Raw genomic sequence first — 57,671 nt, forward strand, 5'->3', positions numbered from 1 at the left:
GCGCTGCTGGTCGGCTGCATGGCGCTGAGCGCCAACCTGTGGGCCGACGCGCAGCCGGTGCCGGCGACGTTGGCGGGGCATGCGCTGCTGCCGGTGAAATCCGCCGTTTCCACACCGAAGGACGCGCCGAGCGATCTGCAGCAGAGCGGCAAATACACCAGCGGGAAACGCGTCACCGAGTTGGGCAGCGTGGCGGGTAAATCCGCCGATCGCCTGACCGGCATCGGCCTGCCGATCAACGGTCAGCCGCTGCAGGGCCACTCCGGCATCAAACACATGCCCGACGGCACCTACTGGGTGCTGACCGACAATGGTTTCGGCAGCAAGGCCAACTCCCCGGACGCCATGCTGTACCTCAACCACTACAAGATCGATTTCAAAGACGGCACGGTCGCGCCGCTGAAGACGGTGTTCCTGCACGATCCGGATAAAAAGGTGCCGTTCCACATCATCAACGAGAGCACCGAGCAGCGCTATCTGACCGGCAGCGATTTCGATCCGGAAAGCTTCCAGTTTGCCGACGATGCCTTATGGATCGGTGAAGAGTTCGGGCCTTACCTGATCAAGGCCGACCTGAACGGCAAGGTGCTGGCGGTGTTCGACACCAAAGTGGACGGCAAGGTGGTGAAATCGCCGGACAACCCGACGCTAACCCTGCCGGGCGCGCCGGACGGCAAACAGAACTTTCAGGTGGCGCGTTCCAAAGGCTTTGAAGGCATGGCCGCCTCGCCGGACGGCAGCAAGCTGTACCCGCTGCTGGAAGGGGCGCTGTGGGATGGCGAACAGTTCGAGAACGTCGGCGGCAAACGCTACCTGCGGGTGCTGGAGTTCGACGTCAAACAGCAGGCCTGGACCGGCCGCAGCTGGCAGTACGTACTGGAAGACAACCAGAATGCCATCGGCGACTTCAACATGATCGACGCCACCCACGGGCTGGTGATCGAGCGCGACAACGGCGAAGGCACGCCGGATAAAGCCTGCGCCGCCGGCGCGCCAACCGACAACTGCTTCAGCCAGGTGGCCAAGTTCAAGCGAGTGTATAAAATCGCTTTCTCGGACGCCAACGTCGGTAAACCGGTCGAAAAACTGGGCTATATCGACCTAATGAACATTCAGGATCCGAACAAGCTGGCGCGCAAGCCGCTGAACGACGGCGTGCTGACCTTCCCGTTCTTCACCATCGAAAACGTGGACGTGGTGGACGCCAACCACATCATCGTCGGCAACGACAACAACTTCCCGTTCTCCTCCAGCCGCCAGCCCAATATGGCGGATGACAACGAGTTCATCCTGTTGGACGTGAAGGATTTCCTGAAGTAGCGCTCCCCGGCCGCCGAATCGCCGGCGGCCGCCATTTCCCGCTTAGCGCAGCGAACAAACTGCGCTATAATCAGCGCCTTGCTTCTTCTCTTCTCCAAGGAAGATCCTCGTCCCCGGTGGGGCGGCCGGACTTCAAATCCGGTTGGGGCCGCCAGCGGTCCTGGGCAGGTTCGACTCCTGTGATCTTCCGCCAAAGCTTGTCCGGGTAGTTCCTGCAAAGTCCATTAAAATGCATAAAATCAATTTATTATGTGGTTTTATTGTCCGCTGGTGTCCGTGAGTTACCGTCTGAATCCGAGAAAAATGTGTATAATGGTGCGTATAATGTTTTTATGCACAGAATCGACTTATACACATGCTCCTAACTGACATACAAATTCGACGTTCCAAGCCGCAGGAAAAGCCCTACACCCTCAACGATGGCCAAGGCCTGTCTCTCCTTATCAACACTGACGGGAGTAAAGGTTGGCGTTTTCGCTATCGCTATGCAGGAAAAGCCAAGCTAATGTCCTTTGGTACCTACCCTTTGGTAACGCTGGCCGACGCGCGAGAAAAGCGCGGAGAGGCCCGTAAGCAAGTTGCGAATGGCATTGATCCAGTAGCCGAGAAAAAGGCGCAAAAGCTCGCTCAGAAGCTTTCTGTTGAGAATTCCTTTGAAGCTATTAGCCGCGAGTGGCACACGAACAAGGCTGACCGATGGACTCTGGCGTACAGAGAAGAAATCATGCGCACCTTTGTGCAGGATGTGTTTCCGTATATTGGTCAACGCCCCATTGCCGAAATTAAGCCGTTAGAGCTGCTGGAAGTGCTGCGACGCATTGAGAAGCGTGGGGCATTGGAAAAGACCCGTAAGGTACGCCAGCGCTGCGGAGAGGTATTCCGCTACGCAATTATTACCGGTAGGGCGGAATATAACCCAGCCCCAGATCTCGCCAGCGCGCTAGCCGTTCCCAAACAAAAGCACCATCCGTTCCTTTCGGCCGAGGAACTACCTTACTTTGTTAAGGATTTGGAAGGATATACCGGTAGCATCATTACTAAGAATGCAGCGAAGATCGTTATGCTGACCGGCGTCCGCACGCAAGAAATGCGTTTTGCCACGTGGGAAGAGATCGATTTTGAGCGTGCCATTTGGGAGATCCCCGCAGAACGCATGAAGATGCGCCGCCCGCACATTGTGCCGCTTTCTACCCAGACGGTTGAATTACTTAAACAGTTACACCCGATAACCGGTCATTACCCTTACATCTTCATTGGACGAAACAATCGCAGGAAACCCATAAGTAAAGAAAGCGTGAATCAGGTAATAGAGCTGCTGGGGTATAAGGGGCGAGCCACCGGTCACGGTTTCAGGCATACGATGTCTACTATTTTGCATGAGCAAGGGTTTGACTCTGCCTGGATTGAGATGCAGCTTGCCCACGTGGACAAGAACGGCATTCGTGGCACTTACAACCATGCCCAGTACCTTGAGAAGCGTCGTGACATGTTGCAGTGGTACGCCGATTTTATCGCGGGCCTTGCTCGCCAGTCTCACCGCCAATAAATCGTTAAACCCCCTGGCGCGCAATGCTACCCCCGCCTCGCCTGCCCGCTTTATGTGTCACTTTTCATGCAGGTGCATGAGAAAGCGCAGACCGCGCCGCTGCTGGCGCGGTAGGGAGTTAAAGCTGCATTTTCTTGTATGCAAAATCATGCACTCTATGCATGCACGTGTTCTTTGACACCCGCTAGCCAGGAAAAAGGCTGTTTTCGGGGGAAGGATAGGGAGTGATAGCGTGATGGCAGTGGACCTGATTATCCCATCACGGCGAGTTCCGAGATGGCTTCTTGTACCGTCAGTGTGAGCATGCTGTATTTTCCCGTCTGCGTTTTCGTTGTGCAGCCGCCTCATATACTGATTTCAAAATCACCTTTGCGGTTTTAGTTCTTCTTTAAACTCTTCACTACTGTTCACCAGGATAAAAAAGGCAGTAAAATCAATTAATAAATCTGTGAAGAGTAATTATCTAACTCATCATCCTGTGTTCACTACTGTTCACCCGGCTAAAAAGGGCCTTTTCCCTGGCTAGCCTGGGATAGCACCAGTACGCCTGTTTATGCCTATTAATAAACTGCTATTCATGGCTCGTTCATTTCTTTGGGTTTGCCAATAAAGGTCAATATTAACCTATATACCCATTTGGTTGAAAAATAGGCATAAAAGCTGTCCCACCACACAACAACACCTTGTTGCCACCCCGATAAATATTCACATAATAGGGCGCTACCGAAGTTCACACAGTCCCGGTCAGCGTTGACCGGACACAAAGAGGTAGCGTTTTATGTTGACCGTTTCCACCCCCGCCCCATCCACTCTGTCGCCGGTACTTCCTGGAGGTTACACCCCGCGCGAGCGCTTTATCCGCCTGCCGGAAGTGCTCTATACCACCGGCCTGTCCCGCTCCACCGTGTACGAGATGATGAGTCGCCGGCAGTTTCCGGCTCAGGTCTCCCTCGGTGGTAAAAACGTCGCCTGGCTGGCCTCCGAGGTTGAGCTGTGGATGGACGAGCGTATCGCCAATCGTCACCAGGGGGACGCCGTATGATGCGATTAACCTTTGGTCGCCAGAACTTTACCCTGAGCGACAACGACGCACTGTTTATCGCGGAAGCCATCCTGTTACAACGCAAAGAGCCTGGCGTCGTCTTGCCGGATCACCGCAGCGAAAAACACGGCATTATTCGTCTGGCGAGTAGCCAGGCTGAGCCGCACCTGTTCCGTGCCGGGCCGATGCCGCTGACCTGTGCGGTGGCCGATACCCGCAACGACCCGCTTACCGACTGTTGATCACTATGCGATCGATTGAACGTCCGGGGGCGTCTTACGGCTTGCCACCACGTCCGGCCCTGCGCTATAGTCCCCCGGCTGTCGCACAATCGGCAGCCGGGCGTAGGAACCCGTGTTACTTCAAGGCGACACAACACGCGCCAGGCGTGTTTTTTTATGTCGTAGCCTTTGTGCGCTCATTTTTTGCGCGGTGGATGTTATGCTATCGCAGCAGTCAATCAATGGTGGCTCAGGCGGGGCAGCCTATGGGCTGGCCGGTTCCCTTGAAGGCCGGTATTCCTACCCCCGTCTGGGCTACCACCCATAAGTGTAGGAACTTCGGTGGTAGCAATAACCTTTACTTCAAGGAGGCTGCCACCATGGCTACGACCCTCACCCCGACTCACCTGACATTCTGCTTTCTGTTCGCGGCCGTGCGCCGGTCTGCGCTGACGGCTTCACCGCGTATCGTGCGCACCGTGGCGGATAGCGAACGCAATGCCCGCCGCGTGCTGGCCCGTGATTACGTGTTGTCCTTTGCCGGTCGTCTGCCGGTTAAGGCGGCAGCATGAACACCCTGGCCGACCGTTACTACCGTGACACCCATTACCCTATTCCGCACGCCGATTTTCTGCGTCTCCAGCATGCGCACGCCACCGGCGTGCTGTTCCTTGACCTGCTGGACACCCTCGACCTCAGCGGGCAGCGCCCCGATGCCGTGCAACAGGCATCGTTTGCCTCGGTCATTGCCTTGCTGACCGACCAGCTAGGCCACGTCGTCAACACCTGTGAAACCCAAATCCTTGCCCGCATGGAGGCCACCGCCGCATGAACACTGTATCCTGTTTACCGATTGAAGTCCGTACCGCCGTTTTCCGCCGCGCCGTGGCGCAGGCCTATCTGGACACCTGCGCCTTTTACCGGGTGAGCCTCGGGTACACGCTGGACGAGCTGCAGATGACGATTGCCCTGCGCCTGGAAGGGCACTTTGTGCGTCAGTACGGCGCAGAGGACGGCATGGATATGGCGTGCACCATGCTGAGTGACATGGTGCAGCCGGACGTTCTGGTGGCCGCACCGCGCTTGACCACGCAGGGGCAAAAGATGATGGACGAGCTGTGCTGTGAGCGCCTGTCGGCGGCACAGAACGCCACCGTACACTGAGGAGAAGAGCATGAGCGCCCAGTTCGTTTCCCAGACCGTACGCACCGCCACCGGCCAGTGGCCGGTGATACTCCCAGCCCTCGGCATCGCCTTGCAGCCGAACGGCAAGCCGCAGCCGTGCCCGACCTGCGGCGGCAAAGACCGCTTTCGCTTCGACAACCAGGATGGACGCGGCACCTGGTTCTGCAATCAGTGCGGGGCCGGTGACGGCCTCAACCTGGTGGAAAAAGCCCTGTCGCTGTCAGCAAAGGCCGCCGCCGAACAGGTGGCTGCCGTGATGGGAGGAAACGCCAACGCTTTGCCAACGGCCGCTGAGATCGGCCATGCCTCACAGAAGACCGGCGGGCAAGACAAGGCCGAGGCTCAGCGCAAAGCCGCGCGACAGGCACAAGCTCTGGTGGCTGCCGCTCAGTGCCAAACCGGCAACGCCTATCTGAGCGCCAAAGGCTGGCCGGAGGCAGAAACCCTGACCTTGCAGGGTCAGCCGCTGCGCGTCGGCGGTATTACCTTCCAGCCCGGCGACCTGTTGCTGCCGCTGTACAATGCCGGGGGTGAGGTGGTTAACGTGCAGCTGATTAACGCCAGCGGGGACAAGCGCATGCTGGCAGGCGGGCAGGTGAAAGCCGCCTGCCACACCTTGAGTGGACCGGACAACGCGGTTATCTGGCTCACCGAAGGCTACGCCACCGGCCTTACCGTGCATCGCCTGACCGGCGAGACGGTGTGCGTGGCGCTCAGCGCTAACAACCTGGCCGCCGTGGCAGAGCAGCTGCGCAGCCACTACCCGGACGCACGGCTGCTGCTGGCGGCCGATAATGACCGAAACGGCACCGGGCAGACCCGCGCTGCCGAGGCGGCACAATTGACCGGCGGTGTCCCGGCATTGCCGCCCACGGAGGGCGACTGGAACGACGTCTATTGTAATCAGGGGATTGAGGCCACGCGCGCGCAGCTCCAGGTGTTTAGTCAGCCACCGCAGCCCAGCCCGTTCGACACGCTGAGCGATGCCGATTTAAAAGCCATGAGCGCCAGCGAGAAAGCCGAACTGCTGGCGGAGCACTACGGCAATACCCTGGCGGTGCCGCCGGTGGGGGAGGAGCTGTGCCGCTATACGCGCGGCGCCTGGCAGGTGCTGCCGCACCGGCAGCTGAGCCGGGAGATTGCCGCGCTGTTCCAGAAGGTACGCGCGCCGTTCTCCGCCGCCGGTATCAACAGCATCCTGGACACCCTCAAGCTGATGGTGCCGCAGATGGGCGACCCGGCTCGCCGGTTGATAGGCTTTCGTAACGGGGTATTCGATACCGTCAACGGCCAGTTCAGCGCACATAGGCAAGAACACTGGCTGCGCACCGTCAACAGCGTGGACTACACGCCACCGCGTGCCGGGGAGAACCTGGCCGACCATGCGCCGCATTTCTGGCAGTGGCTGACGCGGGCCGCCGGAGGCAATCATGACAAGCAGGAGCGCATTCTCGCCGCGCTCTTTATGGTGCTGGCCAACCGCTACGACTGGCAGCTGTTCCTCGAAGTGACCGGCCCGGGCGGCAGCGGCAAGAGCGTGATGGCGGCCATCGCCCGGCTGCTGGCTGGAGCCGACAACACCACCTCGGCCACCATCGACAACCTGGAGTCGGCGCGCGAACGGGCGTCGGTGGTCGGCTACTCGCTGATTATCCTGCCTGACCAGGAGAAGTGGAGCGGCGACGGAGCAGGCATCAAGGCCATCACCGGCGGCGATGCGGTCGCCATCGACCCCAAATACCGCGACGCCTACGCCGCCTACATCCCGGCGGTGATACTGGCGGTCAACAACAACCCGATGCAGTTCAGCGACCGCAGCGGCGGTGTCTCCCGTCGGCGGGTGATTATCACCTTCCCGGACGCGATACCGCTGACCGAGCGCGACCCGCAGTTGCTGGACAAAATCACCCAGGAGCTGGCCGTCATTGTGCGCCACCTGATGCAGCGTTTCGCCAACCCGAATGACGCCCGCACACTGCTCCAGGCGCAGCAGAGCTCGGACGAAGCGCTGACCATCAAGCGCCAGGCCGACCCGCTGGTTGATTTTTGTGGCTACCTGACGGTATTGGGTGCGCCGGAAGGCATGATGATCGGCAATGCCAACATCACTCCGGCCAATCCGCGCCGCTACCTGTATCACGCCTACCTGTCGTTTATGGCGGCACGCGGCTATCAGCATGTCATGAACCTGACGGCCTTCGGCCTGGCGGTGCCGCAAACGCTGAAAGAGTACGAGCATACGTTGCTCAAACGCCGTACCAAACTGGGTATCCAGACCAATCTGCGGCTGAGTGACGATTGTGACATGGACTGGTTACCGAAGTGCGAGGCGTAGCCGTGCGCTGATGACGATCGGCTATGCCGATCAATACAGGGTTATCGATCTACCAAACCCATTGGACGGTCAGTTGCTCTGCGGCCTATAGTGACGATGAATATAATACGCAACAACACCAGGGTATTATCATTCTGTTATCCAAAACGTCTACACCATAACAACCATGTTTTCCAAACCGGCTCCGGCCGGTTTTTCCATCCCAATTCATGCCCGCAGAAAACAACTCAGCCGCCTGTTCAGGGCAATGGATGCCGTTAACAATACAGTGCAATAGGTTTATCGCTAATGGAATGACGTTTTTATCGTACAATCGGAAAGATAAAGGCTCGAAAAGGGGTGTGACATCCGTTGTCAAATTTGGCTGTAAGTTGACATCGATGAGTCGTAGAGATAGTCGGGATAAAAATAAAGATGCAGAGCTGTATGTCAGCCCTGCATTGATTAAACAGACGACAAACGATTAAGGATTTATCTGCACGTCTGGTGAAACATCACGCATGGGTTAAATACGACGGCAATCAAAGACAACCACAGTATCCCCCGGGTTCTGCGACTGAATTTTCCGTTTGGCCTGGGCTGCGGCTTCCTGAGCGCTGCTGGCCGTGAAAACGCCATCCCAGTAACCCGAGTCGGCATCACTTGCACTGCCAGCACTGCGGGTATTACCAGAGCAAAGGTATTGGGACGTGGCGGCATGTGATGGCAGGGAGAATAAGGTGACCAGTATTCCGGCGGCTACTATCATGCCTTTTTTGTAAATCATTTCTTTCTCCTGTGTTTATTGATTGTCCATAAAAACGTTTGCTAGCACCGTCGACAATAACAAGAAAACATCAATGGATATGAAACGTACAGCATGATAATGCCATGGTTAATGTGGGGTGTGAGTTGAGTCACGAAAAAATTAAGGTTTCATTGAATGATATTCATGATGTGTATTTATTGTTGGTGGTGTTCTTTGAATTAATAGGATTAATCGCGACTTTTTTTTCTATTATCTGTGTGGGCCAAAAGGTGAAAAAGCTATTGCCGATTTTTGTGTCAGGCCGCTGTTTCCCTGAGGGCAGTTTTATATAAAACTGCCTCCGTATAAGACTGACCGAAGCCAAGGTGGGGGAATGCGATTAAAATCAGGTTTACGGTTATCCCTTGGCTTTCGAATTGTTTCGCCAGCGGTGAAAGGCACGCTGATACCAGGGAGCAGGCAGTGAGTCAACAACGCTTCGCAGTGCGCGGGCATAATCCATGACCAGGCCGGGTGTCCAGGCCATTGACAGGGCGCGTTTACGGACCTGCGCGGCTATCCACAGCTCAGGCATGACCAGCGTGCGTAATGTTGTCAGCCAGCTTTTGCTCCGCGCTGAAAGAACACCATCCAGTGAGGCTTCCAGGGCATAGGCCACACTGCTGGAGCAGTTGCGATAGGTCAGGTTATAAGTGGTGGTAAGCCGATAGGTCTGCCAATAGCGCCATACAGCCTTGCCGTTGTACTGATGAAAACGTATTTTTCGGTCCGACTCACACCAGTTGGCCGCTTCAGTGGCATAGTCAGGCTGGAACATCCCCGGCACATCATTATCCTGGGTTGCCTTGAGAACATTGAGAAACTCGGACGGTGAGCGATCGATATCTGCCGCGGGGTAAAGGCTGATATATATGCTGGGCGGTATTTCCAGCGCGGCATGGCCGGTAGAGATAACCCCCTTTGTGTCTACTGCCGCAATATAACGGTTGATGACGGGGCGAGGGACCGGTGCGGTATTGACCGTGGCCTCCGGTGTCCAGACGTGAACCGTCAGCGGCTCGACGAAGCTGACTGGCGCGATGATGTCGTCATCTTGCGGTTGCTGACGATGATGTGCCTTCAGGCCGTGGCGTCTCTCGGACGGCGCCAGCAGTGTAAAAATCGCGCCCCCTTCATGCACGTTACCCATTCTGCGGGCCAGGCGTACCGTATTGATACCGCTTAATACCATCAGGGTACCAAGAAATACCGATACTGTGGCCTGGTAATGCGTCGGATAAGGGCTGAACATGAATACGGCAAACAGGAGCTGGGCCATGCCCGCCACGAGCGCATTTTTCCAACGCGGGAATCTGACTATCCAGGCCGACGCTATCACAAACAGGCCGAGGACAAAGTAGGCAAAGCCGAAAATGAGAGCGAGAAGCAGGTTGCTGTAGGGTTTATTGGCAAGGATGAGCAGGGCAACAAAGCAGAACAAGCCGCCTTTAAAATAGAGGACGGCCTTTTGTGCCCCAACGCCGCTGGAGGCGATGCTCAACGTCACCAGGCTTTCCAGCAGCAACAGGAAACCAAAAAAACGCACTGGGAAGTAAGTCACTCCATCCAGACCATCAACAAAAATGGCTGCGCCGAGCATGAACCAGAAAATACCGGTCAGCATCAGGTATTTGGCCTTGCTGCGAACAAAATCGGCGCCAAACAATAACAGGATAATCTGGATCACAGCCAAAAGCCTCCTACATTAGCGACAGCATTTTCATTCAGAGCGCCAGATGATAATGGCTTGCCTGCCAGTTACCCACGATCGCGTCTTCTTCGTTTTGTGTGATATGGATACCCCCGCTATCGACCAGGGTCACCCATTCCCCCTCGGGCACCTGAATGCGAAAAAGCAGCGGCACGCGTTTGGCTCGAGGCGATGCAAACCAGTGGGCGTACAGCGGGTCCCTGTCCTGGGGATGAACGCGCTGCAGCACCTGTTCTGCGCGCTTCCATAGTTCTGGTTCGACGGGGCCGAGCAATGTCGAAAGCTCGCCTTCCCAATGCAGCGCACCCGACGTCGGATCGAGACGATAGAAAACTCCCTGACCGGCGAGCCGGCCGGTATCCGGATCAAAGCTGCTGGTCGAGCGCCTAATGACCCGAATAAACACCACCAACAGCGCGGTGGCAGACAGATAGCTGAGAGCAAGCAACAAGGACTCGGCGGATCCAAACGCGTGAATAAAGAATGGCCCCTGATGCCGGTCAGTATGATAAATCACGATGCCGCCCAGCGTCAGTAAGGCAACTGAGCCGCCACGGTTGCCCCAGAGCATGGCGAGTATCATCACAAGAGCGACGGGCAGGCAGGCCAGGCCGAAATAGAGCGCGGCGGTGTCTGCCGTTAACCCTGATGGGGGCAGGCCAAAGATAAATGCGGTTATCGCACAGAGCACTAGCCAGAGCGCCAGACCCGATATTCGCGCCATGTGGTGCGTTGCGAGGCGGGGGCCGCGTTTGTTGATAAATCCCATGACAATGGTGGTCGCAAAGACGATGCCGGTCACATCAGCAATAAACCCGTGCCAGAGGGTGCTCAGAAGAGGCTGGCCGTGCAGCAGTGCATACCCTCCGCCCACCACCAATGCATCCAGGGCGCTGATAATCAGCGTGGCCACTATCCAGAGCAGGATAACGTGCAGGTCATCATTCAGGCGCGCAAAGCGGCGCACAATCCAGGCGATAATGACGCTGGCCGGCATGGACAAGAACGCGTAGCCCACGGACAGCGCAAGGCCTTCGGGGGAATGCCATTGCGCATCCAGCAAGACGGTAGTCAGCGTAAATAGGACGAACAGGGCGGGATAATCACGCCAGCGTGCACTCAGGAAGGCGGCTACGGCAACGCCGGCGGGGAACCACATGAGGGCAATTGATGAATCCGGAGCGTCAAATTTCAGGGAGGCCAGTCCTGCAAGATAGAACGTCAGTCCCCACAACAGCAGGGTCGTCACTTTTTGAAGCCATGGAGGGAGTGTATTTGTTATCAAGCCGTCTCTCTCGGAACTGAAGGGGGCGTGATGTTGCATGTTGAATGCGATATCCGCAGGCACTGGGGAAGGATTAAGCCTGCCTGATGGCTAAGAAAAGGGGGCTGAAATCCAACACGGTGATAATAGCGCTCACCGTCAGCGTCTGCAAATCACTGCGCCGTGTTCAGCGCGGACAGTTGCCGAACACGGCTGTGAAACAGCCTGAGTGATGAGTCTGAAAGGCGGTCTGTAAGGGGGTATTGCGGATTTACTTGCAGTCGTCAGAGATTTTCACCAGGGCAGCCTGATAGACGGCATCAGTTTCAGAAGCAAACACGGCAATGCCTTTAACGGGCTTGCCTGCTTTCAATACGCCTCTGCTTAATTTCTCATCGACCGTATCCAGCTTGAAGACTTTATTGTCCGGGGAATAGGCTTTCAGGCAAAACTTCGATAAATCAACCGTGTCACCAGGTAATTTGGCGACGGAGACATCGAAGGTTTTTGTGTAAACATCCTTGCCGCCTACGGACACGGAACCTTGTGATTTGGCGGTCGCATACACGGCAATATCATCAGAGGAAGCTGCGTTGGCAGCGGTGCACATAACAGTGAGCGCGAGGGCGCCAGCAATAGTTGAGAATTTCATATTAAGTCCTTTTGTCAATTAAACAATCTGGATACGTGTTGGAACTATTTAAATAATAGCCTCGCTAGGCTAAACAAAGATTAAAGGGATATATTATGGAACCAAGCAAGTTTCCGAGTACACCGAGCATGCACGTCTAAGGGGGCACCTGCCCAATTGTTATCGTCTAATGCTGTCAGATTTCATATCCCTAAAACATGGCGGAAACTGCACGGTTACCACGAGACCCATACCGGCAGACGCAATCGATTGATGGGCGCAGGCATTTGGGTAGAGTCCGTCATTGTTTGCGTCACGGGGACCATGACCCTATCACCATTCAGGGGGCCAGCACGGCTATCCGATGATCCAGGCGCTGATGCACGTATCATCCTCTCGCCCGGGCCCGAGCACGTCGCACACCCGTTGCGCACCAGTGTAGGCCCGGGGCGAAAGACGCCGCTCATGATACAGTCGCGATGACATCGATCCGTACGGTATATACGCATGGGGATCGCCCAGTGATTTCGACACGAAACGGCTTAGTCCGTTCGACAGTGCCAACCGAGACCCCTACGCATGCAGGGTTTCTCACCTCGGTAGAGTAACTAACGCGGCTCGTCATGCCCTCAGATAACAATGGCACTGTGATGTCTCGAACGCCACCTACTGGCAACGGTGGTGTGACCAGGGATGGGGCCCAAAGGGACAGGCTAGGGTCAGTCATGTAGACGCTGCCGTACAGGCCGATGTCAGTGCGACCACGATTAGCGTCCATGGGCATAATCCATTGATATGCTCGACCGTTAGGTACGACGACCGTATCCTTTTCCCACTTGCCGTTATCGCAATATCCGGGAAGTTCGTGGAGCAGAGGGCCACCGGGTGAAGTGGCGGGTGGAGAACCGGCAGTGTATAATCCTAGGCGGAGCGGACCCTGCACGGAGCATGACCCGCGCGAGTACACGAGATCACCATGGCTCGGGAAGTAGACTCTTGCATAAGATGTCGATGCCACCAAACAGCAAAGAAGTAAGAGTTTTTTCATAGACTTTTACCGATTAAGTCATCATCCGGGAAGCCACTTGTAACAGCCGGTTTCCCCATGTCATCCATCGAGATACGTAAGCCTGCACACGAGCATCAGTCTCTTCCGGAGAAGCACCTCTGCTGCGCATCTGCTCATAAAGCCGCAGGCGCCGTTCACGATGGTTTTTTATTGCCCGTGGCGACAGGGAGGGGCCCTCGGGGCCGAACCATATCCCCAGCCAGTCAAAGCCCTTCTCCACTCTTCCGGTCTGTGTTTTCTCCGGATGACGTGCGAACCCGCCGGTGTCAAAATCTGCGGACAAAGTTGCAATCCCTCTGCGCAACTGCCAACGGGTGCGTGTAAGTAATAAAAAATCATCCATGTATCTGACATAACAGTAATTCTCTCCAGGCAGGGCAGGCCAGTGGCTGTCAATGTGGCGCAACAGGCTGCCACCGATAAGCGGACTCAGCGAACATCCACGGGGAATGCCGTTCTGCGGCGTATGGATTTCACCTCCCCGCTCCACGCTGTAATACACATATTGTTCCATCAGTCCCTGCAGCACCGGGTCTGTTACCCATTGCCTCACCTGTGCCATAACCTGTGGCTTGCGGATATGGGCGTAATAGCCCCGGATATCCGTGCGGTGAACAAACCGGTATTCCCCGCAGGCTAGTGCGTCTGCCACCTTGCCGACGCTTTTCATTACACCGCCACCGGTAAGGTGCATGCAGGCCGGATGCTGCGGGAGGATGTCCTGCACGCGCAGTGCCACCCATTTCAATACCAGTGCGTCAGAGGCTGACCATATCGCGCGGGCATCTTGTCCTCTCCCGGTAATCAGCATCGGGGAGAGCCGGTAACGGCCATCCATCACCCGCTGATAGAGCGACTTTTCCTCTGTGGGCCAGTGCCACCGCAGATGCCAGATGTCAGCATTCGCCGGGTGCCTTCGTCGGCTGTGGCACAGCCACTGGCAGGCCTGCTGCCACAGTAACCATAATGCCGGGTTTTCCTCTGCCGGTTCCGCATCAGTGATATCGACAGGAGTCACTTCATTGCGGTTCGACGGTCACCGTCACGCTCGCGCTGTGCTCGCCGGCGACGGCGGCTTTGCTGCCCCTCGCCGGCATCACGGTCAGTGTTTCTTCTGCCTGCCGGGTAGTGCCGATAATGCTCCCGCCGTCGGCACCGTTGAGAGTCATCTGCTCACCGTCGTGGTAGAGACAAAATGCCATCGCGCCGGAGTCTGCTTCCGCACAGCCACTGCTTGTTACCCTGTCCGACTTCACGTTCAATCGATACTTGTCTGTCCCTGCCACACAGGTGGTCGTCACCGTGAATGCAGTGGCATACAGCCGCACACCACGGTCGCTGCCTTGCACGATGTCCCTCCGGTTCATCGGACCCAGGTTAACGATGGGAGGGACCTTGACCGTACAGCTTGCAATGATGCGACCCTTGATTTCAGTCTGTGCGGTTGAGGCGGCATCCACATACGGCGTTATGATGATTAACGCCAGGATTAACGGTAGAGACGTCCGGGCGACTATCCTCTTTCGTCTGGCCATTTCATTGTTCCTCTTGTCTGTCACGTCATCCCCCGAATGGCTCAGAGCGGCTCTATCTTGACCGACAGCACGGCCGAGTAGGACTCGGCTTTCGGTTTGCTGCCAAACGCCGGCGTAATGGAGAGCTTCAGTTCACCGCTGCTGAGCCCCGTAATGACCGGCTGTTTGCCGCCGGAGAAGTCCAGCTTCTGGCTGCCGGCAGAGAGACACAGCTGCACAATCCCCTTGGGGGAGGGGGCGATGCAGCTGCCCTCGTAATCAGAGGCGGAGAAGACATATCTGAACTTTGCGTCTCCCGGGCACTTGCCCGTTATGGGAATATTCGCTCCACTGACTCCGGGAATGACATTTCCGACATTGTTTCCGTCGTTCATGGCCGGCACGTAAGTGATGTCCGGCATCGTGATGGTGGCCGGCATACTCACGTCGCATACCTCCACGACGGTACCCTTAATCGTGACCGTCCCGGCATCAATGGCCGCAGAGGGGAGTGCGACGGGCAGCAGGCTTAGTGCGGCTATCCGGATAACGTCTCTGAGGCTTGCCTCATGGTCATTCTTCATTCTCAGTCCGCTTAATCTCTTCATTTACAGTTCTCCGTCACCTGTATCAGTGCGCCACTTTTGTCCTGTTCCGGGAGTTGGTAGTGCGCCGTGCACTGTTCGTCACGGCCCTGTCCCCACTGCGCCTTTATCGTGCCCTTTGGCGACAAGCCGGAGAGGAACACCTGGCCTTCATCACCGACTATACTGCCGTTGTCACCCGAGGAGACGGAGGTGCCAAAGGGCAGCGGTTTTCCCTGGTGCATCAGCGTTATTAGTGCCCGCAAGCCGTTGCGGGCCTTGAATTCGGCCCTGACGATGGCGCCACGGGTCGGCACTACCCTGCTGACGGGGTTGTCGATTTCCGTACGGTCATCAAGCTTGGTCGTATCCAGCGCAATGCGGTTTTCCCGATACACTGCGGCATACGGCATCACCGTGTATCCGCGCCAGTCTGTTTTCACCCCTCCGCCACTGCCTACCGGGACGTTTGCCGCGCCGGGGGCAGCCACCAGGACGCTGGTATCACCCAGGGGCTGGCTTAGCGTCAGTCCATTGCGATGCAGCACCATCCCGCCTGAGACGCCATAACTGGTCTGGCTGTAGCTGTCGCTGTGGCTGTAACCGAGGTTGGCATTGCCGTATCCACCGAGATAATAAAGACTGGCGCTGCTGCTGTTGCCGCCGTCACGGGAGTGGCCCTGGCTGACGTTCCAGCTCAGGTTGTTCTGCTCCAGCGCCGAGCCGCTCAGACCCAGCTGCTGAGTGGTGTTGCCGCGCCCGTCACGTCCGCCGCTCAGCGTCGCGTAGACCGGTGGGCTGCCTGACGGCAGCCAGCGCTCCAGCGGCACCGAAAGCGACAGATAGAGTGCCCGGTCTGTTTGGCCCAACCCGGCATTACGGGTCTGGTTGTAAGAGATACTGTAATTGGTCGTGCCCAGCATGCCGCTGAAGCCTGCCTGCAGAGACTCGCTGGCCCCTTGCCGGTTCCAGTAGGTCTGCCGACTGCCGGTCAGGTAGAGGGAGCCGATGTCGCCCAGCCGCTGGGAGATATTGGCCTGTATCCGCTGGCGCTTGCTGTCATAAAGGTTGTAATAGTCGGTGACCGGCCGGCGTACCGCACGGCCGTCCGCGTCCACTTCTTTTGGGTCATACAGCCAGCCCGACATGCCCTTTAGCGCTGTTTCGTCCAGGGTGTGGAAGCCCTGAGTCGAATAGCGATAGCCGGTCAGTTGGAAAGTGGTTCCCAGTTCATTGAGCGAACGAGCGTACAAGAAGCGCAGGGACTGGCCTTCATGATGACTGCCGTCGGCCAACTGGCTGTTGGCATGGGTGACGTCAGCTGAAATAGCCCCCCACAGACCCATGTTGAAGCCCGCCCCCAGCGTGCCGGCGCGATAGTGGTCGGCAACCTGCAAGCCGCCGTAAGCGGTGAGATTGTGCGGCAGGCCCCATGCCAGCGTGGACTGCATGAACGTCGGCTTTTCATATCGGTCACTGTTGCTGCGCAGCTGTCCCGCCGTGACCGCATAGGTCACGCGGCCCTGGCGGAGCATCAGCGGAACCGAGGAATAGGGTACGGTAAAGACTCGTCGGGTACCGTCGGCCTCGACGACCGTCACTTCCAGGTCACCGCTGGCGTACATGGGATAAAGGTCGTCAATCACAAACGGTCCCGGCGCCACGTTCATTCGGTACATCTCGTACCCGTTTTGCCGTACCGTCACCCGGGCATTGCCGACAGCGGTACCGCGGATTATCGGGGCATAGCCTCGCTGGCTGTCCGGGAACATGCTGTCATCGGTCATCAGACGCGCGCCGCGAAATCCCACGGAATCAAAGATGTCACCGTCGGTGGTGACATCACCGACGGTAAGCCGGCTGCGCAGGGGGATGATGTCACGTTCGACATAGGCACTTCCGTGTTGCCAGGTGTTGTCGCTGTAGTGGTCGCTGTGATATCCGTTCCAGGTCATGTCATCCCGCAGGCGCCAGGCACCAAGGTTGACGCCGCCACTGAGGCGCAGATAGTGACTGCGACTATTGCCGTACCGTCCGCGGTTGTCGCTGCCGCTGGCATTGTAATTGAGCAGTATCGCGGGTATGCCCTCATCCCACTGCTCGGGCGGTATCCAGCCATGGGGTCTTTTTAGCAGGGAGGCCTGTGGAATGCTCAGCGCTAAACGCATGCGCTGAAAGTCAAAGTAAGTGGTTGCCTCCGGCACCAGCGTGGCCACATTCAGGCACGCGCTGTCCGAGTCCGGCGTAGCCGGATCGGCATGCTGTTTGTCCAGGCGCGTCAGTATTTCCGGACGCAGGCTTAGCAACCTGACATCAGCCTCACTGAGGCAGGCCATCAATCCGGTCTTGTCGGTAATGCCGGGCTGTTGGCCGGCGTGTGAAAGCGTGATAAAGGACAGCGTGCGGTTGGCAACGGTGTTCTCATTGACCACAATGTCCACCTGGTAGCGGCCGGGCATCTGCCCCCCCTGCTGAAATTGCGACAGGTCCGCCACCGATTGCACATCGCCAAGTAACGACGGTGGAAACCAAAGCTCTTCTGCGACGGCAATACCCGGCACATGAAGAAGCATCACTGACAGGGCGAGCGGTGACAGGATAAAACAGCGACGCCACCGCTGTAGGGCCTTACAGGGGGAGTGGCAACCGCCTATTTTGCAAATTCTTTTCTTATTCATCGTGCAATATCCCTTTCTAATCGCTCTTTCCTTAACCCTTGTCGTCAGGCCATTAGTGCATCACGCCTTTTTGTGCCGGTGTAATACCGCCATAGTCGTTGATGGTGCTGAAGGTAATGTCGCCGCCTGCGCCGCCCGGCAAGGCAACGGAAGAATGACTTTTGGGCGCCACCATGACGTCCGACAGGGCAGTGGTACCTGATTTGAGATTGGTAATTGTGAGGTAATACGGCGTCGGGTTGCTGATGCTGAGGCTTTTGCCCTCGACCCGAAAACGCAGCGCCGCCGGTGCGGCATCGGGTTGAATTTTGAGCCCGTCGGGGCGTACGAACAGCTTGATGCGGGTGACGGTCGCCAGCATCAGGGCGTTTTTGCCTTCAAGGGCTTTCTTGTCTATTGAGGGAATAGCCTTGGCATTAAAGAAATAGAGGCTTTCCCGGTCGCGGGGCAGTTCTCCGCCGGTATAGACCAGGCGCAGCATGTTTTCGTTATTGGGCCCGGAGGCAAACAGAGGCGGTGTGACGACAAAGTCCTTGCTTTTGCGACCGTCACTGTCTTCAGCCCAGGATTGCACCAGGAAAGTCATTTTTTTGTCTGTATTGTGCACGGACACCGACTGCTGACGGCTGTCCTGAGGATAAATGATGCGGGTTCCACCCAGCACAATGCCGCCGGCGTGTGTGCACAGCGGTAACATGCCGAAAAAAGAGAGCAGCAGTACGCCCGCTTTTTGCTGAAAAAAGCGTGTGAAGTTCATGTTTTTATTCCTGATAAAGCCAGCCCCCCCTGCTGGCGGGGCTGGAAAGCATTAAATGAATTACAGGTAGGTCAGGTAGAAGTCCACGCTGCCGTTGGCGGCACCTGGCTTCACGTCTTTACTCAGAGAGATGAACTGAGCCTGGAAGGCCAGATTGTTTTCGCCCTTTTCAAGCGCAATGCTTGCGGTCTTGCCCGAGCCATCCACGACGACCGGCTCGCCGTTTCTCAGGATTTGGATCCCCACGTTTTGAGCCGCGTTTGAACCCCCGACCAGAGCCAGGGTGGTGTTAGAGCCTTTGGCGGGACTGCCACTGAATTTCACCTGGACATTTTTCATGGTGTCCACCGAGCAGTCGACAAGCTTGATGTTGAAGTTTTTCCCCACGGAAGTGGCGCCGGGTTCTTTGCTGAGCGAGGCCGTGCGATACTGACCCAGCTCGGTGATTTGGCCATCATAAGGGATGTCAACGGCACAAGGGGCATCGACCATTTTACCCACGAACTTGATGGTGCCGCCCTTGACCGTGACAGACACCGGGGGGGTACCTTCATCCGCCAGGGCAGTGGAGGAACTCAGAGAAGACATCAGCACCAGCGGAGTGGCAACGGCCAATAACGTTTTTCGCATGTTCATAGTAACTATCCTTAATTAAATATAATGACTTGCAGGTGTTTAATTCAGCGTCCGTGCGTTAAATGACACCGAAAAAAATCAAATCGCCAAGGCTGAATCAATTCAGTTTTGGTGATTTTTGAATAATAATTCGATTGTCTGACGCTGATTTTGTGATTAACCATTCATTGATTTTGGGAATATATTCTCTGTGGAGTGCCTCCTGTTCTTTATTGATCTCCGCTTAAAAGCATGGGGTTAAAAACTTAAATATTCCCTAAACGGAAAAAAATTAAACACAAAACGATCATTTATTCTGAAAATAATAAATAATGACAACAAAAATAGATCTAAATCCCGTGAGATGTTACAATTTGCGGCATAATTATCTTTATTTGGTAATTATTCGATACAAAAGATCGACAAGCATCTTGTTTTTGGTGTATTGATCTATTTAAGGGCTATGTAAAGACCGTGTGAATGGGTGGGGTGTCATGTTAATGCGTGGTGGGTGAGGTATTGTTTAGGGGGCCTCGCATTATGAATAACAATGATATTTTATGTTGCTAACTTCGGTTGGCATTCCTGTCTTACGTGGTTTTTCACCGTGAGGACCCTATTACTCTTCAGGGTTGTTTATGTTATTGGTAGAGGAGGGGTGTCTCTGTCATTTCAAATGAGATCGTGAAATCGAGATTTTTTATTTGTTTGATGAAAGATGCTTTCACAATGGAAGAAGGCAAGGGAAAAGAATATGTGTCAACACCAGGGAATAATCAGCGTTAGGCAAAAAAAGACTATACAAAACATATTCAGCCAGATAGGGCCCTCAATATTGCGTCGATTAAACCCCTTTTGCTGGCGTGATCCGGGAGGACTGGCCGTTTGCGCATTGGTTGGGGTCATGCTTGCAGGATGTTCGAGCAAATCGCCGTCTGTCCCTATTTCCACTGACAATCGGGGGTATGCTGTTGACCGGACCCATTCGTCAGCGGCTCAGAATGAACGAGTACGCTTTCTCGTCCTGCATTACACCGCGCTCAATGATGATGAATCTCTGAAAACGCTCACCGGTGAGCAGGTCAGTGCACATTATCTGGTGCCGCAGTATCCAACGCTCAGAGAAGCGCGCCCGGTGGTTTATCAGTTGGTTGACGAGAACAAGCGTGCCTGGCATGCCGGCCTCAGTAACTGGCATGGCCGGGTCAATCTGAATGATTCTTCCATCGGTATAGAGACTGTGAATCGGGGATTTACTGATGACATGCTCGGAAGAAGAACCTGGTATTCCTGGCCATCAGCCCAGATAGACGCTGTTGCAGTGCTTGCTCGGGATATCATTCAACGTTATCAGATAGCACCCTATAACGTATTGGGACACAGCGACGTTGCACCAACACGCAAACAGGATCCCGGCATGCTTTTTCCCTGGAAGTCGCTGGCAGCACAGGGTATCGGTGCATGGCCTGATGCAAGATTGGTGGAAAAGTATCTGCGTGGCCGTGATCCGCACTCCCCGGCAGATATCAAGGTCGTTCAGGCGTTGCTGAAAAAGTATGGCTATGACGCCATTCCGCAGGAAGGCGTACTTGATGATAACACGTGGAAAACGGTGAGCGCCTTCCAGATGCATTTCAGGCCGGAGAATATCAGCGGCATCCCGGATGCAGAAACAGAAGCCATCGCTTCTGCCCTGAACGAGCAATACAGGGACAGTAAAAAATAATCTTCGGGTCGAGCCAGCGACGTTCTCTCAACGACTGCAAAGACAGATTAAGGAGCGGTAAATGCATCACAGACAGAGATTGTCTCTGGTCACTCTCGTCGGGGCCATGATGACCTTTACGCCTTTGATTGCCGGGGCCGCGCATGACGTGTTGCCTCAATGGCTTCCTGGCGAGCCAGGTAAAGCGGAAACAGAGCCGCCACACGATGGATATCTACACGGTGGTGTGCTTGAGCCCGGCCTATCCGGTGACTCATCAGATGCCTGGCATCTCGGCGCTGAGAATGTGTCTCCATCGATAGAGAAAAATGATGAAAACAATGAGAGGAAAAGCTTGCGCAATAAAAAACTGCAATGGGTCGAAAAAGACGGTCCACGCATCAGCCATTATTCCGACGTAAAACGAGATCCGATGACCGAAGACATTGTCAGGCAAAGGCAGGGAGTGACCATAACGTGGGGCGAATAAATGTGGTCGGAATGAATGCCTGTGCAGTAAATGCTGTTCTGAGCCTGGTGGATGAATTCAAACAGTCGGGTAATTATTATGGCAATAGTGCTGTCGGTGTGCTGGATGTTGTCATACTTGACTATGGCGATCTGTATGATGTCGGTATCATGTTGCAGAAAATAAGGGTAAATAAACCGACTGTCGTTATCAGTCGAGGAATATTATGGAATATGTTGCAGAAGGTAATGGGCTGCGAGCGGGCCTTCTTTATCCATCTGGCATTGTCCATCGAGGCACTGCGTTACGAGCTGAATGTTGCACTGCGTTTATGGGCTCATGGCCACAAGCCTTTTCAGCCCGTTGCGCGGCATGATAATGACGTGCGGTATCTGGTATTGGGAAAGCTGCTGGCCGGGGAAAGCCCGTATGCCATTGCCGCCAGGTTACAGGTTAGCGTGAAATACATTAGTCATCATAAATTAAAGGCACTGAATGCATTGGGGGTCCGAAACTGTCAGGAACTGGCTCCGCTGCTGGTTCGACCGCCTTATGACGTTCAATAGAGTTTCATTGCGGCAACTGTTCAGAGAGGCTCTTATCGAATAACGGCGCAATAAAATCGCTTGTGAGAAAGCAGAGGTGAGTATGGTCAGCAAAGAGGAATTGAATAATATAGCAGAAACTATCAGATATAATTATCGTTATTGTCCGCTCTGTAGAAAAGTCATTCATGTGAATGATGAGTATTGTCGATGGTGTGGGGGGAAAAGAGTTTTTGTTCGTGATCGCAGGGCTGTTTTCTGGTTTTCATTCATCCCGCTTTTCTTTTTTTTGGGTTTTTTTTCCGGGAAAGTACCGTACGGTTATCTTTCTGGTATTCCCGTTATCGTGATTTTTTGGTTTTTGGCTATCAGAAAAAAGAAGGAGACCTGGGTAAAACGAACTCTTCATAATCTGGAGCACAGATGATGATATTGATTGCGGATGATTGCCAGTTCACAGCCCTGGGGATGGGGGATTTTTTTAGTGCCACAATGTCCCATCATACCATCGTGCATGCTGAAACGTTGTCGCAGGTTGTTACTCTGCTAGAGCTGTTTTCTGTCGGATATGTGTTTCTTGGTGAAAGGAAAATTTTAAGTGAAGGCCGCATACCCCCTGCGTTGAAGTGTTACCTCCACGTTAATCATCTTACTCTGTTCTTTGTTATCACAACCATCAGGGGCGGCGCCGAGTTTGAAAAAATACCGTTCAGGAAAAACCTGTACATCCTGAATCGCAGAGGTTTGGCGCCTGTTCTGATGAAAATTGAACAGCATGGTAATGCGTTGCCCAATTCACTGTTCACACAAAACGATGACAAGCCTTTATACCTGACACACCAGGAACGGCAGGTTATTAATGTTTATTTTCAGTGCAAGACTGCCAGAGCGACCTATAACACCCTGGGCATCAAGAAGAAAACATTGTCATCACATCTGGCTAATGTCAGGTGAAAAACGAAGTTAAAGGGCATTGTGGTATACCATTCATCGAGCGCTAATCGGTGATTTTTGAAGGGATAAAGTAAAAATCAGATATGAACATGACGAGAAGAAAGCTCCTGCTTGGAGGTGGAGCGGTTGCTCTGGCGGGAGGACTTGGGTTTCTTGCACCGATGCTGACACGTGAAGGAAGACTGGTTCCCGGAAAACCGAGAGTGGGTTATGTCGAAGGTACGAAAGGCACATTGCCTGCGTACGCTGATGCAGTTGTCATCGGTGCCGGTATCCTGGGCATAATGACAGCCATTAGTCTGGTTGAACGTGGTCTATCCGTTATTATTGTTGAAAAAGGCAACGTTGCTGGTGAGCAGCCATGTCGATTTTATGGTCAGGTCATAACCTACAAAATGCCGGATGAAACATTTCTGTTGCATCATCTCGCAAAACAACGTTGGCGTGAGAAGAATGCCAAGGTGGGTGTGGATACCAGCTACCGTACTCTAGGCAGAGTTGAAGTGCCTCTGGATGAGAGCGACTTGGATAATGTTCGACAATGGATCGAGACCAAAAATAAAGAGATGGGGACCGGCATACCGTTCAGAACCCGGATTATTGAAGGCGAGGCACTGAATCAACGATTGCAGGGGGCGTCATCCGATTGGAAAATTGCCGGTTTTGAAGAGGACTCAGGCAGCCTGGATGCCGAGATCGCCGCTTTTGTCATGGTTCGGCGCGCAAAGAAAGTGGGCATTCGGATCTACACGCATTGTGCGGCACGTGGCCTTGAAACCGAAGGGGCAGAATATCTGATGTGGTAACCGAAAGGGGAACAATCAGGACTTCTCGGGTGATTTTGGCCGGTGAGGCATGGTCCAGGTTATTTATGCAGAATTTGAACATCGAAATACCTACCTTGCCGGCCTATCAATCTCAGCAGATCATCAGTGCGCCGCCTCATGCACCTGGAGGCAATGTAGCACTGCCTGGCAATATTTTCTTTCGTGAGCAAGCTGATGGTACTTATGCAACTTCACCCAGGATTATTGTGTCTCCGGTAGTGAAAGATTCCTTTGCCTACGGCTACAAGTATCTGCCGCTTCTGGAAAATCCCGACTTTTCGATTCATATTTCATTGAATGAGCAATTATTTAATTCATTCACGCAGCCAACGCATTGGCCATTGAATGGCATCTCGCCATTCGAGAAAAACCGTGATATGACAGCGCTTCCCGACATTCCTGAATTGAATGACTCCCTGGCGAAACTCAAAGTCGCATTCCCTGCATTTAAAGCCTCGACAGTGGTGGCTCGATGGAGTGGTGCCATGGCCATTGCGCCAGATGAAGTTCCCATTGTTTCTCTGGTAAATCAATATTTGGGGCTGGTCATTAATACGGCAACCGGCTGGGGTATGACGGAGAGCCCGATAACGTCCGAGATCGCTGCAGACTTGTTGCTTGGCAAGGAACCCATTTTGATCCCAAACCCTTTAGTCTTTACCGGTTTTATCGGCGTTCCCTTTAGAAAAATGCTGGCAGATTTTTTAAGGCTTTATCGTTGCTCCGATTTTTAGGGGAAATGGTATTTTTAAGGGGGTATTTCACATATACGCGATATTTTTTGAGTACTGTGAGTCAATTCATCTCTGAAAGTGAAGGGGGGTGAAGAGAGAAGGCTCGAATGTTATTGATTTAACTGATTGAAAGTAAATAATAAAATTCAGAGGTGAAGAGGATGGATAGTTTCATGATAAATCTTTTTTGTATAGCACGTTATCTGTAGGGAATTGTACTGAAGGAGGATTAGTCGGATATGTTATAAACCCATGCGAAAGCGTATAGCTGGATGTATAAATTATCATGATTATTTAATATTTTCATTTGTTATCATATTGATATGTTTTTTCTTTGACTCCTGTGATCTTCCGCCAATCCCTGACCATTTTCCTATGCTGAACGATACGGCTATCTTTAATGCAATGAGCAAGCTCGGCCGTGCGCGTCATTCGGAGGTCAACATGCGAAGTCTGGAAGATCAACTGGCCGCTTATGCTGCCTATCACCGCGATGCGCGCAATATCGCCACGCACTTTATCGGTATCCCCCTGATTGTCGTCAGCCTGCTGGCGCTGCTCTCCCGGCCGGTATGGGGCGCGGGGTGGCTGCCGTTTTCGCCGGCCTGCGTGATGGTTACCGTCGCGGCCCTTTATTACCTGCGGCTGAGTCTGCGCCTTGGCGTCATGATGCTGGCGTTGCTGCTGCTGTGCCTCATGTTCGGCGCCTGGGTGGCGTCGCTGTCGACGGCGGCGTGGCTGAGCGTCAGCATCGGCGGCTTCGTCATCGGCTGGCTGTTTCAGTTTGTCGGGCATTTCTGGGAGGGGCGAAAACCGGCGTTTATGGACGACGTGACGGGCCTGATCATCGGCCCGCTGTTCGTGCTGGCGGAAGCCTGCTTCCTGGCCGGCGGGCTACGCGAACTGCAGCGGAACATCGAAATGCGCTCGGGCAAAGTGCGCAACGGGAGGGGCTGAGATGGCGTTGATTCCCACGGTGACGGCGTTTCCGCTGCAGCAGGCTTTTATCCCGCTGCTGGAGGCGCTGACGGCGGAGCTGCCGCGCCAATTCCCGGCGCTCATCCACAGCATTTACCTCTATGGCAGCGTCGCGCGCGGCGAAGCCCTTCCCGGCGTGTCCGATCTGGACATCACGCTGTTGCTCATCAAGCCGGCCGATAGCGGGGCGTTGCAGCGTCTTGAGGCGTGGCGGCAAGCCTTTCAGCTGGAGCAGCGGCTCGTGAGCAAGGTCGACTTTGACATCGGCTGCGTTGATGAAGCATTGGCGCCGGAGCATCACGATTCCTGGGGATTTTGGCTGAAGCATCACTGCCGCTGCCTGTGGGGCGAAGACGTGTCCGCCGCTTTTCCGCTGTTTCAGCCCGATCGGCGCATCGCGTTGGCGGTCAATGCCGATTTGTACCGCGTATTGGCGCGTTATCGGGAGCAACTGCTGCAGGCAAGGACGGTATCGGATGAGAGGCGCTTAAAGCGCGAAGCGGCCAGAAAGCTGATCCGCGCCACCAATATGCTGCGCGCCGAGGGAAGCCCGTTCTGGCCGATAACGTTAACCGACTATGCCGAACAGCTATTGGCGCTTTATGCAGAGCAGCGAGATGAAATGAACTATTGGTTAGCGCATGCGGCGGGGGAGGCGAATGACGCGGATTTTAGCGACAGAATGATGCGATTTCTTGACTGGATCGAAGCACAGAAAAAAATAACGCCGGTTTGAACCGGCGTTGTCGGCGATCGTTACCCGATCGTCGGGTAATCGGTGTAGCCTTCCCGGCTGCCGCCGAAGAATTTCTCTTTGATTGGCGCATTCAGCGCCAGCCCATGTTGCAGGCGGTGAGGCAGATCCGGGTTGGCGATGAACGGGCGGCCGAAGCCGATCAGATCCGCCCAGCCTTTGGCCAGCGCTTCTTCAGCGCGTTCACGCGTGTATTTGCCCGAGTAAATCAGCGTGCCGCGGAAAATCAGGCGCAGCGACTCTTTGAACGCCGTCGGCATCACCGGAGCGTCATCCCAGTCCGCTTCGGCGATGTGAATGTAAGCGGTGCCAATATCGTTCAGCACGCTGGCCGCCGCCAGATAGGTGGCTTCCGGGGTATCGTCCTGCGAGCCCATCAGCGTGGTCAGCGGCGCCAGACGCACGCCCAGTTTCTCTTTGCCGATGGCGTCCGCCACCGCCTGCGCCACTTCCCGCAGGAAACGCAGGCGATTTTGCAGTGAACCGCCGTATTCGTCGTCGCGCTGATTCTCCCGCGAGTCGATAAACTGATTGATCAGATAGCCATTCGCGCCGTGCAGCTCTACGCCGTCGAAACCGGCGGCGATGGCGTTGCGGGCCGCCTGGGCGTAGTCGTTGACGATCGCCGGAATTTCTTCCCGCGTTAAGGCGCGCGGTGCGGAGTGCTGCACCATTTCACCCACGCCATGCTCTGGCCCGCGGCCTTCGACATCCACGAACACCTTGACCCCGTCGGCCTGGATGGCGGAGGAGGAGACCGGCGCGGCGTGGCCAGGCTGTAAAATGGTATGCGACACGCGGCCGACGTGCCAAAGCTGCGCGAAGATCTTGCCGCCGGCCTGATGTACGGCGTCGGTGACTTTTTTCCAACCGGCGATGTGTTCCGGGGTGTAAATGCCGGGCGTCCAGGCATAACCCTGGCCCTGCTGGCTGATCTGCGTGCCTTCGCTGACGATCAGCCCGGCGCTGGCGCGCTGGGCATAATATTCAGCCATCATGTCGGTGGCGACGTCGCCGGCGCCGGCACGAGAGCGGGTCATGGGCGGCATGACGATGCGATTGTTCAGCGATAAACCGTTTAAAGAATACGAGTCAAAAAGCATGACGCTTCCCTCATGTGAATTAGGCCGTAGGGCGATGATGTTTTGCTGAGGCCATTATATTTCGTCGTTTAATTCTAAAAACGCGCACAATAACAAAACACTTTTGCTCTGTGTTCAATAGTCGCGGCAGCCGCCGGTGAGCCGGTATGGCGGGTGGGCCAGGTGGCGAGAATGAACCCGATGTGCGCACGGGCGACGGCGGCTATTGCCTGTCGGCGCGTGGCTGAGATAGAGTCGGCTGCTGTTTTCCCCACGATTTTTAACAAAATCGCAAAAGTCTTTTAGCCTTCCGCCTGCTTATCTTTGGTGTGATCAATGTCATACTTTTGGCATCTTAACTTTCCCGCGCTTCGGCAGCGGTTAACCGGAGTTGTTGAATGAAAATTAACTTTCCCTTATTAGCCCTGGCGGTGGGGGCGTTCGGCATCGGCACGACCGAGTTTTCCCCGATGGGGTTGCTGCCGACGATCGCCAAAGGGGTGGACGTCTCCATCCCGATGGCCGGCATGTTGATCAGCGCCTACGCCGTTGGCGTGATGGTCGGCGCACCGCTGATGACGTTGCTGCTTTCTCACCGGGCGCGCAGAAGCGCGCTGATCTTCCTGATGGCGATCTTTACCCTGGGTAACGTGCTGTCGGCGGTTGCGCCTGACTACACCACCCTGATGCTGTCGCGCATCATCACCAGCCTGAACCACGGCGCGTTCTTTGGCCTCGGTTCAGTGGTGGCCGCCAGCGTGGTGCCGAAAGAGAAACAGGCCAGCGCCGTGGCGACCATGTTTATGGGCCTGACCATAGCCAATATCGGCGGGGTGCCGGCCGCGACCTGGCTGGGTGAAACCATCGGCTGGCGCATGTCGTTCCTGGCGACGGCCGGGCTGGGCGTGATCGCCATGCTGGGGCTGTGGTTCTCGTTGCCGAAAGGCAGCGCCGGCGCACGCCCTGATGTGAAACGTGAGCTGTCGGTGTTGGTGCGCCCGCAGGTGTTGTCCGCCTTACTGACGACCGTGCTGGGCGCGGGCGCGATGTTCACGCTCTATACCTATATCTCGCCGGTGTTGCAGCACATCACCGATGCGACGCCGCTGTTCGTGACGGTCATGCTGGTGTTGATCGGCGTCGGTTTCTCCATCGGCAACTACCTGGGCGGTAAATTCGCCGACCGCTCCGAGAGCGCGACGCTGAAGGGTTTCTTGCTGCTGCTGGTGGTCATTATGCTGGTGATCCCGTTCCTGGCGCGCAGTGAAATCGGCGCCGCGGTCAGCATGGTGATTTGGGGTGCGGCGACCTTTGCCGTGGTGCCGCCGCTGCAGATGCGCGTGATGCGTGTCGCCAGCGAAGCGCCGGGCCTGTCGTCCTCGGTCAACATCGGCGCCTTTAACCTGGGCAATGCGCTGGGCGCCGCCGCCGGTGGCGCGGTAGTCTCCGCCGGACTGGGATACAGCTTCGTGCCGGTGATGGGGGCTATTATTGCCGGATTGGCGCTGTTGCTGGTGCTGTTCACCCACCGTCAGGCCGAAAAAGTGGCCTACGCCAACGGTTAAACGATAATGTGCGGCGGGGTTCCCCGCCGCGCTCACTCAAAGCCGAGCAGGCTGAACGCATCGTCCTGCGGGGCGTAGCCGAGCAGGCGACGGGTCTCTTCCAGCGACAAACGCGTATAGCGGTTATTGGAAACCCCGTGCACCACCGCATATTGCACCCCTTCGACACGAATGCAGCGATCCAGCAGATCGGCGGCGTCGCGATGGCTGAGAAAAGCGCTCATGTCGCGGGCGCTAAGCTGTTCGCCCCGGCTTAGAGTGGTGAAGTTGGCGATGCGTACCGACAGGGCGGAAAGCCCCTCCTGATGGGCGAAATAGGCGGCGATGCCTTCGCCGAACGCCTTGCTGGCGCCGTACAGATTTTTCGGCTTCGGGGCGTCATCCGGGCGGATTTGATAATCGAGCGGGTAGCCTTCCACCGCCTGCGCGCTGCTGGCGAACACTACCCGGCGGCAGCCGGCGTCTTTCGCCGCGCGGAAGATATTGAAGGTGCCGAGAATGTTGTTGTCCATCAGCGAACCGCAAAAATCGGCGTCGGGAGCCGGATCGGCGGCCAGGTGCAACACGGTGTCGATATTGGCGCAGGCCTCACGGCAGGCGTCGAGATCGGCGATGTTGAAGCTGATGACCTCATCGCCGGGCCGGCGATCGCGCAACAGAGCGAGATCTCGTTCCGCCAGCCGCAATGCATAGCGATCGCCCACTGCCTGGCGAAACGCGGTGGCGACTCGGCCGCCGGCGCCGGTAATCAAAATCCGTCCTACATCAGTACGCAACACCATGGTGACTGTCATCCCTACTCTCGATTAAGCGTTGACCAGTAATAATCCCCCGTGTGATTTTTGTCTAGTTGTTTTAATTAGTTATTCTGATGTTTATTCGCCATATTCAATTGCGCACGGTGATTTTTGCGCGGGTGAATATCGTGGAATGCTAACAATATTCGATGAGGTTTGGCGATGTATTTGCCTTAATGGCTGCGAATATTGCCAGAAAAGCCGACTGGCCGCTGGAAAATGCGTGTTTCGCTTTAGCTTGATAGTGAATTATTAGGTTAGTTAATCTTATGTTTTTTGACGTGAAGCCAGGCGATACTCTCTCATCCCTCTCTATCGCTCGCGCGATATATCATCGGCGCAGTGATCCCGGTAGAGGGCGGCATGCATTATTTCGCGCATTGAGGCCGTTTTGCCTTTGCGATCACAGTTCGGCAATTTGCCGTCGCCAAGCCTTGCTCCGCTAAAATCTGCGGTGTTAACGTCATAACTCAACCGATTTAGGGTTGTTACTGCTGCGGCAGGCAAAACCTAAACCTCGCGTTTCTGTTCCCCGATGGGGCAGAGGCCGCGAGGTTTAGGTTTTTTTTTGCGCCGAATTTCGCTCCTGCGCCAGGCCAGCGCAAAGGCGGGATCGGCAGAACGTGAAGTCTAAGGATAACCGTATGAAATATGACACATTAGCCAGTGAGATTTTGGCCGGCGTCGGTGGCCGCGACAATGTGAAAAGCCTGGTGCATTGCGCCACCCGCCTGCGTTTCAAGCTGCGTGACGACCGCCGCGCCAACGCGGCAGCGCTGAAGAAAAACCCGGGCGTCATCATGGTGGTGGAGAGCGGCGGCCAGTTTCAGGTGGTGGTAGGCAACCACGTGGCCGAGGTGTTCGACGCGGTCAACCGGGTCGGCGGGTTGGCCGAAGGCGCGTCGAGCGGCAGCGATGCGGACGGTAAAAAAGACAATCTGCTCAGCCGCTTTATCGACGTGGTTTCCGGCATCTTCACCCCATTGCTCGGGGTGATGGCTGCCTCGGGGGTATTGAAGGGGTTGCTGGCGCTGAGCCTGGCCTGCGGCTGGCTGCTGGAAAGCAGCGGCGCCTTTAAAATGTTGTTCGCCGCCAGCGACGCATTGTTCTATTTCTTCCCGATCATGCTCGGCTACACCGCCGGGAAAAAATTCGGCGGCAACCCGTTCGTCACCATGGCGATCGGCGGCGCGTTGACGCATCCGCTGATGATGGCGGCGTTCGAGGCGGCGCAACAGCCGGGCGCAGTGCGCGAATATTTCTTCGGCATTCCGCTGACTTTTATCAACTACAGCTCGTCGGTGATCCCCATCATCTTTGCGGCCTGGGTGTCCTGCCGTCTGGAGCCGCTGCTTAACCGGGTGATCCACAGCGCGCTGCGCAATTTCATCACGCCGCTGCTGTGTCTGGCGATCACCGTGCCCCTGACCTTCCTGCTGATCGGCCCGGCGGCGACCTGGCTCAGCCATCTGCTGGCCAACGGCTATCAGGCCATTTACGCCTTCAACCCGATCATTGCCGGCGCTTTCATGGGGGCGATGTGGCAGGTGTGCGTGATCTTCGGCCTGCATTGGGGGCTGGTGCCGTTGATGATCAACAACCTGAGCGTGCTGGGGCGCGACACCATGGTGCCGCTGCTGCTGCCGGCGGTGATGGGGCAGGTCGGCGCCACGCTGGGCGTGATGCTGCGCACCCGCGACGCCAAGCTGCGGGCGCTGTCCGGTTCGGCCATCGGCGCCGGGATTTTCGGCATCACCGAACCGGCGGTGTACGGCGTCACCCTGCCGAACAAGCGTCCGTTCATCTTCGGCTGCATCGGCGGCGCGCTGGGCGGGGCGGTGATCGGTTACTTCCATACCTCGGTCTACTCGTTCGGCCTGGTGAACGTGTTCACCTTCGCGCAAATCATTCCCAACGGCGGCATCGACGCCACGGTGTGGGGCGCGATCGGCGGCACTCTGCTGTCGTTTGTGTTCGCCGCGCTGGCCAGCTACCTGTTCGGCGTCGCGCCGGCGGAAGAGATGGCGCCGCCTGAAGCCGCCGCGCCGCTTAACCGCAAGCAGGCCATTCTCAGCCCGATCGCCGGCGACATCGTGCCGCTGGAACAGGTGAACGACGCGACCTTCGCCAGCGGCCTGCTGGGGAAAGGGGTGGCGATCGCGCCGCAGCAGGGGCGAGTGGTGGCGCCGGTGAGCGGCAGCGTGGCGTCGCTGTTCAAAACCAAACACGCCATCGGCATCGAATCGGACGACGGCGCGGAGATTCTCATCCACGTCGGCATCGATACCGTGAAGCTCGACGGGGCGCATTTCACCGCCCACGTGCGGGAAGGCGAGCGGATCGCGCCGGGCGATCTGCTGATCGAGTTCGACCAGGCGGCGATCCATGCCGCCGGCTATGACACCACCACGCCGATCATCATCAGCAACAGCGATGACTACGTGGACGTGTTGACCAGCGGCCTGTCTCCGGTGCAGGAACAGGCGCCGCTGCTGACTTTATTACGTTAATTGAGGAGCAAGCGATGAACGGCAAGTTTCCGCAACATTTTCTGTGGGGCGGCGCGGTAGCGGCGAACCAGGTAGAAGGCGCGTATCAGGCCGACGGCAAGGGGCTGTCGACCTCCGATCTGCAGCCGCAGGGCATCTTCGGCGCCATCACGCCGCGCACGGCGGGCGACAGCGGCATCAAGGACGTGGCGATCGATTTCTATCATCGTTACCCGGAGGATATCGCGCTGTTCGCCGAGATGGGTTTCAAGTGCCTGCGCACCTCGATCGCCTGGACGCGCATTTTCCCGCAGGGCGATGAAGAGACCCCGAACGAAGCCGGGCTGGCGTTTTACGATCGGCTGTTCGATGAGATGGCGAAATACGGCATTCAGCCGCTGATCACGCTGTCGCACTATGAGATGCCTTACGGTCTGGTGAAGCGCTACGGCGGCTGGGGCGATCGCCGCACCATCGATTTCTTCGAGCGCTATGCGCGCACCGTGTTCGAACGCTATAAGCACAAGGTTAAACATTGGCTGACCTTCAACGAGATCAACATGTCGCTGCACGCGCCCTTCACCGGGGTTGGCCTGCCGCAAGAGAGCGACAAGAGCGCCGTCTATCAGGCGATCCACCATCAGCTGGTGGCCAGCGCCAGAGCGGTGAAGGCCTGTCACGAGATCGTGCCGGAGGGGCAAATCGGCAACATGCTGCTGGGCGGCATTCTGTATCCGCTGAGCTGCAAGCCGGAAGATCTGCTGGAAACCCAGCGGCAAAACCGCGACTGGCTGTTCTTCGGCGACGTGCAGGCGCGCGGCTATTACCCGGCCTACATGCAGCGCTTCTTCCGTGAAAACGGCATTCAGGTGGCGATCACCGAGGAAGATCGGCAAACGCTGCGCGAAACCATCGACTTCATCTCGTTCAGCTACTACATGAGCGGCTGCGTTACCGCCGACCCGGAGCAGTACGAAACGGCGCGCGGCAACATTCTCGATATGGTGCCGAACCCGCACCTGGCCAGTTCGGAGTGGGGGTGGCAAATCGACCCGATCGGGCTGCGCTACCTGCTCAACGTGCTGTACGACCGCTATCAGAAGCCGTTGTTCATCGTCGAGAACGGGCTGGGCGCCAAAGACCGCGTCGAGGCCGACGGCAGCATCAACGACGACTACCGCATCAACTATCTCAATGACCATCTGGTACAGGTGGCCGAGGCGATCGACGACGGCGTCGAGGTGATGGGCTACACCAGCTGGGGGCCGATCGATCTGGTCAGCGCCTCGAAGGCCGAAATGTCGAAGCGCTACGGCTTCATTCACGTCGACAGAGACGATGCCGGCAACGGTAGCCTCGAGCGCCGCCGCAAGAAGAGTTTCTACTGGTATCGCGATGTGATCCACAGCAACGGCGCCAGCCTGAAAGACCGGCGCTAACCCTTCAGCCCGGCGGCAAACGCCGGGCGTTAATTAACCTTATTCGCTGCTGTTCATGATGGGAAATTCTCTCCCAGGGAATGCTGTTGCCCGCAGTCAGCCGTTATGCGGAGAAATATAATAATGATGAAAAGCTTATTACCTCGTTCCATGACCCTGGCGGCGCTGGCGCTGCTCTGTAGCCAGGTGCAGGCGGAAACGCTGCAAACCGGCAAGGACGTTGAAGCTCCCACCGCCAAATGGGAAGGGGTGGCGCTCGGCTTTGAACCGCCGCAGCCTGGGCTGTTGGGGGATATGCTGGGGATCAGACCGATCCTGGAGGATCACGGTTTCCACTATAATCTCGGCTACCTCAGCCAGCTGTCGTATAACGCCGGCGGCGGTTACAACCACGATAAACAGGCGTCGTACATCGACCAATTTTCGCTGACCTTCAGCCAGGATCTGCAGGCGCTGACCGGCATTCCGGATGCGGCGATCGAAGGCAATATCGTCAACCGCAACCATGACAACAACCTGACCCGCGATCGGCTGCAGGATCCGCGCGTCGGCCTGACCGATCTGTCGCAGGAGAGCTTTGGCGGGCAGTCGATCACCCGGCTGGGCTGGTTGACCTTCAGCCGTTCCTTCCTCGACAGCCGGCTGCAATGGCGTATCGGCATGATGAACAAGGTGCAGGATTTCGATCAGATCATCCCCTGCGATTTTCAGACGCTGACGCTGTGCGGCGGCAAGTCCGCCAACTCGTTGACCTGGTACAACTGGAACGTGCATTACTGGGGCACCACGCTGCAATACAAGCTGACCGACGGCCTGACGCTCAAGGGCGGCGTGATGGAGCAGAACCCGAGCGCCCCCAGCCGCAGCCACGCCTGGAGTTGGTCCACCAAGGGCAGCAAAGGCTTCCTGTTGCCGATGGAGCTGGAGCTGAAAACCCACGCCGTCAACCAGCTGCCGGGGGTGTATAACCTGGGCGTGCTGTTCACCAATGCGCGTCAGCGCGATCTTTATGAAGGGGTGTCCGGCGGGCCGGGCGCCAGCGATCCGCAGGGCTATCGCAGCCACGATCGCACCTGGTTCCTGTATACCGGTTTCAACCAGCAGGTGACGCGCCATGCGGATGACGTCAACCGTGGCCTGAGCGTGTTCTACAGCCTGGGGCTGGGGGATCAGCGCAGCAACTACCTGCACTGGTCCACTTCGACCGGCATCCGCTATCGCGGGCTGTTCGATGCGCGGCCGGACGACTGGCTGGGGCTGGGCGTTTCGGTGGTGAAACTGAGCGACCGCTATAAAGACAATCAGCGTTACCTCAACGAGATGAGCGGCATCAGCGATTATCACGATCCGAACTACCGGCCGGTGCCGGGCCACTCGGTGACGGCGGAGCTGTACTACCGCGTTAACGTCACGCCGTGGCTGCAGCTGCAGCCGGGCCTGCAATACTGGCATCATCCGGCGGGCGTCAGCGAGACGCAGGACGCCTGGGTGACGGCGTTGAAAACGGTGGTGACCTTCTGATCAGGCCGCGTCGTTCTCGCGGTAGCGCCGGCGGGCGTGCTCAAACCAGCTGGCCGGCACGTTGTGCGGCGGCTGCTGTAATCTGAGCAGCCCCTGTTCGACGATATGGCTGGCCTGGCGCCACAGCGTCGGGTCGCCTTCGGTCAGCACTTCCAGCAGGCGCTGTTTCTCGATCAGATAGGTTTGGGCGAAGTGGCTGTCGTAGTCCAGCAGCGAGCGGGTGTTGTCGATCAGATCCGCCAGTTTGATGGTTTTGGCCTGCGGCGATGCGCCAGCGCTGTGGCGCCGATCGCGGTTTTTACGCTCGAAGCGGTTGCCGTCCTCGGCGTGGCTGACGTTGGTTAACATCCGCACCAGCTCCGCTACCTGCGGCCCAAAGTGGCTTTCGATATCGCCGAGGGTGGTAGGCGTGTCTTCTACCGTATCATGCAGCCAGGCGGCCGCCAGCATCTCTTCGGTGTGCGGCACGCTGCGTACCAGCTCCATGACCGCCTGCGGGTGGACGATGTACGGATCGTTGGTGTATTTGCGGCGCTGATCGATGGCCGCATGCGCCTTGGTGGCGTAGCGGCGCGCGCGTTCTGCAAGCGTATTCGTCATTTCCTTTCCCTCCCGGCATCCTCTGCATGAAAAAAATGTAGCATACCTCACAAGAAATAGCTTGCGATTACATCGTGCGCTATCTATATTCACTCACATGAAAAGCACCGATACCGAACAACCCAACGCGAAGAACCTGCTGCTGCTCGATCAGCAGCTCTGTTTCGCGCTGTACTCCGCCAACCTGGCGCTGCACAAAGTCTACCGCAAGCTGTTGAATCAGCTCGAGCTCACCTACCCGCAGTATCTGGTGATGATGGTGCTGTGGGAACGCGATCGGGTGACGGTATCAGATATCGGCGAGCGGCTGTTCCTCGATTCCGCCACGTTGACGCCGCTGCTGAAACGGCTGGAAACCGCCGGTTTGCTGGTGCGCTATCGCGCCACTACCGACGAGCGCCAGGTGATCATCGCGCTCACCGAAGCCGGCCGCGCGCTGCGTGAACGGGCGCAGTCGGTGCCCGAGGCGGTGATGTGCGCCACCGACTGCAGCCTGGACGAGATCGTCTCGCTCAAACAGCAGCTGGAAAAGCTGCGCGGCAGCCTGATCGATCAGATTTGACCCACCGACGCCGGACGCAAGAACGGCAGGGGTGGTCTACACTGGTTAATAAGCGTCAAAAATAAGTAGTGCACGATTTAATCGTAAAAGATATATATGTGACCGGCTACCCCTCGCGGGAGCTGTTGTCATCTCGCCAACCAGCAAGAAGGAATGAACGATGTCTATTGAGAAAGTGGTTTACCGCGCTCACGCCACCGCAACCGGCGGCCGCGACGGCCGTGCGACCTCCTCCGACGGCGTGTTGGACGTGAAACTGGGCGTACCGAAAGAGATGGGCGGCGCCGGCGGCGAAGTCACCAACCCCGAGCAGCTGTTCGCCGCCGGTTACTCGGCCTGTTTCCTCGGCGCGTTGAAGTTTGTCGCGGCGAAAGAAAAGGTCAAAATCCCGGCCGAAGCGAAGATCGACGGCACCGTCGGCATCGGTGAAATCCCGAACGGCTTCGGCATCGAAGTGCAGCTGGATATTTCGCTGCCGGGCATCGAGCGCAGCGTGGCGGAAGATCTGGTGAAAAAGGCGCACGTGGTGTGCCCGTATTCCAACGCCACCCGCGGCAATATCGACGTCACGCTGAACGTTAAGTAAGTTTTTTGCCGACACCATGGAAAAAATGGAGGGTTTATCCCTCCATTTTCTTTGATATCCCGTCTGAAAAGTGCTCAAAAAAGCGGTAAATTTTGCCCGTTTTGTGAGAATTCTCTTGATTATTACTCGCAAAATAACGCTTATTGCCGGTTGGCTGAACCAGAAGCCGCAATCAGTGTCTGACTGAGTCAGAACCGCTACACCGTCCCCGGAGCCACCGCGTTACATGAACAAAGTTAAATCGCTATCACAGCAGAATTTATCGTTATTGTTAGCGATCTATATCGGCATCTTTCTAAACTTGTCCGTTTTTTATCGCCGTTTTGATTCGCTGGCGCACGGCATTCAGGGAATTAAGCTTATTTCGGCGGTGACGGAAGTCATCGCTATCGTCCTGTTCACGTTCTTCATCATGCGGCTGGTGTCGCTCGGCGGCCGGCTGTTTTATCGCATCGTCGCCTCGCTGCTGGTGCTGATTTCGGTTGCCGCCAGCTACTACATGACGTTTTTCAACGTGGTGATCGGCTACGGCATCGTGGTGTCGGTGATGACCACCGATATCGATCTGTCGAAAGAGGTGGTCGGCCTGCATTTCGTGCTGTGGATGGTGGCGCTCAGCGCCTTGCCGCTGCTGCTGATCTGGAAAAACAGCCTGCGCTTCACCCTGATCGAACAGCTGAAAACCCCCGGTCACCGCATCAAACCGCTGCTGGTGTTGTTGGCGGTGGTAGCGTTGGTCTGGCTGCCGCTGCGCATGCTGGACGACGAGCAAAGCGTGCAGGAGAAGCTTTCCAACGTCGATCTGCCGAGCTACGGCGGCGTAGTGGCGCACTCGTACCTGCCGTCTAACTGGCTGTCGGCGCTGGGGCTGTTCGCCTATACCCGCTATGACGAAAGTCAGGATCAGAGCACGCTGTTCGATCCGGGCAAACACTTTACCTATGTGCCGCCGGCGGACATCGACGATACCTACGTGGTGTTCATCATCGGCGAGACCACGCGCTGGGATCACATGGGCATGCTGGGCTACGAGCGCGATACTACGCCGCGCCTGTCGAAAGAGAAGAATCTGGTGGCGTTCCGCGGCGAGTCGTGCGACACCGCCACCAAGCTGTCGCTGCGCTGCATGTTCGTGCGCGAAGGCGGCACCGAGGACAACCCGCAGCGCACGCTGAAAGAGCAAAACGTGTTCGCGGTGATGAAGGAACTGGGCTTCTCTTCCGAGCTGTTCGCCATGCAGAGTGAGGTGTGGTTCTACAACAACACCGAGGTGAACAACTATTCGTTCCGCGAGATGATCGCGTCCGAGAAGCGCAACGACGGCAAGGCGGTCGACGATATGCTGCTGGTGGACGAAATGAAGGAGTCGCTGGCGCGTTATCCGAAGGGCAAACACCTGGTGATCCTGCATACCAAAGGCTCGCACTACCTGTACTCGCAGCGTTATCCGCGCAGCTATGCGCGCTATCAGCCGGAGTGCATGGGGGTGGATGACTCCTGCACCAAGGCGCAGCTGATCAACGCCTTCGACAATACGGTGCTGTATACCGACAGCTTTATCAGTAATGTGATCGACCAGGTGCGGGACAAGAAGGCCATCGTGTTCTATGCCGCCGACCACGGCGAGTCGATCGGCGAGAATACGCACCTGCACGGCACGCCGCGCGAAATGGCGCCGCCGGAACAATTCCGCGTGCCGATGATGGTGTGGGCGTCGGACAAGTTCCTCGAGAACCCGCAGCACCTCAGCGCCTTTGAGCAACTGCAGGCGCAGCAGCGCATCGGCAAAACGCATCGCCACGTCGAGCTGTTTGACACTATCCTCGGTTGCCTCGGCTACACCTCGCCGAACGGCGGCATCGTGGATAAAAACAACTGGTGCCATCTCCCGCAGAATAAAACGGCACCTGCCAGCCTGTAATCCCTCCCGCCGGGTGCCTTGCGCACCCGGTAATTTCCGCCAATACATTCTCTTCATCAATTATTCCGGTGTGTGCATACGGTATACTTGCGCACTTCCCCTTCTAACCGGAGATTTCCATGACCCTGCGCGTGGCGTTTATCGACGATCATGACATTGTGCGTTCGGGCTTTGTGCAGCTGCTGTCGCTGGAGGCCGATATTCAGGTAGTGGGCGAGTTCAGCAGCGCGGCGCAGGCGCGCGCCGGCCTGCCGGGGCTGGAGGCGGAAATCTGCATTTGCGACATTTCGATGCCCGACGGCAGCGGGTTGGATCTGCTGGCGGACATTCCCTCCGGCATCCGCGTGGTGATGCTGTCGATGCACGATAATCCGGCGCTGGTGGAAATGGCGCTGGAACGCGGCGCCAGCGGCTTTCTCTCCAAGCGCTGCAAGCCGGAAGATCTGATCACCGCCGTGCGCACCGTCGCCGGCGGCGGCGTCTATCTGATGCCGGAAATCGCCCAGCAGCTGGCGCGGGTGAAGGTGGATCCGTTGACCCGCCGCGAGCGCGAGATCGCGCTATTGCTGGCGCAGGGCCAGGAGGTGCGCGAGATCGCCGCCGCGCTGGGGCTGTCGCCAAAGACGGTGCATGTGCATCGCGCCAACCTGTTCGCCAAGCTGGGCATCACCAATAACGTCGAGCTGGCCAGACGGATGCTGAACCTGTGACGCAGCGTCTGATCACCCAGCTGGCGCTGTTCTTCATTTATGCCGCCAGCGCATTTTGCCTGTGGGGCATTGGCACCGCGCTGATCGACCCGCCCTGGCAGGCGCTGTTGCTGTTCCCGTTCGGCCTGCGCATGGGCATTTTGCTGCAGAGCCCGTACCGTTTCTGGCCGGGGATCCTGCTGGCCGACCTGCTGCTGATGGCGCTGCTGGCGGACCAGTACGGCTACGGCCCGGCGCTGTGGGCGTCGGTGGCGGTGCTGGTGCTGACGGTGCTGCTCAGCCTGTTGGCCTCGCCGTGGCTGCTGCGCCATCAGCAGAGCGACAGCGAATGGCGCTGGCCGCTGTTGCAGGGCGCGGTGGTCGCCGCCGCCGCTTTGCTGCAGGCGCTTGTGTGGCAGCTGGTGAGCGGCGAAGGCGCCCGCGCGCTGCTGCTCGGCCTGACCGGCGGTTTCACCATCGCGCCGACCTGCCTGCTGTTGTGGCACTATCTGGCGCGCCAAATCTGGGTGCCGCTGGAGCCGGGGCTGATCCACAAGCCGGTGGAGCTGCGCCTGGGCCACCTGGCCAGCTATCTGCTGCTGTTTGCATTCAGCATCTGGCTGCAGCAGCAGGTTAACGCCGCCGAGCTGCGCCGCTTTGCGCCTTTCTGCCTGGCGATCCCGATCGTGTTCATGTCTTACCGCTATGGCTGGCAGGGCGCGCTGTTGGCGACGCTGCTCAACGGCGTGGCGCTGATGGTCAACGAGCCGCCGCAGCCCGAGTCGCACCGCGACTTGCTGTTGTCGCTGCTGGCCCAAAGCCTGACCGGGCTGCTGCTGGGCGCCGGTATTCAGCGCCAGCGCGAACTGAATCAGCAGCTGCGGCTGCGGCTGGCGGAGAACCGGCAGCTGGCGCGGGCGCTGGTGACGGCGGAGGAACAAACCCGGCGCGAGGTGGCGCGCGAGCTGCACGATGAAGTGGGGCAGACCATCACCGTGATCCGCACACAGGCCAGCATCGTCAAGCGCCTGGCGCCGGAGCCGGCGGTGATCGGCTGCGCCGACACCATCGATGCGTTAGCGCTGCGGGTCTACGATGGGGTGCACGATGTGCTGACCCAGCTGTGGCCGGCGGCGCTGAACAACCTGCCGCTGTCGGCGGCGGTGGCGGCGATGCTGCGGGAGTCGCTGCCGCAGGACGCCTCGCTGGTGAGCAGCATGCAGTGGCAGGTGCCGGACGAACTGCTGGATGAAACGCTGAAAATCACGCTGTACCGGGTGTGTCAGGAAGGGGTGACCAATGTGTGCCGCCACGCCGGCGCCAGCCGCCTGGAATTGGACGCGCGTCTGCAGCCGCGCAAAGGCGCCGCGCCGCAGATTGCCCTGACCATCCGCGATAACGGCGTGGGCTTCGATGCGGACAACCATCAGCCGGGGTACGGCCTGCGCGGCATGCAGGAGCGCATCAGCGCTCTCGGCGGCAGCCTGCGGCTCACCTCTGAGCGGGGCGCCTGTTTGAGTGTGATCTTGCCCACAGTTTCACCGGCGCAAGCGCAAAACTAGGAAAAACTCCTAACCGCGTCGGGAATCCGGCGTAAGCCTCCCGCGCGCGCGGGGAGCATCATAGCGGCACTTTATTCAATCCTCTGAGGTTCCACATGTGGTCTTTCCTTAAAAGCCGCCCGGATGCGCCGCAGGTCACCGATCAACGGCAGATCGACGCCAGCTACAAATACTGGCGCATCCAGCTGATGTGCACCATGTACATCGGCTACGCCGCGTTTTACTTCACGCGCAAAAGCTTCAACTTCATCATGCCGGCGATGCTGAGCGATCTGGGCCTGACGATGTCCGACGTCGGCATCCTCGGCACGCTTTTCTACATCACCTACGGCTGCTCGAAATTCATTTCCGGCATGATCAGCGATCGCTCCAACCCGCGTTACTTTATGGGGCTGGGCCTGATCATGACCGGGGTGCTGAATATCTTCTTCGGCCTCAGTTCGTCGTTGCTGATGCTCGGCACGCTGTGGATCCTCAATGCCTTCTTCCAGGGTTGGGGCTGGCCGCCGTGCTCCAAAATCCTCACCAGCTGGTATTCGCGCTCCGAGCGCGGCAGCTGGTGGGCGATTTGGAACACTTCGCACAACGTCGGCGGCGCGCTGATCCCGCTGCTGGTGGGCTTTATCTCGCTGCACTTCAGCTGGCGTTACGGCATGATCATTCCCGGCATCATCGGCGTGGTGCTCGGCCTGCTGATGTGCTGGCGCCTGCGCGACAAGCCATCCACCCTGGGGCTGCCGAGCGTCGGCAAATGGCGCAACGACGCCATGGAGCTGGTGCAGGAATCGGAAGGCCAGGGGCTGAGCAACCGCGAGATCATCAAGCGCTACGTGCTGACCAACAAGTACATCTGGCTGCTGGCGGTCTCTTACGTGCTGGTGTACATCGTGCGCACCGCGATCAACGACTGGGGCAACCTCTACCTGACGCAGGAAAAGGGCTATTCGCTGATGACCGCCAACTCGGCCATTTCGCTGTTTGAAGTGGGCGGCTTTATCGGTTCGCTGGTGGCCGGTTGGGGTTCCGACAAGCTGTTCCGCGGCAACCGCGGCCCGATGAACCTGATCTTCGCCATCGGCATCTTCCTGTCGGTGGCGGCGCTGTGGCTGATGCCGGGCGTCACCTACCTGCTGCAGGCCTGCTGCTTCTTCGCCATCGGCTTCTTCATCTTCGGCCCGCAGATGCTGATCGGCATGGCGGCGGCGGAATGCTCGCATAAAGATGCGGCGGGCGCGGCGACCGGTTTCGTCGGCCTGTTCGCCTACCTGGGCGCGGCGCTGTCCGGCTACCCGATCGCGCGGGTGATGGAAATCTGGCACTGGAACGGTTTCTTTGTGGTGATTTCCATCGCCGCCTGCCTGTCGGCGCTGTTCCTGCTGCCGTTCCTGCGTGCGCAGACGCCGGTGCTGAAAACCGCCAAAGCCTGAGTAAAATGCGCTGCGCAACCCCCGGCGCAGCGCATTATGGCGCTTTTATCACCACTTGAAATGCAGGGGAAAAAAAGTGATTGACGCCTATAACCGCCAGCAGTAAGATGCGCCCCGCATCGGCGAGTAGCGCAGCTTGGTAGCGCAACTGGTTTGGGACCAGTGGGTCGGAGGTTCGAATCCTCTCTCGCCGACCACCATTCGAAAAACCTGCTTTTAAAGCAGGTTTTTTTTCGCCTGCGGCTTATGAGGATGAGCACCTCCTGCGATACGACCGGCTTCGCTTTATGGCACGTGTCAATCCGCCATCCTCGTGAAATATATTTATCCTTTACGCTTAATTAATTCAAACTCCTTATTCCAGTTGGGTTCTTTTTCTCATATTTAAATAAATTCACGCTTGCTGAATAAAACCCAGTTGATTGCGCTCTTGTTTTCACGCCTTTTTTATTTATAGTTTGAATGTACGCGGCGGGAATGATTTTTTCCGTTACGTGTAAAAACGCTGTTTTTATTTGTTGACTTTAATCTTCGTGGATTATTGCGGAATGTTTTCGCTTCGGCAATGCGTAGCGACGATTAACTCTTTTATGTTTATCCTCTCGGAATAAAGGAATCAGTTATGCGCAAATTTAATAAACCGCTGTTGGCGCTGTTGATCGGCAGCACGCTGTGTTCCGCGGCGCAGGCCGCCGCGCCGGGCAAGCCGACTATCGCCTGGGGCAACACCAAGTTCGCTATCGTCGAAGTCGATCAGGCGGCTACCGCTTATAATAATTTGGTGAAGGTAAAAAATGCCGCCGATGTTTCCGTCTCCTGGAATTTATGGAATGGCGACGCGGGCACGACGGCCAAGATTTTATTAAATGGCAAAGAGGCGTGGAGCGGCCCTTCAACCGGTTCTTCCGGTACGGCGAATTTTAAAGTCAATAAAGGCGGCCGTTATCAAATGCAGGTGGCATTGTGCAATGCCGACGGCTGCACCGCCAGCGACGCCACTGAAATTGTGGTGGCCGACACCGACGGCAGCCATTTGGCGCCGTTGAAAGAGCCGCTGCTGGAAAAAAATAAACCGTATAAACAGAACTCCGGCAAAGTGGTCGGTTCTTATTTCGTCGAGTGGGGCGTTTACGGGCGCAATTTCACCGTCGACAAGATCCCGGCGCAGAACCTGACTCACCTGCTGTACGGCTTTATCCCGATCTGCGGCGGCAACGGCATCAACGACAGCCTGAAAGAGATTGAAGGCAGCTTCCAGGCGCTGCAGCGCTCCTGCCAGGGCCGCGAGGATTTCAAAGTCTCCATCCACGATCCGTTCGCCGCGCTGCAAAAAGCGCAGAAGGGCGTCACCGCCTGGGATGACCCCTACAAGGGCAACTTTGGCCAGCTGATGGCGCTGAAGCAGGCGCGTCCCGATCTGAAAATCCTGCCGTCGATCGGCGGCTGGACGCTGTCCGACCCGTTCTTCTTCATGGGCGACAAGGTGAAGCGCGATCGCTTCGTCGGCTCGGTGAAAGAGTTCCTGCAGACCTGGAAGTTCTTCGACGGCGTGGATATCGACTGGGAATTCCCGGGCGGCAAAGGCGCCAACCCGAATCTGGGCAGCCCTCAGGACGGGGAAACTTATGTGCTGCTGATGAAAGAACTGCGGGCGATGCTGGATCAGCTGTCGGCGGAAACCGGCCGCAAGTATGAGCTGACCTCCGCCATCAGCGCCGGCAAGGACAAGATCGACAAGGTGGCATACAACGTCGCGCAGAACTCGATGGATCACATCTTCCTGATGAGCTACGACTTCTACGGCGCCTTCGATCTGAAAAACCTGGGGCATCAGACCGCGCTGAATGCGCCGGCCTGGAAACCGGACACCGCCTACACCACGGTAAACGGCGTGAATGCGCTGCTGGCGCAGGGCGTCAAGCCGGGCAAGATCGTGGTCGGCACCGCCATGTATGGCCGTGGTTGGACCGGGGTGAACGGCTACCAGAACAACATTCCGTTCACCGGCACCGCCACCGGGCCGGTCAAAGGCACCTGGGAGAACGGCATCGTGGACTACCGCCAGATCGCCAGCCAGTTCATGAGCGGCGAGTGGCAGTACACCTACGACGCCACGGCGGAAGCGCCTTATGTGTTCAAACCTTCCACCGGCGATCTGATCACCTTTGACGATGCCCGCTCGGTGCAGGCCAAAGGCAAGTACGTGTTGGATAAGCAGCTGGGCGGCCTGTTCTCCTGGGAGATCGACGCGGACAACGGCGATATTCTCAACAGCATGAACGCCAGCCTGGGCAACAGCGCCGGCGTTCAATAATCGGTTGCAGTGCGTTGCCGGGGGATATCCTTTCGCCCCCGGCTTTTTCGCCGCCGAAAGTTTTTTTACGCCGCACAGATTGTGGGCCTGCCCGGCGAAAAATGCGCTCATCGGACTCACCCTTTTGGGTAATCCTTCAGCATTTCCTTCTGTCTTTAACGGCGATCACAAAAATAACCGTTCAGATATTCATCGTTCAGCAACAAAGTTTTGGGGTTTTTTAGCGGAGTTTAAAACCAGTAAATTTATCAGGGTCAGACCAATGCGCTAAAAATGACCGCTTAGCATAAATTTTCATGCTGGAACTGTTAACAAAAGGTTTTTTTTATGTTTGTTTGCTGTTTCTCACAGTCTGCGTAAATCCCCACTGGTTATATTGACGACACCCCAAACAGTTGGCAACTTGATAGCCTCAGGGGTAAGAGCGAGAGTTGTTTGAGTGAATTCCACGAGCTCAGACGTCCCCGTCGCGATGCGTTCCATCCGGCATCCTCTCATCGTACGCCTTCTGCCTTCGGGCGCTGACCGCACAGGCCACGCAATAAAAAATACAGGTCTGGCGGCAATTACACACATCACATCACACAATGGAGCACTAACGATGACACGTTCCTTGGGTAAATCGGGGGTTCTGAAATTCGGCATTGGGCTGATCGCGCTGACCGTGGCGGCCAGCGTACAGGCCAAGACGTTGGTTTACTGTTCTGAAGGTTCCCCGGAAGGGTTCAACCCGCAGCTGTTCACCTCCGGCACCACCTACGACGCCAGTTCGGTACCGATCTACAACCGCCTGGTCGAATTCAAAGTCGGCACCACCGAACTGCAGCCGGGCCTGGCTGAGAAGTGGGACGTCAGCGAAGACGGCAAAACCTATACCTTCCACCTGCGCAAAGGCGTGAAGTGGCAGAGCAGCAAAGATTTCAAACCGACGCGCGACTTCAACGCCGACGACGTGGTGTTCTCCTTCGAACGCCAGTTGGATGCCAATAACGCCTACCACAAAGTGTCCGGCGGCAGTTACGAATACTTTGAAGGCATGGACATGCCGAAGCTGATCGCCAAGATCGAAAAAGTAGACGACAACACCGTGCGTTTCGTGCTGAACCGCCCGGAGGCGCCGTTCCTGGCTGACCTGGGCATGGACTTCGCGTCCATCCTGTCCGCCGAATACGCTGACGTCATGATGAAAGCCGGTACGCCGGAAAAAGTCGACCTGAACCCGATCGGCACCGGCCCGTTCCAGCTGCTGCAATACCAGAAAGACTCCAAAATCCTGTACAAGGCGTTCGACGGTTTCTGGGGCACCAAGCCGAAGATCGATCGCCTGGTGTTCTCCATCACGCCTGACGCTTCCGTGCGTTACGCCAAGCTGCAGAAAAACGAATGCCAGGTGATGCCGTTCCCGAACCCGGCCGATATCGCCCGCATGAAGCAGGACAAATCCATCAACCTGATGGAGCAGCCGGGGCTGAACGTGGGTTACCTGTCGTTCAACACCGAGAAAAAACCGCTGGATAACGTGAAGGTGCGTCAGGCGTTGACCATGGCGGTCAACAAGCAGGCGATCATCGACGCGGTTTATCAGGGCGCGGGCCAGGCGGCCAAGAACCTGATCCCGCCGACCATGTGGGGCTATAACGACGCGGTGCAGGATTACGCTTACGATCCGGCCAAGGCGAAAGAACTGCTGAAAGAAGCGGGCATGGCCGATGGTTTCAGCATCGACCTGTGGGCGATGCCGGTACAGCGTCCTTACAACCCGAACGCGCGCCGCATGGCGGAAATGATCCAGGCCGACTGGGCCAAGATCGGCGTGAAAGCCAAAATCGTGACCTATGAGTGGGGTGAATACCTCAAGCGCGCCAAAGCGGGCGAGCACCAGACGGTGATGATGGGCTGGACCGGCGACAACGGGGATCCGGACAACTTCTTCGCCACGCTGTTCAGCTGCGCGGCGGCGAAAGACGGCTCCAACTACTCCCGCTGGTGCTACAAGCCGTTTGAAGATCTGATTCAACCGGCGCGCGCCGAGTCCAACCACGACAAACGCATCGAACTGTACAAGCAGGCGCAGGTGGTGATGCACGATCAGGCTCCGGCGCTGATCGTCGCGCACTCCACCGTGTATGAGCCTGTGCGTAAGGAAGTGAAGGGCTACGTCGTGGATCCGCTCGGCAAGCATCACTTCGAGAATGTCTCTGTAGACTGATTCCGACCTAAACCGGAGATGCACGAATGGACTTGCAGGGGCGCAACAGGTTTGCGCCTCTGCTGACCAGTCTCCGGCGTATGGCCGTTGGATCGTTCAAAGGCATGTGAGCGTTAATAAGCCTGGCGGACGATGAGCTGCCGGGCATTGATACAGAGAGTTCGGGATATGTTGCAGTTCATACTCCGACGTTTGGGGTTAGTTATCCCAACGTTTATCGGCATTACATTGCTGACTTTTGCATTCGTCCATATGATCCCCGGCGACCCGGTGACCATCATGGCCGGGGAACGCGGTATCTCCGCCGAGCGCCACGCGCAGCTGATGGCGGAAATGGGGCTGGACAAGCCGCTCTATCAACAATATTTCTCCTACGTGTCCAACGTGCTGCACGGCGATCTGGGCACCTCACTCAAAAGCCGCATCTCCGTCTGGAGCGAGTTCGTTCCGCGTTTTCAGGCCACGCTGGAGCTGGGCCTGTGCGCGATGATCTTCGCGGTGCTGGTGGGCATCCCGGTCGGGGTGCTGGCGGCGGTCAAACGCGGCTCGGTCTTCGACCATACCGCGGTGGGCATCTCGCTGACCGGCTATTCGATGCCGATTTTCTGGTGGGGCATGATGCTGATCATGCTGGTGTCGGTGCAGCTTAACCTGACGCCGGTGTCGGGGCGCATCAGCGACACGGTATTCCTCGACGACAGCCACCCGCTGACCGGCTTCATGCTGATAGACACCCTGATCTGGGGCGAACCGGGCGACTTTATCGATGCGGTGATGCACATGATCCTGCCGGCCATCGTGCTGGGCACCATCCCGCTGGCGGTGATCGTGCGCATGACCCGCTCCTCGATGCTGGAGGTGTTGGGCGAAGACTATATCCGCACCGCGCGCGCCAAGGGCGTGAGCCGCATGCGGGTGATCGTCGTTCACGCGCTGCGCAACGCGCTGCTGCCGGTGGTGACGGTGATCGGGCTGCAGGTCGGCACCATGCTGGCCGGCGCCATTCTGACCGAAACCATCTTCTCCTGGCCGGGTCTGGGCCGCTGGCTGATCGACGCGCTGCAGCGCCGTGATTACCCGGTAGTGCAGGGCGGGGTGTTGCTGGTCGCCTGTATGATCATTCTGGTTAACCTGCTGGTAGACGTGCTCTACGGCGTGGTCAACCCGCGTATTCGCCACAAGAAATAAGGGGCGCTCTCATGTCTCAAATCACTGAGTCTGCAGTTAAAGGTGCGCCGAAGCCGATGACCCCGTTTCAGGAGTTCTGGCACTATTTCAAGCGCAATAAAGGGGCCGTGGTCGGCCTGGTGTATATCGTTTTGATGCTGGTGATCGCGCTCGGCGCCGGGGTGCTGGCGCCGCATGCGCCGGCGGACCAGTTCCGCGACGCGCTGCTCAAGCCGCCGGTGTGGCAGGAGGGCGGCAGTTGGCAATACATCCTGGGCACCGACGACGTGGGCCGCGACGTGCTGTCGCGCCTGATGTACGGCGCGCGCCTGTCGCTGCTGGTCGGTTGTCTGGTGGTGGTGCTGTCGCTGGTCATGGGCGTGGTGTTCGGCCTGCTGGCCGGCTACTTCGGCGGCGCGGTGGACGCGGTGATCATGCGCGTCGTCGACATCATGCTGGCCCTGCCGAGCCTGCTGCTGGCGCTGGTGCTGGTGGCGGTATTCGGACCGTCGATCGTCAACGCCTCGCTGGCGCTCACCTTCGTCGCCTTGCCGCACTATGTGCGTCTGACGCGCGCGGCGGTGCTGGCGGAGGTGAACCGCGATTACGTCACCGCTTCGCGGGTGGCGGGCGCCGGCGCGCTGCGTCAGATGTTCGTCAATATTCTGCCTAACTGCCTGGCGCCCTTGATCGTTCAGGCTTCTCTCGGTTTCTCGAACGCCATTCTCGACATGGCCGCTCTCGGCTTTCTGGGCATGGGCGCGCAACCGCCGACGCCGGAGTGGGGCACTATGCTCTCCGACGTGTTGCAGTTCGCGCAAAGCGCCTGGTGGGTAGTGACCTTCCCCGGCCTGGCGATCCTGCTGACGGTGCTGGCATTCAACCTGATGGGGGACGGTTTGCGTGACGCTCTCGACCCCAAACTCAAGCAGTAACAGAGGACGAGAGAGATGGCGTTATTGAATGTAGACAAGCTTTCGGTGCACTTCGGTGACGAAGGCACCCCGTTCCGCGCGGTAGACCGCATCAGTTACAGCGTGGATCAAGGTCAGGTGGTCGGCATCGTCGGCGAATCCGGCTCCGGCAAATCCGTCAGTTCGCTGGCGATCATGGGCCTGATCGATTTTCCCGGCAAAGTGATGGCCGACAAGCTGGAGTTCAACGGCCAGGACTTGCGCAAGATCTCCGAAAAAGAGCGCCGCCAGCTGGTGGGCTCCGAAGTGGCGATGATCTTCCAGGATCCGATGACCAGCCTGAACCCGTGCTACACCGTCGGTTATCAGATTATGGAGGCGCTGAAGGTGCATCAGGGCGGCAACCGCCGCACTCGCCGCCAGCGCGCTATCGACCTGCTGACGCAGGTGGGGATTCCCGATCCGGCCTCGCGGCTGGACGTGTACCCGCACCAGCTTTCCGGCGGCATGAGCCAGCGCGTGATGATCGCCATGGCTATCGCCTGTCGGCCGAAGCTGCTGATCGCCGATGAGCCGACGACCGCGCTCGACGTGACCATCCAGGCGCAGATCATCGAACTGCTGCTGGATCTGCAGCAGCGCGAGAACATGGCGCTGTTGCTGATCACCCACGATCTGGCGCTGGTGGCGGAAGCGGCGCATCACATCATCGTGATGTACGCCGGCCAGGTGGTGGAATCCGGCAAAGCGGCGGAGATTTTCCGCGCGCCGCGCCACCCGTACACCCAGGCGCTGCTGCGCGCGCTGCCGGAGTTCGCCGCCGACAAGGCGCGGCTGGCTTCGCTGCCGGGCGTGGTGCCGGGCAAATACGATCGCCCGACCGGCTGCCTGCTCAATCCGCGTTGTCCGTACGCCAACGAGCGCTGCCGTAACGAGGAGCCGGAACTGCGCAGCATTCCCGGCCGTCAGGTTAAATGTCACACACCGCTGGATGATGCGGGGAGGCCGACCGTATGAGCCAGAATCAACCTTTACTGCAGGCGATCGACCTGAAAAAGCATTACCCGGTGAAAAAGGGCCTGTTCGCGCCGGAGCGGCTGGTCAAGGCGCTGGACGGCGTGTCGTTCACTCTGGAGCGCGGTAAAACGCTGGCGGTGGTCGGTGAGTCGGGCTGCGGCAAATCCACGCTCGGCCGCCTGCTGACGATGATCGAAGTGCCGACCGGCGGCGAGCTGTACTACCAGGGACAGGATCTGCTGAAGCCGGACGTTTCCGCCGAGAAATTGCGGCGCCAGAAGATCCAAATCGTGTTCCAGAATCCTTACGGATCGCTCAACCCGCGCAAGAAGGTCGGGCAGATCCTCGAGGAGCCGCTGTTGATCAACACCTCGCTCAGCGCCGCCGAACGGCGGGAAAAAGCGCTGGAGATGATGGCGAAGGTCGGCCTGAAGACCGAGCATTACGATCGCTATCCGCACATGTTCTCCGGCGGCCAGCGTCAGCGTATCGCCATCGCCCGCGGGCTGATGTTGAATCCGGACGTGGTGATCGCCGATGAGCCGGTGTCGGCGTTGGACGTGTCGGTGCGCGCGCAGGTGCTGAACCTGATGATGGATCTGCAGCAGGAGCTGGGGCTGTCCTACGTGTTCATCTCGCACGATCTGTCGGTGGTGGAACACATCGCCGATGAAGTGATGGTGATGTACCTGGGCCGCTGCGTGGAAAAGGGCAGCAAAGAGGCGATCTTCAACAACCCGCGCCATCCATACACCCAGGCGCTGCTGTCGGCGACGCCGCGGTTGAACCCGGATATGCGCCGCGAGCGCATCAAGCTGACCGGCGAACTGCCCAGCCCGATGAACCCGCCGCCGGGCTGCGCATTCAATGCCCGCTGCCGCCGCGCCTTCGGCACCTGCGTACAGCTGCAGCCGCAGCTGAAGCAGTACGGTGAGCAGATGGTGGCCTGTTTTGCGGTCGATCAGGACGAACATCCGGGGGCGTAAAGCGTCGGATTTCACCGCATAAACCCACGCCGGCTTAACGCCGGCGTTTTTTATTATTTAATCAATCAGTTAATCGAATCGCTTTTCGGGGCGTTATTGAATGCTTAACGAAAATCTGACGAATGCTTATTTTTATAGGAATTTTCGCAATGAATTAATAAGCGAATAAAAAATTTAACGGGAGGTGAGTAATAATATTTTTGCCAGACGTTTAACTTCGCCTTTTGTCGGACTTGTTCAATAAAAAAAGCACGCCGTCGGCGTGCTTTGGGTCGATAAGGCCGCGCTTATTGCGGATAAGGCACCCAATCGCCGCCGTTCAGGCGAATGTATGGTTTCCCCTGATATTGCATCACGATGGCGTTGTCGTTTTCGGAGATGACCGGCGTCTGCGGCAGCCCTTGCGTCAGCGCCTGCCAGTCGACGCTGGACTCGCTGAAGACTTTGCCGTCCACCAGACGTGATACCAGCTCCGACAGCGCCAGATAGCTGCTCGGCGTTTTGACCTGCAGCGGGCTGCCCTGATGCGGCGCCTTCATACCGATCAGTTTGATGCCGACTGGCGTATGGGTGATGTTCGGGCTGGGGATATCGCGCAGGCCGGACATTTGCATCTTGTCACCCACCAACGCCGCGCCGTGCTCGGGCACGATCACCACCACCACTTTGCGGCCGGATTTTTCCAGCTGATCGAGGAAGGTGTTCAGCTGATCGAACAGCTTCTGCGCGCGCGGCTGATAGTCGGCGCTCTTGTTAGAGCCGACGAAGCGGTTGCCGTCGTGCAGCGGAATGACGTTGAAGAAGGTGGCGGTGCGGGCGTCTCCGGCTTTTTGCTGCTGATCCAGCCAGCGGGTCAGCAATTCCAGATCGTTATAAATCGGCTCGCCGTCGAACGACGTCAGCTCGTTGCCGACGCCGGCCTGCGACATCAGCGGCGCCTGCATATCCCCCTGTTCACGCAGCTCTTTCAGGAAGTTGCCGAACACCCCGGAGTGATCGAGCATCAGCTGTTCCTTGAAGCCGAGCTTCGCCAGGTTGTCGAACAGGTAACACTGCTGGTTCACCGGCTGGTACAGATCGTGATGCGAAAGCTGGCCGCAGCTGGCGCGCAGCAACCGTATGGCCGCCGGGCCGCTGTAGGCGGTGGCCGAGTTGAAGCTGTCGAACATGATATCCATCTTCGACCACAGCGGATGATTCTGCAGGTTGACCGCCTCCATATCGGCCCAGGCCAGCGAGCAGATGTTGATCACCAACAGATCGAACGGTTGGGCGTCGGCGGGCAAAGTGGCCGGGAACGCGGTGGCGCGGCCTTTTTCCCGCTCGTAGAACTGGTTCAGATAGGCCGTCAGGTTGGCGCTGGTCGGCGGCAGGCTGTCTGCGGGCGCATTACCTCCTGCCGTCGGCGCGGCCGTGGCCGGCGTGCCGGCGCCGCCGGCGGCAGCCGTGGAACTGGCGGGCAGCAGTGAGACCGCCGGCCCGGCGATGTTGACGATATTGAGCCACACCAGCGCGGCCACGGTGAACACCGTAACGCGCACCCACTGGGCGACGAACAGGTAAGCGATAAGCAACACGAAGGCGGCGCCGACCATCTGCCAGTTGATAAAGCGGCTGACCAGCTCCAGCAGGTACTGGGCGCTGAAGCCGGCCAGCTGAGAGCCCTGGCTGAGAATGCTGTTGATGCCCGGCAGCCAGGTATCGTGGTAGAACAACGCGATGCCGATCGGGATGGCGAGGTAATGGCGCCAGCGGTGCAGCCGCGGCGAGGGGATCGGCATCAGCAGATAGGCCATGAACACCAGGTTCGGCAGCGCGTGGAAATTCAGGTAGCCGAACCACAGCAGGGCGAATTTCGCCAGAAAGTAGAGGTTCCAGCCACCCAGCCCGCGCCAGTAGCGCCACAGAGCGTTATCGGATTGCGTATTTGAGTTTGGATTCATGGCTGCTTCTTATGACGTTTAATCTGGGAGGATGAGCCTGTGCGCACCCATAAACCGGCGGATTTCAAATAGCGCGGCGATAACAACAGGTTTTGCCAGTATTGACGCAAATGCGGAAAACGCCGGTGAAAGGCGTAGCCCAGCGGAATGAAGACCAGCGCGCACAGCAAGATCAGTTGCAGGATGTCGTTAAGGTTCAGCATGCTTTTCCTCCTGCGGGCCAAGCGGCAGCGTGAAAGCGATCGGCTGGCGGCGTTCTGCGGGCTCTGCGGCCGTCACCACGGGGGGCGGCGGCGCGACGCCCGCGGCGCCGGTGGCGGTAAGCTGCCAGCGCCCCTGAGCCATGCGTTTGATTTCCGAAATGATATCGACATCCTGGTGCCACACTACCCGGTTGCTGAAGGCTTCATCCACCGGCAGGCGGAAGATGAACTTCAGCGCGGTGTTCAGATCGTTGATGCGGCAGGTGGAGAGGAACAGCACCAGGCGCCCCTGCACCACGGTCATCACGTCGCCGAAACGCCGCAGGTGGCACAGGGTCATCGCCTGTTCGGCGCGCAGGCCGGTGGCCGGGCGCAACGCCACCATCACGCCTTTGCCGTCCTCGGGCAGCAAGGTGTTGGCCATCAGCGAAAGCACCGCCTGGCTAAACGGTTCCGGCCGCATGTAGCCTTTCAGCTGCAGCGGACGCAGCCCGGCCAGCAGCGCATCGATGTCGGCGGGCACGTGACGTGAGAAGCGCTGCCCCTGGATGCCTTCAAGCATGGTCAGAAAACGCGACAGCGGCGCGACGTGCGGCACGATCAGGTTGGCGCCGCAGGCCAGCAGCAGCCGTTCGTCGCTGTAGCGCAGGCTGGCGCTCATCTCGCGCACCGCGATTTTCAGGCCGTTGCCGCGGCTGCGGCGCAGGGTGTGGATCTGGTGCGCCAGATGATCGATTTGGTCGCTTTGATACAACGCGAAAATCAACGTCGCCGAGAGTCTCAGCATGCCGTGCTGCGCCAGTTCGTCGTTGTTCTCCAACAGCTGCCAGTTGGCGGACAGCGGCGGCGCGCCTTCCAGGATGCTGCGTTCGGCCAGATACTGGCCTTCGTCGCTGCGCAAGGCGGTGGGGGAGGGTTGGCTATTTTCCTCCTCGCCCTGCCAACCGCCTTCCGCCGCATACAGCGTCAGCAGCTGATTGGCGTTGATGCCGTTTTCGGTGCTCCACCAGTTCACCAGGTATTGCGCGCTGTCCTGCTGCCATTGCAGGCTGGACAGGCCGTTCAGGATGCGGTGCTGTGTGCTGAGCTGCCCTTTGAGCTTATTGATGCCGCCGCCGTGGCTGAGGATCAACAGCGTACACCCCTGCCGCCGCAGCCAGGCGGCGAGGGTGCGCGTCCATTCGCGCAGTTCTTCGGTGGTGAAGGTTTGCCACAGGCTGGCGTGGGCCAGCAGGATAAGTAAGCGATTTTGCGGCCGCAGGGCGCGCATCAGATCGTCGCTCAACTGCGCCAGCGCGGCTTTTTTCTCCGGTAGTTGATACAGCGGCAGCTTCTGCAAAGCGGGCGCAGCCAGCTCGGCCAGCAGGCGATCGGGTTTGTCTCCGCTGCAGATCAGGGCGAGCTTGCGGGTGGCCGGCTGGGCGGCGATGGCCTGGCGACACAACAGCGCGGCGTCGCTTTGCCTGTCGATATTGATCCAATAAAGCCCGGGGGCCTGCATCACCGACAGCTCTTCCCAAATCTGCCGAATGCCTAGAGAAAAAGAGTGCGCCATAGGATGTGTTCTACTTTCGTTGAAAGCCGACTAAAGGCGTTTATATTTAAAGATAGCCATTTTTACGCTGGCAATAACAAATCTCCGATGCTATTCAATAATATTTGTTGAGAATCATCTTATTGCCTGTCTCTTTTTGTATCGTTGCTATAGTTAATTAACATAGCCTATTTTCGCCAAGGCGGAAGAATGAATAACGCACCCAGCCATTTTCGTGCAGCGGCGCCGGAGGAGAGCCAGGATGACCTGCAGGCGCTCAGCCAGGCTTTTTCATTACCAAAATTAAGCTATGTCGATATTTCGCGGCAGGAGCGGTTAACGCAAATGATGACGCGCTGGCCGCTGCTGGCCGAATTGGCGCAAAACGCGGGGAGCCACTGATCTATGCCGGCGATTGCGCTGCAAGGGTTGCGGGGTGGAATAGGGACGACGTCAGTCACGGCGGCGCTCGCCTGGGCGTTGCGCCAGCTTGGCGAGTCGGTGCTGGCGATAGACTTTACGCCGGATAATCTGCTGCGCCTGCATTTCAACACGCCGTTCGAACTGGCGCGCGGCTGGGCACGCGCGGAACAGGACGGCGGCGGTTGGCGGGAAGGCGCGCTGCGTTATTGCGAAAACCTCGACTTTTTACCGTTTGGCCGCCTGAATGCGGCGGAACGGCTGGAAGTGCAACATCGGTGTCAGGCGCATCCCGATCGCTGGCGCGATAATTTGCGTCAGCTGATGGCCGGCGATCCGCAGCGCTGGATCCTGCTGGACGTCCCGGTCGGGGACGGCGTTTTGGCGCAGCAGGCATTGCAACTGGCCGACAGCGTGTTCGTGCTGTTGAACCCCGACGCCAACTGCCAGGTGCGGCTCCATCAGCAGGCGCTGCCGCACGAAAGTCATTTCCTGATTAACCATTACTCTTCGGCCAGCCGGCTGCAACAGGATTTGCATCAGCTGTGGCTGCAAACGCTGAGCGGCCTGTTGCCGGTGGTTATCCACCGCGATGAAGCGTTGGCGGAAGCGCTGGCGGCCAAACAGCCGCTGGGCGAGTACCGCCCCGAGAGCCTGGCGGCGGATGAAGTGCTGACGCTGGCCAACTGGTGCCTGATCAACCTCAAACGGGGCGTTGCGCCATGAGTCGGGTGCTGAGCCTGCTGCTGGTGCCGCCGGTGCGCCAGGCGGTGCAGGCGCGCTACCGCGCCTATCGCCGCAGCGGGGCGTCGGCGCTGACCGCCTTTTTCACTACGCTGTTGGTGGCGCTGGGGTGGATGCTGCTGCGTTTGGAGTCACCGGCCTGGCGGCGCGTGCGCGCCGGCCGCGCTTACTGGTTCCCGCATCTGTCCGCCGAACGCCCCCGCCCGGCGGATGCGCTGCGCTATTTGCTGCAGGGGGCGTGGCTGCTGCTGTTCCGCAGCGGCCGCGCGCCGGTGCAGCGCGATTATTTCGCCGGTTGGCGGCGGCTGCAGCAGCGCTATGCCGACTGGCTGCAGGGCTTGCCGCAGCGGCTGAAAAACGCCGGCGTGGAACAGCGCTCGGTAGAGCGACTCGGCCGCATGAACCGCGGATTGCGGCGCGCGCTGTTCATTGTGGTCGGCGTGCTGGCGGCGATCCTCGCCATGCTGTGTATCTCGCAACCGTTCGATCTGTCGGCGCAGTTCGTGTTCGTTCTGCTGCTGTGGGGGATCGCGATGGTGGTGCGCCGGGTGCCGGGGCGCTTGCCTGCGTTGATGCTTATCGTGCTGTCTTTGACCGTCTCCTGCCGTTACCTGTGGTGGCGCTATACCGCCACGCTGAACTGGGACGATCCGCTCAGCCTGGTATGCGGCCTGCTGTTGCTGGTGGCGGAAACCTACGCCTGGGTGGTGTTGGTGCTGGGCTATTTCCAGACTATCTGGCCGCTTAACCGCCAGCCGGTGCCGTTGCCCGAAGACAGCGCCACCTGGCCGACCATCGATCTGATGGTGCCGACCTACAACGAAGACCTCGGGGTGGTGAAGCCCACCATCTATGCGGCGCTGGGCATCGACTGGCCGAAAGAGAAAGTGAACATCTATATCCTTGATGACGGCAATCGCCCCGAGTTCCGGGCGTTCGCCGCCGAGGTGGGAGTGAAGTACATCGCCAGGCCGACTCACGAACACGCCAAGGCCGGCAACATCAACAACGCGCTGAAGCAGGCCACCGGCGAGTTCGTGGCGATTTTCGACTGCGACCATGTCCCGACGCGCTCCTTCCTGCAGCTGACCATGGGGTGGTTCTTCAAAGACAAAAAGCTGGCGATGCTGCAGACCCCGCACCACTTCTTCTCGCCGGATCCCTTCGAGCGCAACCTTGGCCGCTTCCGTCAGACACCCAACGAGGGCACTTTGTTCTACGGGCTGGTGCAGGACGGCAACGATATGTGGGACGCCACCTTCTTCTGCGGCTCTTGCGCCATCCTGCGCCGCAGCGCGCTGGACGAAATCGGCGGCATCGCGGTGGAAACCGTCACCGAAGACGCCCATACCTCGCTGCGTTTGCACCGGCGCGGGCATACCTCGGCCTATATCCGCATTCCGCAGGCCGCCGGGCTGGCGACCGAAAGCCTGTCGGCGCACATCGGCCAGCGCATTCGCTGGGCGCGCGGCATGGTGCAGATCTTCCGGCTCGACAACCCGTTGCTGGGCAAGGGGCTGAAACTGGCGCAGCGCCTGTGCTACGCCAACGCCATGCTGCACTTCCTGTCGGGCATCCCGCGGCTGATCTTCCTCACCGCGCCGCTGGCGTTTTTGCTGTTGCATGCCTACATCATCTTTGCGCCGGCGCTGGCGATCGCGCTTTACGTGCTGCCGCACATGATCCACGCCAGCCTGACCAACTCGCGCATCCAGGGGAAATACCGCCATTCGTTCTGGAGCGAAATCTATGAAA

Annotated in this window: 49 protein-coding genes, 2 tRNA genes and 1 pseudogene (2 of these 52 cut by a window edge); 36 read left to right on the forward strand and 16 right to left on the reverse strand. The window is 57.9% G+C overall.

Features of this window, described 5'->3' with window-relative positions; translation table 11 throughout:
• The 9 genes from ACMGG9_RS23970 to ACMGG9_RS24010 form a co-directional block, all read left to right on the forward strand.
• Nucleotides 1-1,320, forward strand: the 3' portion of a protein-coding gene (locus ACMGG9_RS23970) for an esterase-like activity of phytase family protein (RefSeq protein WP_042783417.1). Its footprint begins 24 nt before the window's first position; the window shows 1,320 of its 1,344 coding nt (coding positions 25-1,344); its start codon lies off the left edge, out of view; the stop codon is at nt 1,318-1,320.
• 98 nt (nt 1,321-1,418) lie between these two features.
• Nucleotides 1,419-1,513, forward strand: a tRNA-Sec gene (locus tag ACMGG9_RS23975).
• Nucleotides 1,514-1,675: 162 nt separating this feature from the next.
• The gene (locus ACMGG9_RS23980; RefSeq protein ID WP_414161758.1) at nt 1,676-2,866 is read left to right on the forward strand and encodes a tyrosine-type recombinase/integrase; all 1,191 of its coding nucleotides are present in this window, start codon (nt 1,676-1,678) and stop codon (nt 2,864-2,866) included.
• Between the two features lie 778 nt (nt 2,867-3,644).
• Nucleotides 3,645-3,908, forward strand: coding sequence for a helix-turn-helix transcriptional regulator (locus tag ACMGG9_RS23985; RefSeq protein WP_414161759.1), 264 nt, complete (start codon nt 3,645-3,647; stop codon nt 3,906-3,908).
• Nucleotides 3,905-4,150 carry a hypothetical protein gene (locus tag ACMGG9_RS23990; protein WP_414161760.1) on the forward strand — a complete coding sequence of 82 codons (246 nt, stop codon included), beginning with the start codon at nt 3,905-3,907 and terminating at the stop codon, nt 4,148-4,150. Before ACMGG9_RS23985 ends, ACMGG9_RS23990 begins: the two co-directional genes overlap by 4 nt.
• A 5-nt stretch (nt 4,151-4,155) precedes the next feature.
• A complete protein-coding gene (locus ACMGG9_RS23995; RefSeq protein ID WP_414161761.1) occupies nt 4,156-4,701 on the forward strand; it encodes a host cell division inhibitor Icd-like protein in 546 nt (181 codons plus the stop codon).
• On the forward strand, nt 4,698-4,961 hold the full coding sequence (locus ACMGG9_RS24000; RefSeq protein WP_147881529.1) for a hypothetical protein: 264 nt from the start codon (nt 4,698-4,700) through the stop codon (nt 4,959-4,961). Before ACMGG9_RS23995 ends, ACMGG9_RS24000 begins: the two co-directional genes overlap by 4 nt.
• Nucleotides 4,958-5,293 (forward strand): DUF5375 family protein, encoded by a 336-nt coding sequence (locus tag ACMGG9_RS24005; protein ID WP_414161762.1) that lies wholly within the window; start codon nt 4,958-4,960, stop codon nt 5,291-5,293. The genes ACMGG9_RS24000 and ACMGG9_RS24005 overlap by 4 nt, the downstream gene beginning before the upstream one ends.
• A gap of 10 nt (nt 5,294-5,303) precedes the next feature.
• The gene (locus ACMGG9_RS24010; RefSeq protein ID WP_414161763.1) at nt 5,304-7,649 is read left to right on the forward strand and encodes a primase-helicase zinc-binding domain-containing protein; all 2,346 of its coding nucleotides are present in this window, start codon (nt 5,304-5,306) and stop codon (nt 7,647-7,649) included.
• Between the two features lie 505 nt (nt 7,650-8,154).
• Here ACMGG9_RS24010 and ACMGG9_RS24015 read toward each other — a convergent pair.
• The 10 genes from ACMGG9_RS24015 to ACMGG9_RS24060 all read right to left on the reverse strand — a co-directional run bounded on the left by ACMGG9_RS24015 (nt 8,155) and on the right by ACMGG9_RS24060 (nt 19,280).
• Complete coding sequence (locus tag ACMGG9_RS24015) at nt 8,155-8,415, reverse strand: hypothetical protein (protein ID WP_089185515.1); 261 nt, start codon at nt 8,413-8,415, stop codon at nt 8,155-8,157.
• Between the two features lie 379 nt (nt 8,416-8,794).
• Nucleotides 8,795-10,123 (reverse strand): MFS transporter, encoded by a 1,329-nt coding sequence (locus ACMGG9_RS24020; RefSeq protein WP_414161764.1) that lies wholly within the window; start codon nt 10,121-10,123, stop codon nt 8,795-8,797.
• Nucleotides 10,124-10,160: 37 nt separating this feature from the next.
• Nucleotides 10,161-11,396 carry an MASE1 domain-containing protein gene (locus ACMGG9_RS24025; protein WP_414161765.1) on the reverse strand — a complete coding sequence of 412 codons (1,236 nt, stop codon included), beginning with the start codon at nt 11,394-11,396 and terminating at the stop codon, nt 10,161-10,163.
• Between the two features lie 286 nt (nt 11,397-11,682).
• Complete coding sequence (locus ACMGG9_RS24030) at nt 11,683-12,063, reverse strand: DUF4354 family protein (protein WP_414161766.1); 381 nt, start codon at nt 12,061-12,063, stop codon at nt 11,683-11,685.
• 1,040 nt (nt 12,064-13,103) lie between these two features.
• The gene (locus tag ACMGG9_RS24035; protein WP_414161767.1) at nt 13,104-14,129 is read right to left on the reverse strand and encodes a reverse transcriptase domain-containing protein; all 1,026 of its coding nucleotides are present in this window, start codon (nt 14,127-14,129) and stop codon (nt 13,104-13,106) included.
• Nucleotide 14,130: 1 nt separating this feature from the next.
• Complete coding sequence (locus ACMGG9_RS24040) at nt 14,131-14,646, reverse strand: hypothetical protein (RefSeq protein WP_414161768.1); 516 nt, start codon at nt 14,644-14,646, stop codon at nt 14,131-14,133.
• 41 nt (nt 14,647-14,687) lie between these two features.
• The gene (locus ACMGG9_RS24045; protein WP_414161769.1) at nt 14,688-15,233 is read right to left on the reverse strand and encodes a hypothetical protein; all 546 of its coding nucleotides are present in this window, start codon (nt 15,231-15,233) and stop codon (nt 14,688-14,690) included.
• On the reverse strand, nt 15,230-17,887 hold the full coding sequence (locus tag ACMGG9_RS24050) for a fimbria/pilus outer membrane usher protein (protein ID WP_414161770.1): 2,658 nt from the start codon (nt 17,885-17,887) through the stop codon (nt 15,230-15,232). The genes ACMGG9_RS24045 and ACMGG9_RS24050 overlap by 4 nt, the downstream gene beginning before the upstream one ends.
• Before the next feature lie 52 nt (nt 17,888-17,939).
• Nucleotides 17,940-18,644, reverse strand: a complete 705-nt coding sequence (locus ACMGG9_RS24055) for a fimbria/pilus periplasmic chaperone (RefSeq protein ID WP_414161771.1) — start codon at nt 18,642-18,644, stop codon at nt 17,940-17,942.
• A 60-nt stretch (nt 18,645-18,704) separates the two neighbouring features.
• Entirely contained in the window at nt 18,705-19,280 is a 576-nt protein-coding gene (locus tag ACMGG9_RS24060; protein WP_414161772.1) for a fimbrial protein, read from the reverse strand.
• 883 nt (nt 19,281-20,163) lie between these two features.
• Between ACMGG9_RS24060 and ACMGG9_RS24065 the strand changes: the two genes are divergently transcribed.
• From ACMGG9_RS24065 to ACMGG9_RS24095, 7 genes and pseudogenes are all read left to right on the forward strand, one after another.
• A complete protein-coding gene (locus ACMGG9_RS24065) occupies nt 20,164-20,985 on the forward strand; it encodes an N-acetylmuramoyl-L-alanine amidase (RefSeq protein WP_414161773.1) in 822 nt (273 codons plus the stop codon).
• 61 nt (nt 20,986-21,046) lie between these two features.
• Nucleotides 21,047-21,454 (forward strand): hypothetical protein, encoded by a 408-nt coding sequence (locus ACMGG9_RS24070; RefSeq protein WP_414161774.1) that lies wholly within the window; start codon nt 21,047-21,049, stop codon nt 21,452-21,454.
• An 11-nt stretch (nt 21,455-21,465) separates the two neighbouring features.
• Nucleotides 21,466-21,999, forward strand: a complete 534-nt coding sequence (locus ACMGG9_RS24075; RefSeq protein ID WP_414161775.1) for a hypothetical protein — start codon at nt 21,466-21,468, stop codon at nt 21,997-21,999.
• Between the two features lie 402 nt (nt 22,000-22,401).
• A complete protein-coding gene (locus tag ACMGG9_RS24080; protein WP_414161776.1) occupies nt 22,402-22,932 on the forward strand; it encodes a hypothetical protein in 531 nt (176 codons plus the stop codon).
• 83 nt (nt 22,933-23,015) lie between these two features.
• Nucleotides 23,016-24,444, forward strand: a pseudogene (locus tag ACMGG9_RS24085) (NAD(P)/FAD-dependent oxidoreductase).
• 493 nt (nt 24,445-24,937) lie between these two features.
• Nucleotides 24,938-25,450: a DUF962 domain-containing protein gene (locus ACMGG9_RS24090; protein ID WP_414161777.1), complete on the forward strand. Its 513-nt coding sequence runs from the start codon at nt 24,938-24,940 to the stop codon at nt 25,448-25,450.
• Nucleotide 25,451: 1 nt separating this feature from the next.
• Nucleotides 25,452-26,207 carry a nucleotidyltransferase family protein gene (locus ACMGG9_RS24095; protein ID WP_213588002.1) on the forward strand — a complete coding sequence of 252 codons (756 nt, stop codon included), beginning with the start codon at nt 25,452-25,454 and terminating at the stop codon, nt 26,205-26,207.
• A 20-nt stretch (nt 26,208-26,227) separates the two neighbouring features.
• Here ACMGG9_RS24095 and ACMGG9_RS24100 read toward each other — a convergent pair whose 3' ends face one another.
• The gene (locus ACMGG9_RS24100) at nt 26,228-27,328 is read right to left on the reverse strand and encodes an alkene reductase (protein ID WP_342193317.1); all 1,101 of its coding nucleotides are present in this window, start codon (nt 27,326-27,328) and stop codon (nt 26,228-26,230) included.
• A 377-nt stretch (nt 27,329-27,705) separates the two neighbouring features.
• Between ACMGG9_RS24100 and ACMGG9_RS24105 the strand changes: the two genes are divergently transcribed.
• Nucleotides 27,706-28,872, forward strand: coding sequence for an MFS transporter (locus tag ACMGG9_RS24105; RefSeq protein WP_033645072.1), 1,167 nt, complete (start codon nt 27,706-27,708; stop codon nt 28,870-28,872).
• A 32-nt stretch (nt 28,873-28,904) separates the two neighbouring features.
• Here ACMGG9_RS24105 and ACMGG9_RS24110 read toward each other — a convergent pair whose 3' ends face one another.
• The gene (locus ACMGG9_RS24110) at nt 28,905-29,654 is read right to left on the reverse strand and encodes an NAD-dependent epimerase/dehydratase family protein (protein WP_069100556.1); all 750 of its coding nucleotides are present in this window, start codon (nt 29,652-29,654) and stop codon (nt 28,905-28,907) included.
• Between the two features lie 659 nt (nt 29,655-30,313).
• Here ACMGG9_RS24110 and bglF point away from each other — a divergent pair.
• From bglF to ACMGG9_RS24125, 3 genes are all read left to right on the forward strand, one after another.
• Nucleotides 30,314-32,179: a PTS beta-glucoside transporter subunit IIABC gene (bglF, locus tag ACMGG9_RS24115; protein WP_414161778.1), complete on the forward strand. Its 1,866-nt coding sequence runs from the start codon at nt 30,314-30,316 to the stop codon at nt 32,177-32,179.
• A gap of 14 nt (nt 32,180-32,193) precedes the next feature.
• Nucleotides 32,194-33,597 carry a glycoside hydrolase family 1 protein gene (locus ACMGG9_RS24120; RefSeq protein WP_033645069.1) on the forward strand — a complete coding sequence of 468 codons (1,404 nt, stop codon included), beginning with the start codon at nt 32,194-32,196 and terminating at the stop codon, nt 33,595-33,597.
• Nucleotides 33,598-33,720: 123 nt separating this feature from the next.
• Nucleotides 33,721-35,118, forward strand: coding sequence for a carbohydrate porin (locus ACMGG9_RS24125; RefSeq protein ID WP_414161779.1), 1,398 nt, complete (start codon nt 33,721-33,723; stop codon nt 35,116-35,118).
• Here the strand turns inward: ACMGG9_RS24125 and ACMGG9_RS24130 are convergent, their stop codons facing one another.
• Nucleotides 35,119-35,718 (reverse strand): HD domain-containing protein, encoded by a 600-nt coding sequence (locus ACMGG9_RS24130; protein WP_033652280.1) that lies wholly within the window; start codon nt 35,716-35,718, stop codon nt 35,119-35,121. It lies immediately after the preceding gene.
• Nucleotides 35,719-35,815: 97 nt separating this feature from the next.
• Here ACMGG9_RS24130 and ACMGG9_RS24135 point away from each other — a divergent pair, with 97 nt between their 5' ends.
• From ACMGG9_RS24135 to dppF, 13 genes are all read left to right on the forward strand, one after another.
• The gene (locus ACMGG9_RS24135) at nt 35,816-36,280 is read left to right on the forward strand and encodes a MarR family winged helix-turn-helix transcriptional regulator (RefSeq protein WP_033645067.1); all 465 of its coding nucleotides are present in this window, start codon (nt 35,816-35,818) and stop codon (nt 36,278-36,280) included.
• 160 nt (nt 36,281-36,440) lie between these two features.
• Nucleotides 36,441-36,866: an organic hydroperoxide resistance protein gene (locus tag ACMGG9_RS24140; protein WP_004934114.1), complete on the forward strand. Its 426-nt coding sequence runs from the start codon at nt 36,441-36,443 to the stop codon at nt 36,864-36,866.
• A 226-nt stretch (nt 36,867-37,092) separates the two neighbouring features.
• The gene (gene eptB, locus ACMGG9_RS24145) at nt 37,093-38,787 is read left to right on the forward strand and encodes a kdo(2)-lipid A phosphoethanolamine 7''-transferase (protein ID WP_197786078.1); all 1,695 of its coding nucleotides are present in this window, start codon (nt 37,093-37,095) and stop codon (nt 38,785-38,787) included.
• A gap of 119 nt (nt 38,788-38,906) precedes the next feature.
• On the forward strand, nt 38,907-39,497 hold the full coding sequence (gene uhpA / locus ACMGG9_RS24150) for a transcriptional regulator UhpA (protein WP_033645065.1): 591 nt from the start codon (nt 38,907-38,909) through the stop codon (nt 39,495-39,497).
• Nucleotides 39,494-41,038 carry a signal transduction histidine-protein kinase/phosphatase UhpB gene (uhpB, locus tag ACMGG9_RS24155; protein WP_149542407.1) on the forward strand — a complete coding sequence of 515 codons (1,545 nt, stop codon included), beginning with the start codon at nt 39,494-39,496 and terminating at the stop codon, nt 41,036-41,038. The genes uhpA and uhpB overlap by 4 nt, the downstream gene beginning before the upstream one ends.
• A 95-nt stretch (nt 41,039-41,133) precedes the next feature.
• The gene (locus ACMGG9_RS24160; protein ID WP_033645063.1) at nt 41,134-42,465 is read left to right on the forward strand and encodes an MFS transporter; all 1,332 of its coding nucleotides are present in this window, start codon (nt 41,134-41,136) and stop codon (nt 42,463-42,465) included.
• A 120-nt stretch (nt 42,466-42,585) separates the two neighbouring features.
• Nucleotides 42,586-42,662: transfer RNA gene (locus tag ACMGG9_RS24165), tRNA-Pro, on the forward strand.
• 425 nt (nt 42,663-43,087) lie between these two features.
• On the forward strand, nt 43,088-44,779 hold the full coding sequence (locus ACMGG9_RS24170; RefSeq protein WP_033645062.1) for a glycosyl hydrolase family 18 protein: 1,692 nt from the start codon (nt 43,088-43,090) through the stop codon (nt 44,777-44,779).
• A gap of 601 nt (nt 44,780-45,380) precedes the next feature.
• Nucleotides 45,381-46,988: a dipeptide ABC transporter periplasmic-binding protein DppA gene (gene dppA / locus ACMGG9_RS24175; RefSeq protein WP_042783430.1), complete on the forward strand. Its 1,608-nt coding sequence runs from the start codon at nt 45,381-45,383 to the stop codon at nt 46,986-46,988.
• Nucleotides 46,989-47,156: 168 nt separating this feature from the next.
• Nucleotides 47,157-48,176 (forward strand): dipeptide ABC transporter permease DppB, encoded by a 1,020-nt coding sequence (dppB, locus tag ACMGG9_RS24180; RefSeq protein WP_033645060.1) that lies wholly within the window; start codon nt 47,157-47,159, stop codon nt 48,174-48,176.
• A gap of 11 nt (nt 48,177-48,187) precedes the next feature.
• A complete protein-coding gene (gene dppC, locus ACMGG9_RS24185) occupies nt 48,188-49,090 on the forward strand; it encodes a dipeptide ABC transporter permease DppC (protein ID WP_033645059.1) in 903 nt (300 codons plus the stop codon).
• Nucleotides 49,091-49,105: 15 nt separating this feature from the next.
• Nucleotides 49,106-50,086, forward strand: coding sequence for a dipeptide ABC transporter ATP-binding protein (gene dppD / locus ACMGG9_RS24190; RefSeq protein WP_033645058.1), 981 nt, complete (start codon nt 49,106-49,108; stop codon nt 50,084-50,086).
• A complete protein-coding gene (dppF, locus tag ACMGG9_RS24195) occupies nt 50,083-51,072 on the forward strand; it encodes a dipeptide ABC transporter ATP-binding subunit DppF (protein WP_015376237.1) in 990 nt (329 codons plus the stop codon). Before dppD ends, dppF begins: the two co-directional genes overlap by 4 nt.
• Before the next feature lie 287 nt (nt 51,073-51,359).
• On the opposite strand, the gene bcsG is transcribed toward dppF, so the two are convergent.
• The 3 genes from bcsG to bcsE are packed head-to-tail and all read right to left on the reverse strand — an operon-like array spanning nt 51,360 to nt 54,773.
• Complete coding sequence (gene bcsG / locus ACMGG9_RS24200) at nt 51,360-53,015, reverse strand: cellulose biosynthesis protein BcsG (protein ID WP_414161780.1); 1,656 nt, start codon at nt 53,013-53,015, stop codon at nt 51,360-51,362.
• A complete protein-coding gene (bcsF, locus tag ACMGG9_RS24205; protein WP_033645228.1) occupies nt 53,012-53,218 on the reverse strand; it encodes a cellulose biosynthesis protein BcsF in 207 nt (68 codons plus the stop codon). Before bcsF ends, bcsG begins: the two co-directional genes overlap by 4 nt.
• Nucleotides 53,205-54,773: a cellulose biosynthesis protein BcsE gene (bcsE, locus tag ACMGG9_RS24210; RefSeq protein ID WP_033645056.1), complete on the reverse strand. Its 1,569-nt coding sequence runs from the start codon at nt 54,771-54,773 to the stop codon at nt 53,205-53,207. Before bcsE ends, bcsF begins: the two co-directional genes overlap by 14 nt.
• A gap of 189 nt (nt 54,774-54,962) precedes the next feature.
• On the opposite strand from bcsE, the gene bcsR reads away from it, so the two are divergent.
• The 3 genes in view from bcsR to bcsA are tightly spaced (at most 3 nt apart) and all read left to right on the forward strand, a layout consistent with a single transcriptional unit that may run on beyond the window.
• Nucleotides 54,963-55,154, forward strand: coding sequence for a cellulose biosynthesis protein BcsR (gene bcsR, locus ACMGG9_RS24215; RefSeq protein ID WP_033645055.1), 192 nt, complete (start codon nt 54,963-54,965; stop codon nt 55,152-55,154).
• Nucleotides 55,155-55,157: 3 nt separating this feature from the next.
• Nucleotides 55,158-55,898 (forward strand): cellulose biosynthesis protein BcsQ, encoded by a 741-nt coding sequence (gene bcsQ, locus ACMGG9_RS24220; RefSeq protein ID WP_414161781.1) that lies wholly within the window; start codon nt 55,158-55,160, stop codon nt 55,896-55,898.
• Nucleotides 55,895-57,671, forward strand: partial view of a UDP-forming cellulose synthase catalytic subunit gene (gene bcsA, locus ACMGG9_RS24225; protein WP_414161782.1) — the 5' portion only. 827 nt of this gene lie beyond the right edge of the window; 1,777 of the gene's 2,604 nt are visible here — the first part of the coding sequence; the start codon lies at nt 55,895-55,897; its stop codon lies beyond the right edge, outside the window. Before bcsQ ends, bcsA begins: the two co-directional genes overlap by 4 nt.

This window comes from Serratia sp. BNK-10, assembly GCF_047456065.1.
GTDB lineage: Bacteria > Pseudomonadota > Gammaproteobacteria > Enterobacterales > Enterobacteriaceae > Serratia > Serratia ureilytica.

What these genes read in the sequence shown, in the direction of transcription:
- ACMGG9_RS24090 (WP_414161777.1), top strand. Translation starts at nt 24,938, where the DNA reads ATGCGAAGTCTGGAAGATCAACTGGCCGCTTATGCTGCCTATCACCGC.
- ACMGG9_RS24015 (WP_089185515.1), bottom strand. Translation starts at nt 8,415, where the DNA reads ATGATTTACAAAAAAGGCATGATAGTAGCCGCCGGAATACTGGTCACC.
- ACMGG9_RS24045 (WP_414161769.1), bottom strand. Translation starts at nt 15,233, where the DNA reads ATGAAGAGATTAAGCGGACTGAGAATGAAGAATGACCATGAGGCAAGC.
- ACMGG9_RS24130 (WP_033652280.1), bottom strand. Translation starts at nt 35,718, where the DNA reads ATGACGAATACGCTTGCAGAACGCGCGCGCCGCTACGCCACCAAGGCG.
- ACMGG9_RS24055 (WP_414161771.1), bottom strand. Translation starts at nt 18,644, where the DNA reads ATGAACTTCACACGCTTTTTTCAGCAAAAAGCGGGCGTACTGCTGCTC.
- ACMGG9_RS24070 (WP_414161774.1), top strand. Translation starts at nt 21,047, where the DNA reads ATGCATCACAGACAGAGATTGTCTCTGGTCACTCTCGTCGGGGCCATG.
- ACMGG9_RS24110 (WP_069100556.1), bottom strand. Translation starts at nt 29,654, where the DNA reads ATGGTGTTGCGTACTGATGTAGGACGGATTTTGATTACCGGCGCCGGC.
- ACMGG9_RS24105 (WP_033645072.1), top strand. Translation starts at nt 27,706, where the DNA reads ATGAAAATTAACTTTCCCTTATTAGCCCTGGCGGTGGGGGCGTTCGGC.
- bcsR (WP_033645055.1), top strand. Translation starts at nt 54,963, where the DNA reads ATGAATAACGCACCCAGCCATTTTCGTGCAGCGGCGCCGGAGGAGAGC.
- bcsE (WP_033645056.1), bottom strand. Translation starts at nt 54,773, where the DNA reads ATGGCGCACTCTTTTTCTCTAGGCATTCGGCAGATTTGGGAAGAGCTG.
- dppF (WP_015376237.1), top strand. Translation starts at nt 50,083, where the DNA reads ATGAGCCAGAATCAACCTTTACTGCAGGCGATCGACCTGAAAAAGCAT.
- ACMGG9_RS23995 (WP_414161761.1), top strand. Translation starts at nt 4,156, where the DNA reads ATGCGATCGATTGAACGTCCGGGGGCGTCTTACGGCTTGCCACCACGT.
- dppA (WP_042783430.1), top strand. Translation starts at nt 45,381, where the DNA reads ATGACACGTTCCTTGGGTAAATCGGGGGTTCTGAAATTCGGCATTGGG.
- dppD (WP_033645058.1), top strand. Translation starts at nt 49,106, where the DNA reads ATGGCGTTATTGAATGTAGACAAGCTTTCGGTGCACTTCGGTGACGAA.
- eptB (WP_197786078.1), top strand. Translation starts at nt 37,093, where the DNA reads ATGAACAAAGTTAAATCGCTATCACAGCAGAATTTATCGTTATTGTTA.
- bglF (WP_414161778.1), top strand. Translation starts at nt 30,314, where the DNA reads ATGAAATATGACACATTAGCCAGTGAGATTTTGGCCGGCGTCGGTGGC.
- ACMGG9_RS24140 (WP_004934114.1), top strand. Translation starts at nt 36,441, where the DNA reads ATGTCTATTGAGAAAGTGGTTTACCGCGCTCACGCCACCGCAACCGGC.
- bcsF (WP_033645228.1), bottom strand. Translation starts at nt 53,218, where the DNA reads ATGCTGAACCTTAACGACATCCTGCAACTGATCTTGCTGTGCGCGCTG.
- ACMGG9_RS23990 (WP_414161760.1), top strand. Translation starts at nt 3,905, where the DNA reads ATGATGCGATTAACCTTTGGTCGCCAGAACTTTACCCTGAGCGACAAC.
- ACMGG9_RS24050 (WP_414161770.1), bottom strand. Translation starts at nt 17,887, where the DNA reads ATGAATAAGAAAAGAATTTGCAAAATAGGCGGTTGCCACTCCCCCTGT.
- ACMGG9_RS24095 (WP_213588002.1), top strand. Translation starts at nt 25,452, where the DNA reads ATGGCGTTGATTCCCACGGTGACGGCGTTTCCGCTGCAGCAGGCTTTT.
- ACMGG9_RS23980 (WP_414161758.1), top strand. Translation starts at nt 1,676, where the DNA reads ATGCTCCTAACTGACATACAAATTCGACGTTCCAAGCCGCAGGAAAAG.
- uhpA (WP_033645065.1), top strand. Translation starts at nt 38,907, where the DNA reads ATGACCCTGCGCGTGGCGTTTATCGACGATCATGACATTGTGCGTTCG.
- ACMGG9_RS24030 (WP_414161766.1), bottom strand. Translation starts at nt 12,063, where the DNA reads ATGAAATTCTCAACTATTGCTGGCGCCCTCGCGCTCACTGTTATGTGC.
- ACMGG9_RS24100 (WP_342193317.1), bottom strand. Translation starts at nt 27,328, where the DNA reads ATGCTTTTTGACTCGTATTCTTTAAACGGTTTATCGCTGAACAATCGC.
- ACMGG9_RS24000 (WP_147881529.1), top strand. Translation starts at nt 4,698, where the DNA reads ATGAACACCCTGGCCGACCGTTACTACCGTGACACCCATTACCCTATT.
- ACMGG9_RS23985 (WP_414161759.1), top strand. Translation starts at nt 3,645, where the DNA reads ATGTTGACCGTTTCCACCCCCGCCCCATCCACTCTGTCGCCGGTACTT.
- ACMGG9_RS24065 (WP_414161773.1), top strand. Translation starts at nt 20,164, where the DNA reads ATGCTTGCAGGATGTTCGAGCAAATCGCCGTCTGTCCCTATTTCCACT.
- ACMGG9_RS24125 (WP_414161779.1), top strand. Translation starts at nt 33,721, where the DNA reads ATGATGAAAAGCTTATTACCTCGTTCCATGACCCTGGCGGCGCTGGCG.
- ACMGG9_RS24135 (WP_033645067.1), top strand. Translation starts at nt 35,816, where the DNA reads ATGAAAAGCACCGATACCGAACAACCCAACGCGAAGAACCTGCTGCTG.
- ACMGG9_RS24075 (WP_414161775.1), top strand. Translation starts at nt 21,466, where the DNA reads ATGAATGCCTGTGCAGTAAATGCTGTTCTGAGCCTGGTGGATGAATTC.
- bcsQ (WP_414161781.1), top strand. Translation starts at nt 55,158, where the DNA reads ATGCCGGCGATTGCGCTGCAAGGGTTGCGGGGTGGAATAGGGACGACG.
- ACMGG9_RS24120 (WP_033645069.1), top strand. Translation starts at nt 32,194, where the DNA reads ATGAACGGCAAGTTTCCGCAACATTTTCTGTGGGGCGGCGCGGTAGCG.
- ACMGG9_RS24170 (WP_033645062.1), top strand. Translation starts at nt 43,088, where the DNA reads ATGCGCAAATTTAATAAACCGCTGTTGGCGCTGTTGATCGGCAGCACG.
- ACMGG9_RS24040 (WP_414161768.1), bottom strand. Translation starts at nt 14,646, where the DNA reads ATGGCCAGACGAAAGAGGATAGTCGCCCGGACGTCTCTACCGTTAATC.
- ACMGG9_RS24005 (WP_414161762.1), top strand. Translation starts at nt 4,958, where the DNA reads ATGAACACTGTATCCTGTTTACCGATTGAAGTCCGTACCGCCGTTTTC.
- ACMGG9_RS24080 (WP_414161776.1), top strand. Translation starts at nt 22,402, where the DNA reads ATGATGATATTGATTGCGGATGATTGCCAGTTCACAGCCCTGGGGATG.
- bcsG (WP_414161780.1), bottom strand. Translation starts at nt 53,015, where the DNA reads ATGAATCCAAACTCAAATACGCAATCCGATAACGCTCTGTGGCGCTAC.
- dppB (WP_033645060.1), top strand. Translation starts at nt 47,157, where the DNA reads ATGTTGCAGTTCATACTCCGACGTTTGGGGTTAGTTATCCCAACGTTT.
- ACMGG9_RS24010 (WP_414161763.1), top strand. Translation starts at nt 5,304, where the DNA reads ATGAGCGCCCAGTTCGTTTCCCAGACCGTACGCACCGCCACCGGCCAG.
- dppC (WP_033645059.1), top strand. Translation starts at nt 48,188, where the DNA reads ATGTCTCAAATCACTGAGTCTGCAGTTAAAGGTGCGCCGAAGCCGATG.
- ACMGG9_RS24160 (WP_033645063.1), top strand. Translation starts at nt 41,134, where the DNA reads ATGTGGTCTTTCCTTAAAAGCCGCCCGGATGCGCCGCAGGTCACCGAT.
- ACMGG9_RS24060 (WP_414161772.1), bottom strand. Translation starts at nt 19,280, where the DNA reads ATGAACATGCGAAAAACGTTATTGGCCGTTGCCACTCCGCTGGTGCTG.